This is a genomic window from Polyangium sp. 6x1, assembly GCF_029946515.1.
Lineage (GTDB): Bacteria > Myxococcota_A > Polyangia > Polyangiales > Polyangiaceae > Polyangium.
Genome location: NZ_JARZHH010000013.1, coordinates 115,343 through 173,013, shown reverse-complemented (window position 1 = coordinate 173,013; position 57,671 = coordinate 115,343). Strand labels below are relative to the sequence as shown.

Genomic DNA, 57,671 nt, shown 5'->3' with positions numbered 1-57,671 from the left:
TCGGCTTCCCCGAAAACTTCTCTAGGAAGGCACGAGGCTTGCTACCACTCATGATGGTGGCTCGTTTCCTTTCTCGCCGACTTCGCAGGGCGCGGACCGCAGGCGCGGCGACGCTCGGGCGTGGCTTCACGCTGACCGAGATCCTCGTGGTCATCTTCATGATCGCGCTGCTCGCCGCGGTCGCGTCGCCCGCGTTCATCCGCATCATGCGCGACATCGGCCTGAGCCGGCTCACGATGCAGCTCGCGGAGATCTACCGCCGCGGCTACGTCGAGTCGTCCGAGCGCGCCACGTACCTCGTGCGCTTCCGCAAGCCGAGCGGCAACTTGCAGATCGAGACGGTCCGCGCCGCGCTCGACACGCCCACGCCGACGCTGATCTCGCCGCGCGGCTGCAACACGATCAACTGGGACGACCCCGCCCTCGAGCGACAAACCTTTCGCTACGCGAAGACCGACAAGAAGACCCTCGTCGACGTCGGCTTCCTCGGCGCCGACAATTCGAGCCAGGAGATCGCCGACGTCTGCTTCGCGCGCCGCACCGCGTTCGTCCGGTACAACGACGGCGCGTTCGTGCAGATGGTCGGCGCGACGAAGCTCTCCGTGACGAACCTCGGGAACGGCCGCGTCCGCCGCGTGCTCGTGCCGTCGTTCGGCCTGCCGAGGGTGATCCAATGAGGCGGAAGGCGCGTGGCTACACGATCATCGAGGTCATGATGGCCCTCGCGATCCTCGCGGTCGGCGCGACGGGCGTGATCGCGTTGCAGAAGGTCGCGTTGATCGGCAACTCGAACGCGCGGATCGGCGACAGCGCGCGGCAAGTGGCCTCGACGTGGGCCGATCGCCTCAAGACCGACGCGCTCCAGTGGAACGATCCGCTCGGCATCCCGGACATCGGCGAGACGCGATGGCTCGCCACGGCCGGCGTGTACGACACCGTGAATCCGCCCGGTCCGGGGCAATGGGTCCTCGCGCCCGAGGTCCCCGGCTGGAGCTCGCCCGTGGCCGACGTCCACGGCACCGACGTCGCCATCGGCGACACCACGACGAACGGCATGTTCTGCACGCACCTGCAGATGTCGCGCACCGTTCAGAAGCCGCTCTCGCTGGCCGGCGCGACGCACCCGATCGCCGTCCGTGCCCTCGTGCGCGTGATCTGGCGCCGCGACCTCGCGCCGATCACCGAGTGCCGCTCGACCGCGCCTGCGAGCATCGAGAACGACGACGCGCGATACGGCTTCTACTACCTCTCCACCGTGGTCGGCCAGGAGGAGGCCTCGAACTGATGCGCGCGAACAACCGCATCCTCCGGACGGGCGATCGGCGCGGCTTCACGCTCGTCGAGCTGCTCGTCGCCATCACCGCGGGCGCGCTCGTCGCCGCCGCGGCCGTGCTCCTCTCGAAGAACGCCGTGCGTCTCTTCCAGGAAGAGGCGCGCATCTCGTACGCGCAGGTCGCCGTGTCGATGGGCCTCGGCCGCATGGGCACGGACCTCGAGCACGCTGGCCGCAACACCACGCGAAACCCCTTCACCGATCGGCGCATCTGCGCCCAGACGAACCTCGTCGACTGGCCGGCCGGCATGCGCAGGCTCGCGCCCGTCGTCATCGAGACGCGCCCCGATCTGCCGCAGAACGCGGGCAACGATCTGCGCAACGAGCGCATCACGATCGCGGGCGACCTCGACTCCGGCGAGAACTTCGTGATGAGCACGACGCTGCCCGGCGCGAGCACGACGACGATCGTGCTCCAGCCGCAGAGCCGCGCGATCCGCCGCCTCACGGCGCTCACGCAGAACGGCAACGTCGCCGCGAGGCTCGCCGAGCTCTTCCGCGTCGGCCGCATCCTGCACATCGAGGGCCCGACGAGCGACTACTACGGCCGCATCCAGGGGTTTGCCGCGACGGGCACGCCGATCGACTCGGTCCAGGTCACGATCGAGAACACGCCCGTCGTGCCGATCCAATCGTCCGCGGGCACGGGCCCTTCGTGCGCGATCAAGGGGTTCGGCAGCGGATGGCCCGTGCACGTGATCTCGCGCGTCCGGTACGAGCTCCGCTCCGTCGTGTCGGACGCGAGCTTCGCCGATTACGTGCAGCCGCTGAACCCCGTCACGGGCGACGTCGATCGCACCGAGCTCGTGCGCGTCGAGCTCGCGCCGGACGACAGCGAGATCCCCGGCACGCTCGAGCTCGTCACCGAGTACGCGATCGCGCTGCGCTTCGGCATCAGCGCGCTCACCGTGACCTCGCAGCCGGACGCGCCCGTCCTCGAGCGCTTCCCGATCACCGATCCCGTGCCGAACCCGCAGGTCTACGCGATCGCGGGCCCGCCCGACGTGCAAGGCAGCCGGCCCGAAGCCGTGCGCTCGGTGCAGGTTCGTCTCTCCACGCGATCGCGCGCGCCCGATCGCCCCACGCAGATCACGGCGCCCGCGGGTCGCCCGTTCCGCTTCCTCGTGGGGAGCGCGAAGGGCGCGGATCGCTTCGCGCGCGTCCGCACGCTCGAGCGCGAGTTCGCGCTCGTGAACACGCGGGGAGGTGGCTCGTGAGCCGGGTCGTCCGAAGAAACCCGAGCGCGATCGCGCGCCGCCTCGCGCGCCGCGGCGAGCGTGGGGCCACGGTCTTCGTGGTCGTGCTCGTCATCGCGATGCTCACGAGCATCGGCCTCTTCGCCGCGCAGGCGAGCAGCATCGCGACCAGCACGAGCGGCACCTCGCGCGTCACCACGCAGAGCCGCTACTTCGGCGAGAGCGCGATGAACGCCGTCACCGCGAAGCTCTCGCGTGATCTCGGCGCGCAGGTCGACTTCCTCGCGCGACAGAACTCCACGGAGTGCCTCGGCATGTCGGGCGATCCGTACTACCAGAACTGCACGCGGTTTGGCCGGGCGTACCTCGAGAAGGAGCTCGGCTTCGCGCTCTTCCAGCCCTACGACGCGCAGACCGGCCATCACGGCACGCTCGGCCGCATCGAGAACGCTTCGGCCGATCTGCTCGTCGAGATGAACGACCTCTACCGCATCGATCGCCCCATCGCGGGCTTCGACTACACCTCCGCGGGCGCGGCCAACGTCCACTTCATGAGCGTCATGCTCCATGGAACGGGCCGCATCCGGCTCGAACCACCCGGCGGAGTCGCGAGCACCCTTTCGAGCACCACCTTCCGCGCCGAGCTCGTCGTCGGACCGATCTCCGGACCTTGACGGAGGACCTCATGCGAACGTTGACCCGCGTCCTCAGCCCTCCCATCGTCGCCGCAACGCTGCTCTCGATCGCGTCCTTTTCTTCGGTCGCCGAGGCGCAGCTCGACATCAACCCGCCGCTGCCGAACGTGCTGCTCGTCATCGACACCTCGGGGTCGATGGAGAACATGGCCGACGGCAAGCGGCCGGAGAACGCGGGTGCGGCGTGTGTCCCCGGGACGGCCACGCCGCTCAACCGCTGGGCCACGCTGGTCACCGTGCTGACGGGGACGATCCAGAACTTCTCCTGCTTCGCGCAGGATCGATCGTCGAGCTCGTTCCTCAACGAGTTCACCCTGCCGAGCGGCCCCGATCCTTACGACTACAAGTACTACCTGCCGTTTCACCGCATCCTCTCGAACGGCTGCGCGTACGGCCCGGGATCGATGGGCGCGGCCTGGTGGGACTGGCCCGCGAACGCGCTGAAGACGCACGCGTGGAACAACACGAGCCAGGCCTGCGCGGCGCCGGGCTTTCAGCAGGCGAACGACGGCCTGCTCGACACGTACCGCGATCGCGTTCGCTTCGGCCTGATGACGTTCGACACGCTGCCCGATGCCGGCACCGGCGCGAGCGGCTCCGTGCCCGCGCCGAACGACGGCACGGAGGGCATGTGGAGCTACTACCCGAACTGGAGCTCCGGCGGCTCGCCCGCGAACGGCAACCCGCCGAACTGCGCGAACCACGAGTTCGAGGTCGGCGCGCGAAACCCCGCCGCGCCGCCGTGGGAAGGTCGTCTCGTCGGCTTCGGCCCGCACGACGCGCCCATCGCGCAGGTGCAGCAGGCGAACGATCGCATCCAGGCCTCGCTCCTCGCGATGCGGCCCTACGGCGCGACGCCGATCGCGGGCATCCTCGCCGACGCGCGCGACTACCTCCTGAACGACGGCTCGAACGATCCGGCCACGGGCAAACCCTTCGGCCCGAAGAACGATCCGTACTACGCGGGCAAGTGCCGCGACCAGTTCGTCATCCTCCTCTCGGACGGCGAGCCGAACCTCGACCTGCGCGAGTCGTGCGCGACCGGCAACGGCAAGTGCCCCTACGCGCGACCGCACGAGATCGCGCACGAGCTCGCGACGCAGTCGGAGCCGATCAAGACCTTCGCCATCGGCTTCGGTTTGTCGCAGGCGGGGGGCACCGACTGCAGCGCGCTCACGCAGGCCGACATCGTGAGCCCCGGCGGCCTCTGCTCGAACGCGACGGGCACGCTCAAGGCTTGCTGCACGCTCTCGCGCATCGCGTACGAGGGCGGCACGAAGCGCGCGTTCTTCGCGAACGACCTGCCTTCGCTGAAGAGCGCGCTCGATCAGGTCCTCGCCGTCGTCTCGGCCGGCTCGACGAGCCGCACGATCCCCGTCTTCTCCACGGCAGGCGCGACGACGAGCCAGGGCAACGCCTCGGCCGCCGGCTACCAGTTCGTCACGTCGTTCGACGCGCCCGTCGGCTCGCTCTGGACCGGCAACCTCGAGCGCAAGCGCTACGTCTGCGAGAACCAGGCCGGCGTGCTCAAGCCGGTGCTCGCGCCGATCGAGCAGGCCAAGGGCGACGACTTCGAGGCGAACCTCAACACGAACGCCCCGTCCCGGAAGTTCTTCACGCTCGTCGGACCGCAGGCGAACGGGCAGATCTACTCGCGTCGGTCGCTCCGGCCGAACCTCTCCACGGACGACGGCCTCGGCCTCTACGGCGGCACGAGCACGGGCCTGGTCGACAGCGCGGTGTTCGCGTCGACGCTCGCCCAGACGCCGCTCGCGCTCGACATCCCGTCGAGCCCCGTGCCCGACGCGTGCAAGGCGATCGCCGGCTCGAACGCGAGCGCAAGCACCTGCGCCGACACGGTGATCCGCTGGGAAGTCGGCATGTCCGGCGTGCCGCAGTCGCGCTACGGCAACGGCTTCGGCAGCATCTACCACGCCTCGCCCGTCACGATGGGCGCGCCGAAGGAGTTCCTCCGCGACGAGTCGTACGCGGCGTTCGCCGCCGATCCGGTGGTCAAGAAGCGCCCGCTCGTGCTCTTCGCGGCCACGACCGACGGCCAGCTCCACGCGTTCAAGGTCGCGTCGAACGATCCGGCCGACACGCAGCGCGTCGACACGCTGGAGAACAACGAGCTCTGGTCGTTCCTCCCGCCGCACGTGCTGCCCGGTATTTTGCCCACGTACGGTCGGCAGGCGTTCCTCCTCGATGGAAGCCCCGTCGTGAAGGACGTGATCTTCCAGCGCACGCGCGCGCAGGCGCAGGCCGGCGCGGTGGGCTCGACGTGGAGGAGCGTGCTCGTCGCAGCCGGCGGCCTCGGCGGCAGTTTCTACTACGCGCTCGACGTGACGAAGCCTTCGGAGCCGAAGTTCCTCTGGCAGCTCTCGACGAACACGAACGGCGAGGCGCTCTTCGGGGCCGCCACGATCAAGCCCGCGATCACGACGATCGCCGTCGACGACGGCAACAACGACGTGAAGGAGGTCGCCGTCGCGATCCTCCCCGGCGGCACGACGACGCTCGCGACCGGCAGCTGCCCGCGCCTCAAGTCGACGACGACCGTCTCGTCGTCCGACGCCTACCAGCCCAAGGTCAGCGGCGACGTGGTGCGCTGCTGGCACGACGCGAACGGCAAGGTCGGCGCGGCGCGCTCGCTCTCGATCGTCCGCCTCGACACGGGCGAGCTGCTCATGAACTTCCGCGGCAAGGCGGACGACGGCCCCACGCTCCCCTCGACGAAGGTGAAGGAAAACTCCTTCGATTCGCCCGTCACCGGCGTCCCCGTTCCGTACCCCGCGCTCCCGGGCCAGGTCTCCGATCGCGTCTACGTCGGCGACGCGGACGGGACGCTCTACCGCATCAACCTCACCTCGCCGAAGCCCGACAAGTGGACCGTCGATCTCGCGTGGGACGCGTACTCGTTCGGCAACGACACGGCCGCGGCGCGCCAGCCCATCGAGACACCGCCGATCGTCACGGTCGATCCGATCGGCAACCCCGTCGTCCTCCTGTCGACCGGCGATCAGGAGACGTTCACGTCGAGCGCGGGCGTGCAGACGCGCGCGTGGTCGATCCGCGAGGAGCCGAGCGGCGCGGGCGCGTTCGTCACGAAGAGCAACTGGGTGATCCCCTTCGAGAACGGCGTGCGCGTGACCGGCCCGATCTCGCTCTTCAACGGCGTCGCGTACTTCTCGACGTTCACGCCGACCGGCCCGCAAGGCAACGCGTGCGCCGACGGCTACGGCGCCGTGTGGGGCGTCGACTACTACCGGAAGACGGCCTGCAGCGCGAACGGCCCCACGCCGCCGACCGACTGGCCGTGCCCGCGGTACGTGCAGGATCCCGTGAACGCGCCGCAGGTCGTGAGCTTCTTCGAGAACCAGCAGCCCGGCACCGTCGTGTTCGGCGTGGCCGTCACGCAGACGCCGAGCTGCTACGAGCAGCTCGACTTCGCCGACCCCGCGTTCGGCCCGATGTCGAGCGTGAACAACTCGACCGCGGGCGAGTTCCAGCTCGTCTTCCAGACCGGTCAGGGCGGCACGTCGACCGAGAACTCGAAGACGAACACCGTGACGAAGCGCCTGCCGCCGCCGCGCACGTCGGTGAGGATCGACTCGTGGGGCCTCGTCCTCGAGTGAAACACGCGCTCCTCTGCGCCGCCGCGGCGCTCGTGCTCCTCTCGGGCTGCCGCGGGGAGAGCGAGCGTCGCGCGCCCGCCCCCGCCTCCTCGGCGGCCCCGGCCCCGCGCCCCGATCAACTCGCGCCCGGCGAGCTCGCCGAGGGCACGGTCGATGCGTTTGGGCTCAAACTACCCCGCGCGATGACGGTGACCGCGCAGTTCCCCGACGCCGTCTTCGCGCGGGGCAGCGTGCGCGCCGAGGACGTCACGACGTACGTGAAGGAGCGCGTCGTCTCCGCGCGCGTCGCGTCCGAGCCGCCGAAGACGGTGCTCCAAGGCGCGACGGCGAAGTCCGCGCCCGCGCCCGCGCGCGTCCTCGACATCGAAATCTTCATGCGCGACGACCACACCGAGATCGTCGTGCGTGACGTGACCCGCCCCCCGGCAAAGGACGGCCTCACCGAAGAGGAGCGGTGGCGCGAGCTCGGCCTCACGCCGCAGGGACAACCCCTCGATCCAACGAAGCTCGAATGAGCCTTCCAGCAGGATGCGCGGCGCGTCATGGAGCGTGCACGCTGCGATCGTGCGTCCGCGCTGGACCGTACCGGACGCCCATCGACTTCGACCCCGAATCGGACTACATCGCGCGGGGTGTCGACCATGGATCAGTCCCCGGCAGCGCTTCGCAGGACCCCTCTTTACGACGAGCACGTCGCGCTCGGCGGCCGCCTCGTGCCGTTCGCGGGCTGGGAGATGCCCGTGCAGTACAAGGGCGTCACGGACGAGCACCGCGCCGTGCGGACGGCCGTGGGGATCTTCGACGTCTGCCACATGGGCGAGCTCGTCCTCAACGGCGACTACGCGGCAGACGTGGTCAACTACCTCATCACGAACGACGCGAAGCGCCTCATGGACGGGCAGGCGCTCTACACCGTCGCGTGCAACGAATCGGGCACGATCCTCGACGACCTCATCGTCTACCGGATCTCGCAGACCAAGTGGCTCATCGTCTGCAATGCCTCGAACCGCGACAAGATGGCTGCGCATTTCCGGGCCGCCGCGGTGAACCACTGCGACTTCGACGACGCCTCCGATCGCACCGCGCTGATCGCGCTGCAGGGCCCGAAGGCGCTCGCGCTGCTCGCGCAGGCGGGCGGGGACGGCCCCGCGCTCGCCGAGCTCCCGAGCTTCCACTTCCGCGACGCCACGCTGGCGAACGTCCCGTGCACGGTCGCGCGCACGGGTTACACGGGCGAGGACGGCGTCGAGATCTTCTGTCCCACGGACGGCGCGGCGCAGCTCTGGCGCGCGCTCGTCAAGCTCGGCGGCCCGCTCGGCCTCGAGCCGGCCGGCCTCGGCGCACGCGACACGCTGCGCCTCGAAGCGCGCCTGTCGCTGTACGGCAACGAGATCGACGAGACGACGAACCCGCTCGAAGCCGGCCTCAGCTGGGTCGTGAAGCTCGGCAAGGGCGACTTCGTGGGCCGCACGGCGCTCGAGCGCATCAAGGCCGCGGGCCTGACGCGCAAGCTCGTCGGCTTCGAGATGACCGGCCGCGGCATCGCGCGGCACGGCTATCCGCTCCTCGACAAGGTGGGAATCAAGGTCGGCGTGTGCACGAGCGGCAGCCCCGGCCCCACGGTCGGCAAGAACATCGGCCTCGGGTATCTGCCCACGTCGATGGCCGAGGTGGGCACCTCGATCGAGGTCGACTGCCGCGGCCGCTCGGTGAGCGCCGTCGTGGCGAAGACTCCGTTTTACAAGCGTTCGTAACGAAAGCGTGTCGTCGTAGCAGGGGACAGGAGAGAGGGCTTCGTATGAGCAGTGATGATGTTCGATCGGATCGTCGGTACACCAAGGATCATGAGTGGACGAAGGAAGAGGACGGCCGGGTGCTCGTGGGCATCACGGCGTACGCCGTGGATCAGCTCGGTGACATCACGCTCGTGAACCTCGACGTGAAGGTCGGCGAGACGATCACCGCCGGGAAGGCCTTCGGGACCATCGAGAGCGTCAAGACGCTGAGCGACCTCTTCGCCCCCTTGAGCGGCAAGATCGTCGCGATCAACAAAGACCTGGAGAGTGAGCCGGAGAAGGTGAACGAGGACTGCTACGGCCTCGCGTGGATGATCGCCGTGGAGCCCTCCGATCGGAGCGAGCTCAATGGCCTGCTCGACGCTGCCGCCTATACTGAGCTGCTGAAGACCGCCGGCCACTGAGACGGGCCGCGGCCTCCTCATCCCTCTCCACACCCATGCGATACCTCCCTCATACGCCCGAGGAGATCGCTTCGATGCTGGAGGCCGTCGGCCTGCCGTCGCTCGAGGCGCTCTACGAATCGATCCCCGCACGCGCCCGCTACGATCGCCCGCTCGACCTGCCCGCGCCGGTCGACGAGCCGTCGCTCATGCGCCACCTCGAAGAGCTCGCCCGCAAGAACCGCGCGGCCGGGATGCTCTCGTTCCTCGGCGCCGGCGCCTACGAGCATCATTTCCCGCCCGCCGCCGACCAGCTCATCCTGCGCAGCGAGTTCTACACGGCCTACACGCCGTACCAGCCCGAGGTCGCGCAGGGCACGCTGCAGGTCATCTACGAGTTCCAGACGATCGTCAGCGAGATTTTCGGTCTGCCGCTGGCAAACGCGTCGATGTACGACGGCGCGAGCGCCGCCGCCGAGGCGGTGCTGATGGCGCGCAGGCTCGTCGGACGCGAGCACACGGTCATCTCCGCAGGCATCCACCCCGAGTATCTCGAGACGATCGAGACGCACGTACGAAGCCTCGGGACCGGCAAGGCCTCGCTCACGACCGTGCCCCTCGCCGCCGACGGCGCCGCAGACGTCGACGCACTCGCAGCCGCCATCACGAACGAGACCGCGTGCGTCGTCGTCGGATACCCAAACTTCTACGGATCGATCTGCGATCTCCGGAAGGTGGCCGAGGCCGCGCACGCAAAAGGCGCACTCGTGATCACGGCGACCGAGGACCCGTACGCACTCGCGCTGCTCGAGTCGCCCGGCGCACTCGGCGCCGACATCGCCGTGGGCGAAGGCCAGCCGCTCGGTCTCCCGCCGCAATTCGGCGGCCCCGGCGTGGGTCTCTTCGCATGCCGCGACGACCGCAAATACCTCCAGCAAATCCCCGGTCGCATCGTCGGCGAGACCGTCGACAAGGAAGGCAACCGCGGCTACGTGCTCACGCTGGCCACACGCGAGCAGCACATCCGCCGCGAGCGAGCCACGAGCAACATCTGCACGAACAGCGGCCTCTGCGCGACCGCGATGACGATCAAGATGTGCATGCTCGGCAAGAAGGGTTTCGTCGAAGCCGCGCGTCAGTGCCTCGCCAAGGCCGAATACCTGAAGAAAGCAATCGCAGGGCTCGAAGGCTACGCGCTGCCGTACAGCGCCCCAACCTTCAACGAGTTCGTCGTACGCGTGCGCGGCGGCGACGCAAAGAAGGTCTGCGACACGCTCGCCACGCGGGAAATCATCCCCGGCTTCGACCTCGGCCGCATCAGCCCCGATCGCAAAGGCGAGCTGCTCATCGCCGTGACCGAGCGTCACACGCGCGCAGACCTCGACCGCCTGGTCGAGGCGCTCGCGTCGATCTGACGGAGCCGTAGCGCCGGGGTTTCACCCCGGACCCGACGAGGGGCTCTCCGCCCCTCGACCCGGACCAGGGCCAGCCCTGGACCTCTGGGCATCGACTGCGCGAAGCGCAGTCGATGCGGGGAAATTTTCAAGAGCTGTCCGCCCCCCCTTTGGAGGGCCAGCCCTGGACCATTTGGGGAAGAACTGCGCGATGCGCAGTTCTTCCCACAGGCCGCCGGTGGTAGCGCGTTGCCGAACGATAGGTCAGCGCTGCTGTCTTGGCCGGCAGGGTCGCTACGGGTCTTGATTCGGCCTGTGCGATGAACTGCGCACCGCGCAGTTCATCGTCCCGAGTCCAGCGCTTGCGCTGGTCCAGGTCCAGGGGCGGATAGCCCCGGTGGGGCCTGGGGCAAAGCCCCAGCGAAACGCCTTCGTGGACCTCCGGTGCATCGACCGCGATGCGGTCGATGCAAGCGTCAGAAGAAGCGCGACGGTCCAAACGAGGCCGTCGCCGCCGGCGTTTGCTGCGCCGGGTACGGGTTCGGCCACGCGTCGAGCATCGACTGCCGGTAGACCGTCAGGCGGAGGAAATCGATGCCGGCGAACGCGCCGAAGGCGAGCGCGTCGCCCGTGCCGTAAAGGCCCTGCACGCCGATCGAGAAGCCGAGCGGCAAGCCGAGCGTGAGGCCCCCGGCCACGCCGCGCGAGTACGTCCCCCAGAGCCTCTGGTAGCCGCCCACGTCGAGCGCGACGCCGACCTTTCCCGCCTGAAAGCCGTGCGTGGCGAACCGCGCGAGCAAGGAGAGGTCCAGGCCCTCGTCGATCACGGGCGTGAGCCGCGCGAGCCCGCCGACGATGAACGAGCCGTCCGGCGACGTGCCCACGCCGTAATCGAAGTTCAAATGCGCGCGCGGCGCGAGCGCCGCCGTCCCCTCTTTCCACGCGAGCGCCCCCGCCCCCGCGAAGGCCCACGCCGACGCGTCAGCCCGCGCCACGTCCGGCGCGAGCGCGACCCCGAAGGCGAGCGCGACTCCGATCCACGAAGCTTTCACGTTGCGACGCACGGTCCCCGCACCTAGCACGTTTTCCTGCGGCGGGTGAGGATCCGCCGCTCGACGATCCGCGCGACCTCCTCGTCGAAGAGCACCGTGTTGTGCCCTTGGCCTTCCATCACGACCACCTCGCCACCAGGCAGGGCGTGTGACACGGGCGAACGCAGCACGGCGTCCGCCCTCGCGATGATCGAGAGGTGCGGGACGTTCGCCGTGGCCGAAGCAGCGAGGCGGATCCTGCGCAGGACCGCGCTGTCCGGCGCGAGATCCCGCGCAGCCCCGAACCCGAGCGCGCTCGCCCCGACGACGCCCGCGAACGGGCTCGCCATCGAGATGGTCTGCACGACCCGCGTATCCCCCGCCTCCTGCGCATAAAACCGCGCCACGACGCCGCCGAGGCTGTGCCCCACGAGGTGGAGACGCGCAGCGCCGGGCAGCTCCGAGGTCAGCGCCGCGAGCCGCTCGGCGAGCTCCTCGATGCCAGGCCCCGGCGGGTAGGTCATCGCCGCGGCGTGAACGCCCTTGTGCCGCGTGATCGCCCGACGCATGGGACGCAGCCCGCCTGCCGACGCGAAAAGGCCGTGGAGGAGCACCACGACGTCGTCGCCGTCATGCACCTCGGCAGGTGCCGCGCCCTCGAGATCGTGCCGCAGGAGCCACGCCTGCCGCCCGAACGCGAGGGCCTCGCGGCCCGCGTTCACGAGCGCGCGGGTCCAGGAGGGACGATCCGCCATGCCGCGAGGATGCCACGGATGGCGCCCGTGATCTTCAAGGTCGCACGAGCCACGCGTGGAAGCTCCGCCACGCGTTTTGCTTCGCCGTGACGCTCACCCGATCACGCCCGCCGATCGAGCGAAGCGGCACACGCGCCTCGAACCATGCTCCCTCGTCCCGCGCCGGGATCTCCACGGTTTGTGTGCCTCCCCCGACGGGCTCGCCGTGCATGACGTGCTCGATCACGAGCGTGACCGGTCCGCCTCCGTCGGTCCGCAGCACGAGCGTCGCGGGGGCTCGCTCGACGTGCGGGGTGACGACGAACGACTCGCTTTGCCCCTGCGGGAGGATGCGCCCCGCGTCGAAGCGCGGGCGCCCGGCCTCGTCGCGCAGCGTCGCGCCGATCACCCACCCGGCTTGCGGACGCGGGAACGTGTATCCGTGCGCGCGTTCGTCCACGAGATCCGCGACGTCGACCTCGAAGACCGCGCCCGCCCGCGCCTCGCCAGCCGGCGCGAGCGAGGACCAGTCCGCCGCGTAAACGACCTTCTCGGGCGCGGCGCAGATCACGTTGTCCTCGATCCGCACGGAGAACATTTGCTTCCCAAACGATTGCGCGAGCTCCGGGAACCAGCCCGGGTAGATCGCCATCACGTCCGGCCGCTCGCTCGCCGGCATCCGCTCGATGAGCTCGATGATCGCGGGGATGCCGTGCACCGAGGCGCGGGCGAACGGCAGGTCGTGGTAGCCGCCGAGGCCGAGGCCATCGAGCGCGGAGAGGCCCGAGAGATAGGGAATCGCCCCCGCGTCGCCGACGAGGACCCGCCGAGGTCGCGGCGAGAGCGCGGCGAGACGGCGCGCGACCTCGGCTTGCTGATGCTCGATGTTGCCGGAGGCGCGCGCGAAATGATCGATCTGCCGCGGGAAGAGCCGCGCGGGCGCGAGCGTGGCGACGAGCGCGAGCGCGATCCCGAGCGCGCGAACGAACCGCCCCCTTCGCAGGAGCTCGCCCGCGCCGAGCGCCGCGGCGACGAGCAAGAACAGGAGCGAAGGCACTGCGTACCGGAGGTTCTGGTACCGCGCCGTCGTGTTCAGCGACACGAGCACGAGCATGCCGATCGCGCCCGCGACGAGCGGCGCCGCGAGCAGACGCATGCGCCGCGAGAAGACCGCCACGAGCGCGAGGAGCGGCACGACGATGGAGAAGGACGGACCTCCGAGCGCCACGTCGAACGCCTGCGCCTGCAGCACGGCGAGGTTCTTGATGACTTCCACGGCGGCCTCGATCGGCGTGAGGTACGGGTTCGTTCCGACGAGCTTGCGGACGGCGCCTGCCTGGCTGATTTCCCCGGTGAACACGAGGTTCGCCGTGGCTTGCGCGGCCAGGAACAACCCCATGGGGGCGAGGGCGCGGAGGAGCGACGCGAACGTACCGAGCGAACGTGCGCCGTACACGACGGCCACGCCGAGCGGACCGACGAGCGCCGCGGACTCCGGCCGCGTCGCCACGAGGAGCGCGCCCCAGAGCCCGAAGCGGAGCTGCGCCGAGGAACGCTCGGTCACCGAGGCCGTCGTCGCGCGCTGCGCCGCGACCAGCAGACGACCGAGGATCCCGGCGAAGAGCGCCGTCTCCATGCCCGAATAGAGGCTCCAGTCGACGAGCGGCACCGCGAGGAGCAGAGGCGCCGTGATCCAGGCTGCGAGCCGCGGCGCGCCTTCGAGCAGCTTGCGAACCGAGCGGCAGAGATCCCACAGGCAAACGCATGCGAGCGCCGCGGCGAAGTACGAGAGCTGCGCGCCTCGCAGGCCGAGGGCCCACGCCGGCGCGAGCACGAGTGGGTACGTGAGGCTCGTCCCGCCCGACGAGTAGCCGTTCTCCGGCAGCCACGCGAACGGGTGGCCGAGCGCTGCGGAGCGCGCGAATCCGTAGTGGATGTAGACGTCGTCGAGCGGGACCGGGAACGCCCCGTCCGTCCGCTGAAACCCGGGCAGCCAGAACGCGAGGCCCACCGCGATCACGAGGATCGCGGCGTAGACCTGGAACCACGCGCCCTCGCGGGGCTTGCCGAGCATCGAGCGGGATGAACCACGAAACGCGCGGGGCCGGAAGGGCGGACGTCTGCCCTACGGCGCGTCGCTCTTTCCGCGCGTATGCTTCGCGCATGGCAACGCAGACTGTGGATGCAGAAGACGCCGCCCGATGGGATGCGGTCGAGGAGGCGACCGAGCTCATGAACGACGGGCGCTTCGTCGAGGCGCTCGTCGCGCTGCGCAACGTCATCAAGGCCGATCCGAGGAACCCCTACGCGTTCCATTTCCTCGGCGCTGCCCTCTTCGAGACGGGGCAGCACGAGACTGCGCGTGACGCCTACCGCGCTGCCCTCCGCCTCGCGCCGAACTACCTCGGCGCGCGCGTTGCGCTCTCGAACGTCTTGCGCCAGCTCGGTGACCTCGACGGCGCGCTGTCGCAGGCGAACGAGGCGCTGCGCAGGTTCCCGGGCGACGGTGAGGCGATGCAGGCCGCTGGCCTCGCCTACGCTGCGAAGGGCAACCGCAAGGCTGCGAAGAAGCAGCTCGAAGGGTACCTCAAGTCGAACCCTGAGCTCGAAGCGCGGTTCGAGGTCGAGCAGATCCTCGGCATGCTGGGGATCGCCGGGGAAAACGAGCCGGTCGAGTTCGACTGAGACTCCGCCCATCGATGGCATCGACCGCACCGCGGTCGATGCACCTGAGGTCCAGGGCTGCGCCCTCCAAAAGGGGGGCGGACAGCTCTTTAAAATTTCCCCGCATCGACTGCGCTTCGCGCAGTCGATGCCCAGAGGTCCAGGGCTGCGCCCTCCAAAAGGGGGGCGGACAGCTCTTTAAAATTTCCCCGCATCGACTGCGCTTCTCGCAGTCGATGCCCAGAGGTCCAGGGCTGCGCCCTCCAAAAGGGGGGCGGACAGCTCTTTAAAATTTCCCCGCATCGACTGCGCTTCGCGCAGTCGATGCCCAGAGGTCCAGGGCTGTGCCCTGGTTCGGGTCCAGGGGCGAACAGCCCCTGGTCGGGCCCGGGGTGAAACCCCGGCGCAACGCTGTCACTCAGACATCGACGCGCGTGAGACAAGCCTCGGCGAGGGCTTTTGCGCCCACCGACTCGGCCACGCGTGCGGCTGCGCGGAAGCCTGCGGCGCGCTCCAGCGCCTCGGCTCCGCGACGCGCGCCTTGCACGCGGAACGACACGCTCCGTACGAATGCGCGCATCGCTGCGACGTCGTCTCCCGCGGCTGCGAGGACCTCGCCGAGTACGAGCGCTGCGTGCGCGGCCACGGCCTCGCTGCCTGGGTAAAATGGCTCGGCCAGCAGCCTCGTGAGGGCTGCGCTGTCCTTCTGGGAAGCTGCTTTCTGCGCTGCGATCTCCGGCGTGGGCCGTGGCGCGGGCTCGAGCCCGAGACGCGCCTCCAGGTACCCGAGCATGTCCCATGCGACGCGCCGGAACGCTTCGAGCCCGTCCGACGGCGCCTCCAGCACGCCGCCGCCGGCTCGTTTGCCCGCGCGATCGAGGTCTCGCACGATGACCAGATCGTCTCGCTCGCCGACCACGAAGAGATCGCCGTCCCAGCCGAGCGACTTCTCCTCTGTCAGCCATTTCGTTGCGGGACCAACTTCTTCGGGCCCGAGCAGCCGCGTGCCGTCGGCGAGAGCGAGCCCGCCTGCGTTTGCCCAGAGTGCTGCGAGATCCTCGGGCGCCTCGCCTTCCAGGTCCCATGTCCTCGGCCCTGGCGGACGGCGCCTCGTGATCGCTCTGGCGGCGCAGATGCGCGCCGCGCGCTCGCTCGCGGAGTCGGTCGTCATGGCAGCGAGACCTTTCCCTTCGGATCGTCGCTCAGGCTGCGGATGAACGTCGCGGCCTGCGTTCGGGCCTCCGGCACGTGGAAGACTACGAAATGCCCGTCCGAGTCCTCCGGCACCGGCCATTGCGCGAGCACGCCTGTCGCCTGCCCGTCCGCGAGGTTGCCCGAGAGCCCTCCCTTCGGGATCATCACGGTGCCCGGCCCGCCCCACGCGAGCTCGGGGATCGAGAACTGCGACGGGTTCACGAGTGGCAGACCCATCGCGATCGCGTGCATCTCGATCCCGCGCGGCGGCGAGTAGCTGTCGCCCGATCCGTCGGAGTTCACGCCTTCGGTCATGTAGATGCTCTTCGGCGCCATCCCGTCGCGCGGCGAGAGGGCCACGCGCTGCGCATAATGTAGCGGATCGGTCGTGTCTACGAGCATCTGCGCGAGCGAGAGCGCCGGGTGGAAGACGTCGAGCTCCCCCTCCTCCTCGGCTTTCAGGCTGAGAAAGACCGTCTTCACGAGCTGCGCGATGCTCGGCGACGGGCTCGTCTTCTCCAGCAGCGTGATCGCCATGACCGCCGACGAGCCCGAGAGCACGCCGCCGCGCGCTTGATCGTCCGAGGCGAGGAAGAGCGGCCCGTTGAGACCGCCCTGCGAGTGGCCGAAGAACGTGAGGCGCGAGCCGTCGAAGCGGATCGGCTGGCCCGTCACCGAGACCGATGCGGGCACCTCCATCTTCGACTCCGTGAAGAGCCGCGCGCGCTGCACCTCGTCGAGCGCGGCTTGCCGGCTGTTCGTCCGGGCCGCGAGGACGTTGTTCACGTTGAAGAAGAGAAGCGAGATCCGCGACGTATCGCCGTCCTTCGGCGCGCCTGGCCTGCGGCCGTGGAAGATCTGATCGACGCCCATCGAGGCGATGCACTGATCGGCGAGGCTGCGCGCGGTCCCGTCGTACACGTAGCTGCGGAAATCGCCGCCCGTGCCGTGCGCGTAGAGCACGATCGGAAAACCGTTCGCCGGCATGGGGCACGCGGGCGAGTTCGGTACGGTGAGCGAGAAGCGCAGATCGAAGGTGTCGACGACTGCGGGCGCGCCGTTCTCGTACTTGAAGGCGCCGCCGTCGCTCGGGCTCTCGAAGGGCAGCTTGCCCTCCTGGTAGTTCGGCGAGGGCCCGTAGACGCCGAGGTACTCGGTGCGCGCGTCCCATGTGCCGCCGATGATCCACGTGGACGGGTTCGCGGCGGGCGCGGGCACGTTCGCGCGCAGGTGATCTCGCGCGGCGAAGAGCTCCTCGGTCGGATCGTTCGTCCGGAAGACGGCGAGGTGCACGATGCGCCCGCGCTCGATCCCGGCCTTCTCGATCTCTGCCACGGCGGGCGCGAGCGCCTCCTTTGCGGCCGTCGCTGCGTCGCTCTCGGGGGTCTGCTCGCCGAGCGCTTGCGCGAGCTCGAAGCTCTTCGTGATCGTGCCTCCGCCTGCGCCGCGCACGCCGTCGGTCACGACGAGCGCGTACTGCGTGTGGGGCCGGAGCGGGAAGCCCAGCGTCGGCATGAACGCGAGCGTGTTCGACGGGTAATACACGCCCTCTTCCGCGCGGAACTTCACCGAGACGAGCCTGCGGGCCCCGTGCTCGGGCGACGCGGGATCGATGTCGAGCAGCTGCACCGACGCGCTCTTGTCGAGGGCGAGGGCCGGCGTCTGCGGGAGCGAGGTCGGGTCGAGCGGACCATCGAAGCGCAGGTAGCCCGCGGCTGCCGGCGAGAAGCCGTCGAGCTTGCGATCCATCGTGGAGATGTACGCGGCGAGGATCGGTACGAACCGCGGGTTCGGGTACCCTTCGAGGGGCACGGCGCCGTCTTCGAGGCGCAGATCACTCGGCCAGGGGTGATCGAAAAACGCAGCGTCCGCGAGCGCGGCGGGCGAGGACGGGGCCACCCAGATCGAGGTGGCTTCGGGCGGCAGCGTCGGCGCGGGGCCACACCCGGAGGCGCCGAGCAGAAGCGAAGACGATACGAGCGCAAAAGAGAAGCTCCGAATGTCGCGCATGACGGAAAAGTATGCATGACGGTAGCCCCCCGCGATAGGCCGGGGGCGCCTGCTTTTCGTGTCGCCACGCCGCGCAATTTCCGCACCCGCGGCGCCCCGGTCGTTCCCGTTTCGCCCGCGCCCATCGACCGCTCGGCGCGGACGGCTCCGTCCACCCGACCCGGGTTTTCATGGTTTCCGGACCCTGCCCGCCCATGCTCGCTCGGCCGCGTTGTCCTTTAGATGTGAATCTTTTATACGTGCGTCATGTACCTCGCCGGTCGAAATGCCCTGGTCACGGGCGGTGGTCGCGGGATCGGGCGCGCCATCGCCGAGCGGCTCGCCCGTGAGGGCGCTCGCGTCCTCGTCACGGGGCGCACCCAGCTCGAGATCGACGAGGTCGCGAGCGAGATCGGCGGCGTCGCCGTGCGCATGGATGCGAAGGACCGCGCGAGCGTGAAGGCCGCGATCGACGCGATCGGCGCGATGGGCCCCGTCGACGTGCTCGTGAACAACGCGGGCTTCGCCGAGTCGGTGGCCTTCGACCGCACGACGGACGAGATCTGGGACGACCTGCTCGAAGTGAACGTGACGAGCGCCTTCGCTCTCTGCCGCGCGTTCGTGCCCGGCATGATCGAGCGCGGCTTCGGCCGCGTGATCAACGTCGCCTCGAACGCGGGGCTCGTCGGCTACGGGTACAGCGTGGCCTACTGCGCGTCGAAGCACGCGATGGTCGGCATGACGCGCGCGCTCGCCGTGGAGATCGCGAAGTCGCCCGTCACCGTGAACGCCGTCTGCCCGGGATGGACGCGCACGCGCATGGGCGAGGAGGCGACCACGCGCATCGTGCAGAAGACCGGCCGGAGCGCCGAAGCCGCGCAGAAGATCCTCGCGAACATGTCGCCGCAGCAGCGCTTCGCCGAGCCCGAGGAGATCGCCCACGTCGTGGCCATGCTCTGCGCGCCCGAGGCCCGCAGCGTGCACGGCCAGGCCATCCCCATCGACGGCGGCCAGGTCATGAAATAGGAGGGGTTCGGGGCGAAGGGCGCCGCAGGCGACCCGCAGCCCCGAGCGACGAACGGAATTCGGGGCGAAGGGCGCCGCAGGCGACCCGCAGCCCCGAGCGACGAACGGAATTCGGGGCGAAGGGCGCGAAGGCGACCCGAAGCCCCGAGCGACGAACGGAGACGGCGATGAACGACAAGCTCACCTTCGTGAACCCGGAGGGCTTCTTGCCCCCGAAGGGATACTCGAACGGCGCCCTGGTCTCGGGGCCCACGCTCTTCGTGGCCGGCCAGATCGGCTGGAACGCGCGGTGCGAGTTCGAGACCGACGACCTCGCCGAGCAGTTCGCGCAGGCGCTCGACAACGTGATCGCCGTCGTGCGCGCCGCCGGCGGCGGCCCCACGGATCTCGCCAAGATGACCGTGTACGTGACGGACCTCGACGCCTACCGCGGATCGCTGAAGGCGATCGGGCAGGCGTGGCGCGCGCGGCTCGGCAAGCACTTCCCCGCGATGGCGCTCCTCGGCGTCGCGGGCCTCGTGGAGCCGCGGGCCAAGGTGGAAATCGAGGCCGTGGCCGTGCTTCGCGGGCCGACGGATCCCGCGTGAGGCGAGGCGCGCCGACCCGCAGGCCCGTGAGCGCGCCGCCCGTGGGCAAGGGCGAGCAGAACCCGGCCGTGCGCGCGTGGGTCCGTATCCTCGCCGTGCAGAAGTCTGCGCTCGCCGCGATCCGCGACGACCTCGAACACGAGATGACCTTGCCGCGGTTCGATCTGCTCTCGAACCTGGTGCGCGAGGATGGCCAGACCCTCGCGTCGCTGTCGCGCTCGATGCTGGTGACGGCCGGCAACATCACCGGTCTCGTCGATCGCGCCGCGCGTGACGGTCTCGTCGAGCGCAGGGCCGATCCGAACGATCGGCGTGCCTGGCGCGTGCACCTCACGCCGAAGGGCCAGCTCGCCTTCCAGCGCGCCGAGCGCCGTCACGCTGCGCGCGTCTCCAAGCTCTTCTCCTCGCTCAGCGGCAGCGAGCTATCGAGCCTCGTGCGGATGCTCGACAAGGTACGACAAACCATCCGCGGACCCGAGCTCTCGGCCGTTCGCGGCCCGCGCGGCGAGGCACGCCGCACCCCCGAGCGCGGCACGGGCAGGCGCCGCGCCCGCGCCAGATCCGAGGAAGACACGTGACCCTCTCGCCGAAGACCTTTGACCTCGAAATATCTCGCGGCATCGCCCAGATCACCCTGAACCGGCCCGAGCGCCTGAACGCGCTCACCTTCGAGGTGTACGGCGAGCTCGCCCAGACCTTCCGCTCCCTGGAGAAGGCCGACGACGCGCGCGCCGTGGTGATCACCGGCAAGGGCCGCGGCTTCTGCTCGGGCGGCGACGTCGAGGGCATCATCGCCGAGCTCTTCGCCCGCGACATCACGGGCCTCGTCGAGTTCACGCGCGTGACGGGCGCCCTCATCCAGAGCATCGCGGAGCTGCGCCGCCCCGTGATCGCCGCGATCAACGGCGTCGCCGTGGGCGCGGGCGCCGTCATCGCCGCGGCCTGCGATCTGCGCATCTTCGCCGAGAGCGCGCGCATCGGATTCATCTTCCCGCGCGTCGGCCTCTCGGGCGCGGACATGGGCGCCTCGTTCCTCCTGCCCCGCATCGTCGGGCGCGGCCGGGCCGCCGAGCTGCTCTTCTTCGGCGATCTCGTCGGCGCCGAGGAGGCGTATCGCATCGGCCTCGCGAACCGCGTCGTGCCGGACGCCGACGTCCTCGCGACGGCGCGCGGCTGGGCCGAGCGCCTCGCGAAGGGCCCGACGTTCGCGCATCGCATGACGAAGCAGATGCTCGAGAGCGAGCACGACATGACCCTCGCCGCCGCGATCGAGGCCGAGGCGCAGGCGCAGGCGCTCTGCATGGCGCACCCCGACTTCCGCGAGGCCTACGAGGCGAACAAGGCGAAGCGCCCGGCGCGCTTCCTCGGCGCGGAGATCTGCGATCCGCCGCCGGCCGCGCCGAAGGACGACGCAGGGAGCGAGACATGAGCGCCCGCTTCACGCTCTCCGTCCCGGACCTCGCGCCCTTCTTCGAGCAGCGCCACCACGACCTCGCGACGCTGCTGCAGACCGAGCACCTCGACGTGCTCAGGACGACCGAGGATCCGACCGAGGTCGCGCGCCTGCTCGGCGATCCCCTGGGCTTGTACGCGTACCTCGTGCCCGAGGCCTACGGCGGCGCCACGACGGGCCGCCCGGTCGACCTCGCGTACATCGACGTGCGCGCGCTCGTCCTCGTGCGCGAGGCGCTCGGCCAGGTCTCCGCGCAGGCCGACTCGATCTTCGCGGTGCAGGGCCTCGGCACCTACCCGATCCTGCTCGGCGGCTCGCAGGATCTCATCGCCGAGGTCGTGCCCGACGTCGTGCGAGGCCGTCGCCTCGGGGCCTTCGCGCTCACCGAGCCGGAGGCGGGCAGCGACGTCGCCTCCCTGCGCACGGTCGCGCGCAAGGACGGCGACGGCTGGGTGCTCGACGGGGAAAAGACGCTCATCTCGAACGTCCCGATCGCGGATCACCACGTGGTCTTCGCGAACGCGGATCCCTCGCTCGGCCGCAAGGGGATCACGGCGTTCTACGTCCCGAAGGGCGCGCCGGGCCTGACGCTCGAGCCGCTGCCGATGAGCGCGCATCCGCTCGGCCGCATGCGCCTCGAAGGCTGCCGGGTGCCGAACGAGCACGTGCTCGGGCACGTCGGCGCGGGCTTCCGCATCGCGATGGAGACGCTCGACGCGTTCCGCATCTCGGTGGGCGCGGCGGCGAACGGGATGGCCGCACGGGCGCTCACGGCGACGCTCGGTCACGTGAAGCGGCGGCGCCAGTTCGGCGCGCCGCTCGCGGATCGGCAGATCGTGCAGGCGTACCTCGCGGAGATGGCGACCGAGCTCGACGCCGCGCGGCTGCTCGTGGCGCGCGCCGCGCACAGGCGCGACACCACGGGCGAGCGCGTCACGAGCCTGGCCGCGATGGGCAAGATGTACGCGACAGAGGCCGCGCAACGCATCATCGACAAGGCGGTGCAGCTCCACGGCGGGATCGGCGTGCTCGAAGGGAGCGAGGTCGAGCGGCTTTACCGGGAGATCCGGCCGCTGCGCATTTACGAGGGGACGACGGAGATCCAGAAGCTCGTGATTGCGAAGGCGCTGCTCGGCTGAGCCGCCCTTCGATCACGGGCTCCGAGCCTTCGATCACGGGCTCCGAGCCTTCGATCACGGGCTCCGAGCCTTCGATCACGGACTCCCAGGCCTTCGATCACGGACTCCGAGGACTTCGATCACGGACTCCGAGACTTCGATCACGGACTCCGAGACTTCGATCACGGACTCCGAGCCTTCGATCACGGACTCCGAGCCTTCGATCACGGACGCCGAGACCTCGATCACGGACGCCGAGACCTCGATCACGGACGCCGAGACTTCGATATCAAACTCCCAGGCCTTCGATCACGGACGCCCAAGCCTTCGATCACGAACGCCGAGCCTTCGTTTTCGAGCCCACAGGACCACGTTCACACACACCGCCATGTGGAAGCCAAAGGAGCGCATCCGCCATCCCCTGCCCGAGGACCGGCCTCCCACGGCCGAGGAGGCCGCTCGCTCGCGCCTCTTCTCGCCGCTCACGCTCGCCTCCGGCCTGACGCTCGCCGATCGCACCTGGGTGCCCGCCATGGTCCCCTGGCGCGCGACCGAGGAGGGGTTCGTCACGAAGAACGTGCTCGACTGGTACGGCCGCTTCGCCGAGGGAGAGCCGGGCGTGCTCGTCGTCGAGGCGACCGGGATCCGGGACGTGCCGAGCGGGCCGCTCCTGCGCATCGGGCACGACAGGTTCCTCCCCGGTCTCGCCGAGCTCACGCGCCGCGTCCGGGAAAAGAGCGGCGGCCGCACCCGCCTCTTCCTCCAGATCATCGATTTCCTCCGCATCCGCAGGCGCCCGCCGCACGAAAAATTCCTGGAGACCCACCTCGCCCTCACCGCCGCGCACCGAAGGAACCTCGAGCACGAGACCGGCGACGCCTTCTGGGCCGAGGCCTCGGATGCGAGCATCCGCGCGTTTCTGCGGACCGCGACCGATGACGTGCTCGATCGGATCCTCGATCCCCGCGAGCTCGAAGCGCTGCGCTTCGGGGCGCGCGAGCGCGTCACCGACGTCCACGAGCCCCACATCCGCGACCTGCCGGCGGTCCTGCCCTCGCTCTTCGCCGAGGCCGCGAGGCGCGCGAAGGACGCCGGGTTCGACGGCGTCGAGCTGCATTACGCGCACGCCTACACGATGGCCTCGTTCCTCTCCGCGCGGAACGACCGAAACGATGGTTATGGCGGTTCACGCGACGCGCGCGCGCGCCTGCCGCTCGAGGTCTACGCCGCCGTGCGGGAGGCCGTCGGTCGCTCGTATACCGTCGGTTGCCGCTTCCTTTGCGACGAGATCATCGACGGCGGCAGCCGCGTCGACGACGCGATCCATTACGGGCGGCTCTTCGCCCGCGCCGGCATGGACTTTCTTTCCCTCTCCACGGGCGGCAAATTCGAGGATTCGAAGCAACCCAAGGTCGGCGAGGCGGCCTATCCCTACACCGGGCCGAGCGGCTACGAGTGCATGCCCACGGCCCTCTCCGACGCGCGCGGCCCGTTCGCGCGCCACGTCGAAAAGCAGGCACGCATTCGCGCCGCCCTCCGCGCCGAAGGCCTCGAGACCCCCACCGTCGCCGCCGGCGGCATTGGCACGTTCGTCCAGGCCGAATCGATCCTCGCCCGCGGCGAGGCCGATCTCGTCGCCGCGGCGCGCCAATCGCTCGCCGATCCCGACTGGTTCCGCAAGCAGCGCGAGGGCCGCGGCGCCGAGGTCCGGCGCTGCATCTACTCGAATTACTGCGAAGCGCTCGATCAGCGCCACCGCCAGGTCACCTGCCAGCTCTGGGATCGGCAAGATCTCGACGACCCGGACGCGCCGCGCAGCATCGAGGGAAATCGCAGGCTCGTCGCGCCCCGCTGGGATCGATGAGTCGTGTACCTTTGCAGGGACGGCGCCCCGCCGCGCGGGCGCCCTTGAAGAAAGAGTGGCTTTCCATGAATACACGTTTGCTCACCGCAATTGCGCTCGTCGGCCTCGGGCTCCTCTCGGGCTGCAAGGAGACGGTCGACTCGCAGAACGTCAAGACCGCCGGCATCGCGGCCATCCTCTCCGCCACCGCCGAGACCGACCTGGAGACGCGCCTCATCGCCACGCTCAAGGTGGGCGGCGACGAGAGCAACACCTACGTCGACCTCTCGGGCGGCGACAGCATCTTCGCCTCGACGGGCGACAAGCGCGTCCCGATGCAGACCCAGGAAACCGGCGTCTACGAGGCCGAGTTCAACACGGCCGCCGAAGGCACCGAGTTCACCGTCGACCTCCAGCGCGCCGACGACGACGACGCGCCCGCGAGCCGCGGCACCCTGCCCGCGCCCTTCACGCTCACGATCGGCGCCTCCGCCGTCTCGCGCGCGGCCGATCTCAACGTCACCTGGACCCCCTCGGGCTCGAACGACGACGTGCGCATCGAGCTGAGCAGCCCCTGCACGTTCCTCGAGACCATCGACGTCCCCGGCGACAGCGGCACGCACACGATCCCGGCCAATAGCCTTCAGCCCACGGGCACGGCGGCCGAGCCCCCGCCGACCTGCGACGTGACCGTCAAGATGACCCGCTCGCGCCGCGGCACGGCCGACTCCGCCTTCGACAGCGAGAGTTCGTTCGTCCTCCAACAGGTCCGCACCGGCAACTTCACCTCGACGCCCTGAACGTGAGTAGACTGCGGCGCGCATGTCGACGCTCGCCGCTCCTCCTCGCCTCCTCGCCGCCCTCGGAATCGCCGCCTCGCTCGCCTCCGGCTGCAGCGATCCCGCCCCCGTTGAGCCCCCTCCGCCCCCGCCCACGGACGACCGCTGTCCGGGCAGCGGCGTCAGCAAGGGGCCGTGGTCGCTCCGCGTCGATCGCACCTCCGCCGTCGTCCGCTGGGAGGCGTGCCGACAGGGCGTCGCGGGCGGGGTCGTCTTCACGCCCGAGGGCGGCGGCGAGACGCGCGAGGCCACCTCGACCGTCACGACGTACGAGGTCCCGACGAGGCGCACCGCGGTCCTCGATCCGAGCGCGCCGGCCGACGAAGCCGGCACGTACTGGACGCACGAGGCCGTCCTCTCCGACCTCACGCCCGGCGCCTGCGTCGAATACCACCTCGCCGCCGATCCTGCGGCGAAGGGCCGCGTCTGCGCTGCCAAACCCGACGGCGCGGATCTCCGCTTCCTCGCCATCGGCGACACGAACCCGGGCCTCAATCGCATCACGCTGAAGCTCCTCGATCAGGTCTTGCCGATGGGCCCCGATTTCACGCTGCACGGCGGGGACATCCAGTATTACGAGTCCGGCCTCGAGACGTATGCGTCCTGGTTCCCCGCCATGCGCCCGCTCCTCGCGCAGGGCGCGATGTTCCCGGCCCTCGGCAATCACGAGCTCGAGGTGCCCGAGGAGTACGAGGCCTATTATCGACGCTTCTTCGGCGGCGCCGGCTTCGACGGCGAGGGCGATTCTTACCGCTTCGAATCGGGCGGCGTGTGGTTCTTCTCCCTCGACACGGAGAAACCCCTCGGCCTCGCCTCCGAGCAGGGGGTTTGGCTCGCCCAATCCCTCGCCGACGCGGCGTCGAAGCCCGGGTATCGATTCTCCGTCGTCTTTCTCCACAAACCGCTCGTGACGTGCGGCGACAAATCCGAGGATCCCGCGACGCGCGCCGAGCTCGAGCCGCTCTTCGTGCAGCACGGGGTCAGGCTCGTGATCCAGGCCCACATGCACGGCTACGAGCGATTCGCGTTCCCCGACATCACGTGGATCACGACGGGCGGCGGCGGCGCCTCGCTCGCGAACGTGGACGAGAACGTCGACCGCCCCATCTGCGCGATGCGCGCCGCCTCGGGCACCGTCCGTCACGCCGTCGTCCTCGACGCAACGGGCAAGACGCTCTCCGGCCAGGTGATTGATGACAAGGGGGCCGTCTGGGATACCTTCACCCTCGAAGGTCCCTGACGCATCGCCCCAAACGTGCTGATCCCGGCGAACGCTCCTTGACGCCGAGAAGCCCTCCTCGTTACTAAATACCCATGCGACGCGGCGTTCGCCTGGAAAAAGCCGGCCTCCTTTCGTTCATGTGCGCCGCCACGCTGCTCCTTTCGAGCGCGGCCCGCGCCGAGGAGGATGATCCGCGGCGGCTCAAGCCCAAGTACGGCCTGGCCGGGGTCGGCTTCCACATCGAGGCCGGCGCGGGCGTCTACCAGGTCGTCGGGCAAGGCGGGTTCGTTCCGGGCATCTACCCCCGCGCCGCGCTCGAGCTGCACCTCGGCCCGCATTTCTCGATCCCGGTCGTCGCCCGCTTCCAGACGGCGATCGACCCGAACGCGGGCGCGCCCGACTTCGCGCAGCTATCGGTCGCGCCGGGCATCAATTTCCGCCTCCGCGAGCTCGAGTGGCCCGTCGCCCTCGTGTTCGGCGCCGCCGTGCGCATCGGCCGCTTCTCCGCGAGCCAAAAGCTCGTCGACGCGAACTTCGAGACGACCCCCGACGCGGGCACCGAGGAGGCGCTCGGCTTTCCCCTCGCGCCCGAGGCCACGGCCAAGCTCGAATGGTGGATCGCGCCGCCGCTCGTCGTGAAGGTCAGCGCCACGTACGCGCCGGTCTTCGTGAACAAGCAGCCGATCCACAACATCGAAGAGGCCCTCGCGGTCGCGCTCGTGTTCTGACGCGCGTCGCCCGAGGGGCGCGGGCGGCCGGTTCTTCTCCACGCGCACGGGGGCATTCCCTTCCTCGCGGAGGGCTCGTAACCTCGACGCTGGCCCGCCCCATGTCTCTTGCCCCTTCCCAGCGACATCACGCGCGCCTCCTCGGCGCAGGCGACACGACGCTCGTCCTCGCCCACGGCTTCGGGACCGACCAGACGGCGTGGCGGAACCAGGCGCCCGTCCTCGCCGAACGGCACCGCGTCCTCGTCTTCGACCACGTGGGCGCCGGACGCTCCGACCTCTCCGCCTACAGCCCGCGCCGCTACCAGAGCCTGCGCAGCTACGCGATGGACGTGCTCAACCTGCTGGAGGAGCTCGCCCTCGAAGACGTGGTCTACGTCGGCCACTCGATGAGCGGCATGATCGGCGTGCTCGCCGCGCTCGAAGAGCCGCGCCGCTTCCGCAAGCTCATCCTGCTCGGCGCCTCGCCCCGCTACCTCGACGACGAGGGCTACGAAGGCGGCTTCAAGCGCGCGGACCTCGACGGCCTCTACGAGGCGATGCAGACGAACTACCACGCCTGGGCCAGCGGGTTCGCCCCGATCGCGACGGCCAACCCCGACAAACCCGACCTCGCCCGCGACTTCGCCGCGGGCCTCCTTTCGCTCCGGCCGGACATCGCCCTCACCGTCGCTCACACCATCTTCGAGTCCGACCACCGCGCCGATCTCCCGAAGCTCGGCATCCCGACGCTCGTGCTTCAGTCGCAGGCGGACGTCGCCGTCCCCGTGGCGGTCGGCGCCTTCCTCGCGAGCCGCATTCCCGGCGCAAGGCTCGAGGTCCTCGACACGACCGGCCACATGCCGCACTGGAGCGCGCCGGAAGAGGTCACGAACGCCCTCCTCTCGTTCGCCGCCTCCGCGTGACGTGATGCCGACGAGCACGCCCGAAGCCCTGCTCGCCGCGCTCGGCGCCGGGGAGCCCGACGCCGCGCTCCCCCGCGTCCTCGCCGTGCTCCGCGAGAGGTTCCAGGCCGAAGCGGTCCTCGCGCTCCGCAGGATCGACCCCGTGACGGCCGTCGCGCTCGCGAGCGCCCCGGCCGGCGTCCTGCCGGATGGCATGACGCACGCCGCCATCTTCGCCGGCGCGCTCGAGTCCGCCCGCCCCGTCTTCGACGCCGTCGTAACCTCCGAGATGGGCCTGCCGCGCAACCTCCGCGGCAGCCTCGCGATCCTGCCCTGGTCGTCCTCCGAGGACGCGGGGGGCCTCGCGCTCGTCCGCCGTGACGTCGCGCCCTTCTCGAACGAGGAGCAGCGCACGCTCGTGTCCGTCCTGCCGCTGTTTCACCTGCTCGTGCGGCACCTGCAAAAGACCGAGCTCGCCTCCGCGGCCACGGCCCGCTTCGACGCCGTCTTCCAGACCCTCCCGCACGGCCTCGTCTTCGTCGACGATCGCGGCTCCGAGGCGTGGGTGAACGGGGCCGCGGCCGCGCTCCTCGGCCTCCCCGAGGGCGCGCACGAGCCTGCCCGCGTGGCGCGCGCGATGGCCGGCTTGTGGAACCGCGCCGAGGACCGCGCGGGCCTGCGGCGGAGCGCGCTCGCCGTGATGAACCAGCGCGACGCCGAGCTGCGCGACGCGCGGTGGAGCTTTTTGGGTCCCCCGCGGCGCGTCCTCAGCATCTCCAGCACGGCCACGGGCGAACGCGAGTACCGCGGCCGGCTCTGGGTCTTCATCGACGTCACCGCGCAGCACCTCGCCAGCGAGGAGCTCTTCGCGAAAAACGCCGCGCTCGAAGCGGCGCGCAGGGAGGCGGACCTCGCGAACGCGGCGAAATCGAGGTTCCTCGCCACGATGAGCCACGAGATCCGGACGCCCATGAACGCCGTCCTCGGCATGACGGGGCTCCTGCTCGACACCCCGCTCGGCGAGGAGCAGCGCGACGTCGTCGAGACCATCCGCCAGAGCGGCGAGGCGCTGCTCACCATCATCAACGACATCCTCGATTTCTCGAAGATCGAGGCGGGCCTGATGGACCTCGAAGAGCAGCCCTTCGCGCTCCGCCCGTGCGTGGAGGAGGCCCTCGATCTCGTGGCGGTCGCGGCGCGCAAGAAGGGCCTCGAGCTCGGCGCCTTCGTCGATCCGCGCACGCCGCCCGGGATCTTCGGCGACGTGACGCGGCTCCGGCAGGTCCTCGTGAACCTCCTCGGCAACGCGGTGAAGTTCACCGCCGCGGGGGAGATCACCGTCGAGATCGCCCCCGTGGACGAACCCGCGCCGTCCGGCAAGCTCGTGCTCCGGTTCTCCGTGCGCGACACGGGCATCGGCATCCCGAAGGACCGCCTCGGGCGGCTCTTTCAATCGTTCTCCCAGGTCGACGCCTCGATCTCCCGCAGGTACGGCGGGACCGGGCTCGGCCTCGCGATCTGCAAGCGCCTCGTCGAGCTCATGCACGGACGCATCGACGTCGAGAGCGAGGAGGGCGTCGGCACGACGTTCCATTTCACGATCGAGACGATCCCCGCGCCCGACGTCGGGCGCGATCTCTCGGACGCCCTCGCCGCCGCCGGCCCGGATCTCGCGGGCAAGCACGTCCTCATCGTCGACGACAGCGCCACGAACCGGCGCATCCTCGCCGAACAGGCGCACGCGTTTGGCCTCACGCCGACGCTCGCTGCCTCCGGCGCCGAGGCCCTCGACCTGCTCCGGCGCCACGCCGAACACCAGCCGCCGGACGAACCCTTCCCGTTCGCCCTCGCGCTGCTCGACGCCACCATGCCGGGCATGAGCGGCTTCGAGCTCGGCGCCGCCCTTCGCCAGGATCCTCGCCTCGCGGAGCTGCCTTTCCTCCTGCTCACGTCGAGCGACCTCGCCACGCAGCGGGAGGCGGCGCGGCTCGGGGCCACCTGCCTTTCGAAGCCCATCAAGCAATCGAGCCTCTTCGACGCGATCCTGCGCGCGCTCTCGCAATCGGTCGTGCGCCCCTCGCGCGCCCCGCGGGCGCTGGCGATCGATCCCTCGCTCGGCGAGCGCCATCCGCTGCGGATCCTCCTCGCCGAGGACAACGTCGTGAACCAGAAGGTCGCGAGCCTCCTGCTCCAGCGGCTCGGCTATCGCGTGGACATCGCGGCGAATGGGCTCGAGGTCCTCGAGGCCGTCACGCGCAAAGAATACGACGTCGTCCTCATGGACGTGCAGATGCCGGACATGGATGGCCTCGAAGCCACCCGCCGCCTCCGCGCGCCGGGCCCGTACCAGGGCAAACCTCGCGTGATCGCGATGACGGCGAACGCGATGCAGGAAGACCGGAGAGAGTGCCTCGCGGCGGGCATGGACGATTTCGTCTCCAAGCCCATTCGTATCGAGGAGCTCGTCGCCGCGCTCACCCGCTCGGCCCTCGAATTGCCGAGGATCCCCGCGTCCTCCCGGATCCCGTTCCCGCGCGACCCGGACGAGCCCGTCCTCGACGAGGAGGCCTTCGAAAGGGTCCGGCTCGTCGCGTCGCTCGACGAAGAGAACCCATTTGCCGCCCTGGTGTCCGATTTCGTCCACGATTCCCGGCGCAACGTGGAGGAGATGGGCGCCGCGCTCGCGGAGGGGGATCTCCGCAGGCTCGAGCGCCTCGCGCACAACCTCAAGGGCAGCGCGGGCATGCTCGGCGCCACGCGCCTCTCGCGCCGCTCGGCGGACGTCGAGCGAGCGGCGCGGGAGGGCCAGCACGACGGCCTGCCCCGCCTCGTCGAGGCGGCCCTCGACGAGCACACGGCCGCCGCGGAGGCGCTCCTTTCGAGGTGCTAGGGCCGCTCGACGGGGCGAGTCGCCCGTTTGCACCCATAAAAATCTTTCGAAGATAAAATCTCACAGTTGAAGCGGCATGCCCCGGGAGTCGCTGCGCTCTCATTGACGCGCTCCGGCGACGAACCGCGATGTAAATTTACAAAACATTACATGCGCTGATTCCCGTCGAAAGACGCAGGAATCGGCGCAGACACGTTTTCGTAACGTCACCTCTGGGACTTCCGACGTCGATACGCATGAAACTCGGCGCGGAAATCGTGCCCACAGGCTTGCCCAATTTACGTCTTTGCCCGACAACCTTGTTTGTACACTGGGGGGGTCGAAGGCTAGGCCCCATGACCCGCAAGCTCATCGATCCCCTTTCGGGGAGCGGTACGCCCATTCCATCTGGTGATCGCGAACCTGCCCCTGTCTCCGGAGCGATTGCGCAAGACGACAGCGTGGGGAGTGGCTCGATCGCCGTCTCCCATGCAATGGCGGGTGGAGGTCCATCGTTCGCGCCCGAGCTTCGTCTTTCCGCCCAGCCAAACCAGCCGCCGCGGCGTGACGAATCGACAGAAAAAACCGCTCGGCCCACGGCCGCGCCCCCCGGGCCGCCCGTCACGAAGGCGCCTCGCGGCGGTCCTTTGCCCGCGACCTTCGCGCAGCAGAGCCTGTCGCTCACCGCGCAGATGTTCCCGGACGCACCGCTCTACAACGAGCCGATCCTCGTGCACATGCGCGCGCCCGTGGACGCCGCCGTGCTCGCCCGGTGCTTGACGGAGATCACCCGCCGGCACGAGGCGTGGCGCACCGTATTCACGGAGTCCGAGGGCCAGACGATGCAGCATGTCCTGCCGCCTCGGCCGTTCGTCCTGCCCGTGGTCGATTTGACGATGTTGCCTTCCGAGGAGCGCGAGGCCGAAGCGCGGAGCCTCGCTCGAATCGACGCGCGCCGGCCTTTCGACCTGCGCGAAGGCCCCCTCGTCCGGGCCCTCCTTTTGCGCCTCGCGAACGACGACACGCGGCTCTGCGTCACGGCGCATCACCTCGTCGTCGACGGCGTCTCCTTTTTTCACGTCTTTCTGCCGGAGCTCCGCGCGCTGTACGCCGCCTTCTCCCGGGGCGAGCCTTCGCCATTGCCGGAGCTCTCTCTCCATCTCGCGGATTTCGCCGCCTGGCAGCGGCGCTGGCTCACCGAGGACGAGCTCGCCCCCAAGCTCGCGTATTTCCGCGAGCAGCTCGCCGGCGCGAAGGAGCTCGATCTGCCCCTCGATTTCCCGCGCCCGTCGCAGCCGACGGGCCAGGGCGCCCGCATGAAGGTGGAGCTCGCGCCGGAGCTCGCGGCCAGGCTGCGCGAGATCGGCCATCGGCAGGGCGTCACCTTGTTCACGACGCTGCTCGCCGCGTGGAAGACGCTCCTTTTCCATCATACCCGGCAGGGCGACATCCTCGTCGGCTCGGCCGCGGCCGGGCGTCCACGCACCGCGTTCGAGCCGCTCATCGGGTATTTCAACAACAACCTCGTCCTGCGCACCCAGCTCGACGGCGACCTCTCGTTCGAGGAGCTCTTGCCACGCGTGGGGGAGGTCCTCCGCGGGGCGCGCGAGCACCAGGACGTCCCCTTCGATCGGCTCCTCGCCGAGCTCGGTGTCCCTCGCAAGCCGGGCAGGAGCCCGCTCTTCGACACCGTCTTCCTCCTCATGCCGCCGCTCCCGCCTCCCGGCGACCCGCCGCACTGGAGCGCGAGCCGCATCGACATCGGCACCGCGAAGTTCGACCTCTATCTCGAGCTTCATCAGCGGCCCGAGGGCCTCGTCGGCCACCTCGAATACCGGACCGATCTCTTCTCCGCCGCCACCATCGAGCGGATGGTGGGCCATTACCGGACGCTGCTCGAAGGCATCGCCCGGGATCCGACGCAGCGGCTCCGGGATCTCCCGCTCTCGACCGAGGAAGAGCGACGACAGTTGATCACGTGGCAGGGCCCGTCCGCATTGCCCGTCGGGGACGACGCGCGCGAAAGCCTGGAGCAGATCTTCGCGGCCCATGCGGCGCGTAATCCTTCAGCGATCGCCCTGGAGCGCGGCGACGAGCAGCTCACGTATGCCGAGGTCGACGCCCGCTCTAGCCAGCTCGCGCATGCGCTGCGCGCGCGCGGCGTCGGCCCGGAGACGCTCGTCGGGCTCTGCTTCGATCGTTCCTTCGAGGCGTACATCGCCATTCTCGGCGTCTTCAAGGCGGGCGGCGCGTACGTCCCCCTCGATCCGGACGCTCCACGCGAACGCCTCTCCTTCATCCTGGAGGACGCCCAAGCGCGCCTCGTGCTCACGAATACGAGGCGCGCGGACGCGTCGCTGCCGCCCGGCGTCTCCACCTTGCGGCTCGACGCCGACGCATCCGAGATCGCCGCATTCCCGAGGGAAGCCCTGCCGCCCATGGCAAGGCAGGATCACCTCGCATACGTCATCTACACGTCCGGCTCCACGGGACGGCCGAAGGGCGTGCTCGTCGAGCGCCGCGGCCTCGGCGACCTCGCGCGGACGGAGGCGGCGTATTTCGGCCTCGGCGTAGGCACGCGCGTCTTGCAGCTCTTCCCGCTCACGTTCGATGGATCGGTCGGCGATTACACGCTCGCGTGGTCCGCCGGCGCCACGCTCGTGCTCGGGGACAAGGAGAGCACCGTGCCGGGCCCGGCGCTCGCGCGTTTCCTTCGGGAAAAGGACATCCACGCCTTCGAGACGACCCCGTCCGTGCTCGCGGTCCTGCCGCACGAGGACCTACCCGCGCTGCAAACGCTCATCACGGCGGGAGAGGCGCTCTCCGAGGAGATCGCCGCGCGCTGGGCGCCTGGGCGGCGCTTGTTCAACGTGTATGGTCCGACGGAGGCCACGGTCGCCTCCGTCGCCGCGCGGATTCAAGCGGGCACGGGAAAACCCGCCATTGGACGCCCCTTCCCGCACGTCGCGGTCCACGTCCTCGACGAGCTCGGCCATCCCGTCCCCGTGGGCATCCCCGGGGAGCTCTACATCGGCGGATCGGGCGTCGCGCGTGGATACTTGAATCGCCCCGAACTCACGAAGGCGGCGTTCGTGGAGGGCGACGGGACGCCGGGGGCGCGGCTTTATCGCACGGGGGATCGGGTGAAATGGCGCCCTGATGGCGACCTCGAATACCTCGGGCGGGTCGATCGGCAGATCAAGCTGCGCGGCTATCGCATCGAGCTCGGCGAGATCGAAGCCGCGCTCGGCAATCACAAGGCCGTGAACCTCGCCGCGGTCGAGGTGCGAAACATCCAGGGCGAGGCGCGCCTCGTCGCCTACGTGAATCCCCACGGCGGCGCGCGCGAGGACCTCGGGCGTGAGCTCGGCAAATACCTCCGCGAACGGCTGCCGGAGTACATGGTGCCGACGAGCTTCGTGGTCCTCGACGCGATGCCGACGAACCGCAATGGCAAGATCGATCGCGAAAAGCTCCCGGCGCCTGCGCCCCCTGCGGCGCCCGCGACGCCGGCGGCCACGGCGACGGCGTCCGCATCGGACCTCGAAGCCTGCGTCGCGGCCATCTGGCGCGACGTGCTGGGCGTCGCCGAGATGGATATCGACACGCCCTTCTTCGAGGCCGGCGGCCATTCCCTTTCTCTCGTGCGCGTGCAGACCGCGATCGCGGCCGAGCTCGGCGCGGACATCGACGTCGTGACGCTGATGCGCATGCCGACGATCCGCCTCCTTTCCGGGCACCTCGCCACCTTGCACGTGACCACGCGTCGCGACCGCGCCACCCCCCACGAGGCCACCAAAAAGGAACCGGAGCGGGCGCACGCCCTTGCGATCGTTGGAATGGCGATCCGCGCCCCGGGGATCCGTGACGCGGACGAGCTGTGGGAGGTCGTTCACGCCGGGCGCGAGACCGTCCAGAGATTCGATCCCACGTCCTTGATCGCGGCCGGCGCGGATCCGAAGCGCGTTCGAAAGGCGGAGTTCGTCCCGGTCGAGGGCGTGCTGGCCGACGCGGATCGCTTCGACGCTGCGTTCTTCGGTTACAGCGACGCGGACGCGGCCTTCCTCGACCCGCAACAACGAATCTTCCTCGAATGCGCCCACGAGGCGCTCGAAAACGCCTCCTGCGATCCGACACGTTTCCCGGGCCGGATCGGCGTCTTCGGGGGCATGGGCGCGCCCTTGCATTGGCTTGGCCCGGTCGCGGACGCGCTCCGCGAGGAGGGCCGCTCGGCGAACGCTTTCCGCGCGCAGACGCTCAACATGCATGATTTCCTGGCCACGCGGGTGGCCTTCAAGCTCGGGCTCCGCGGCCCGGCGATCACCGTGCAGACGGCGTGCTCGACGTCGCTCTCGGCCGTCCACCTCGCGCGCCAGAGCTTGCTCACCGGCGAATGCGACGTGGCCCTCGCGGGCGGCGTCTCTTTGGCCTCGCTCCGGGACGGAGACCGCGGATATCTCTGGGCCGACGGCGGCGTGTTCGCGAGCGACGGCCATTGCCGACCCTTCGACGAGGGCGCGAGCGGCATGGTGCCTTCGAGCGGCGCCGTGATCGTCGTCCTCAAGCGCCTCGCCGACGCGCTCGCCGATGGAGACACGATTCACGCCGTCCTCCTCGCCTCAGCCATGAACAACGACGGCAGCGAAAAACTCGGCTTCACCGCGCCGAGCGAGGACGGGGTCGCGCGGGTCGTCTCGCAGGCCCTCGACACGGCCGGCATCGATCCGCGCTCGATCGGGTTCGTCGAGGCCCACGGCACGGGCACGCGCCTCGGGGATCCCACGGAGGTCCAGGCGCTCGCCCGGGTCTTCCGCCATTCCACCGATCATCGAGGGTATTGCGCGCTCGGCTCGCTCAAGGCGAACCTCGGGCACCTCGACGCCGCCGCGGGCGGGGCGAGCCTCGTCAAGGCGGCGCTCGCGCTCGAGCGCGGCGTCATCCCGCCGCTGCCGAACCTCCGGGCGCCGAACCCGCTGCTCGACATCGCGAGCACCCCGTTTTTCCTGCCCGACGCGCCCCGACCCTTTCCGCGGACGAACGGCCCGCGCCGCGCGGCCGTCAATGCCCTCGGGCTTGGCGGGACGAACGTCCACGTGGTCCTGGAAGAGCCTCCACGGGTCGAAATCGCCCCGAGCCGCCGCCCGACGGCGCTCCTTTGCCTCTCTGCGAACACCGAGACCGCGCTCGCGGAGGCCCGGCGCAGGCTCGGCGAACACCTCGCGCGCCATCAAGACCTCGACCTCGCCGACGTCGCGTTTTCCCTCGCCGTCGGACGAGCGCCGCGACGGTTTCGCGCGACGGTTGTTTGTCATGACAAGGCCGAGGCCAGGCAGCGGCTCGCGGAGCGGCAAGCGGGCGCCCCGATCGCGGCGTCCCGCGGCGCGCGCCCCGTGGTCTTCCTTTTCCCGGGGCACGGCGCGCAATACCTCGGCATGGCGGCCGCGCTGTACGACGCCGAGCCCGTCTTCCGCGCCGCCATCGACACCTGCGTCGAGCACCTGCACCGGGACGCGGGCCTCGATCTGACCCCGCTCCTCCTCGAACGCGCCCCCGAGCACGAGCACCTGCTCGACGAGATGCGATGGGCCCAGCCCCTCCTTTTCGTGGTGCAATATGCCCTCGCCACGCTCCTCCAGGCCTGGGGCATTCGACCCGCCGCGATGCTGGGACACAGCGTCGGCGAATACGTGGCCGCTTGCCTCGCGGGCGTCTTTTCGCTCCGCGATGCGCTCTCGCTCGTCGCGGAGCGCGGGCGCCTCATGGACGCGACGCCCCCGGGCGGGATGCTGACGGTCTTTGGCGACGCCGCCGCCATCGAGCCCCACCTCCCCGCGGACCTCGTCATCGCGACGGACGCGCCGAACGCCGTCGTGCTCTCGGGCCCCGCCGGATCCATCGACGCCACACGCGCCCGCCTCACCGCGGCCGGATTCGAGACGACGGTCGTCCGCGTCTCGCGCGCTTCCCATTCCCCCTCGATGGCGTCCATCCGACAAACCTTCCGGGACGCCGTGGCGGCGGCCGTCCGCACGCCCCCTGCGATTCCGATCGTCTCCAACCTGACCGGGACCCATTTCACGCCCGAGCAGGCCACGAACCCCGATTTCTGGGCCGATCACCTCTGCAGCGCCGTTCGTTTGACCGAGGGGCTCGGCACGGTGCTCGACATACCCTCCGCGATTTACCTCGAAGTGGGGCCCGGAGGCACGATGGGCTCCTTCCTCAAGGCGCACCCGCGCGTCGCAGGACGTGACATCGAGATCCTGAGCACGCTCCCCGGACATCGTCGGCGCGACGTGCCCGCCCACGCGGAGGTGCTCCGCGCGCTCGGTCGGGCGTGGGAGCTCGGCGTCGACATCGACTGGCAGGCATTCCACGCCCCGGAAAAACGGCGCCGCGTCCCGCTGCCCACGTATCCTTTCGAGGGCCGTCGCTACACGCTCGGCGCCGCGCCGGCGGAGAGCCCAACGACGCTCCCCGAGCGGGCCGGCGGCATTGCGCGCGGGCTCGTCGTGTCCTTTGCCCCCGCAGACAAGGGCCAACGTGATATCGACGTCATCGACGACCACGGCCACCTCATCGCCGAACAAACGAGCCCCCCCTCGCCGGCGGCGCGCCTCCCCGCAGCGACGCCCCCGGCCCCAGCCACGACCGACGCCTCGGAGTCGCTCGTGCAAAACATCTTCAAGCGCCTGCTCGGCGTGTCCCACGTCCTTCCCGACGCGAGCTTCTTCGAGATCGGCGGCGATTCGCTCCTCGCGATCCAGATGCTCTCCGAGATTCGCGTCATGACCGGCCGCGACATCAAGGCGGCCCAATTCAATGCGGATCCCACGGTCCACGGGCTCGCGCGTCTCCTCGCGCCCCGCGGGGACGGCCCCGCTCCGGCCCTCGTGGCCCCTCCGGCGGAGCCGCTCGCGTCGACGAACGCCCCGCGGCCCCCGACGAATGGCCTCGTCTCCCTCGCGCACGGCGGGGCGAAGCCTCCCGTGTTCCTCGTCCATCCCATCGGCGGCGGCGTCGCGTGCTACGAGGACCTCGCGAAGGCCCTGTCCCCGGACAGACCCGTCTTCGGCATTCCGTCTCCGATGCTCCACGATCCCGCCGCTCGCCCAGGGAGCATCCAGGAGATCGCGACGCGTTACGTGGAGGCGATCCGGCGCGCGGCGCCGAAAGGCCCCTACCTCCTCGGCGGCTGGTCGTTCGGCGGCGTGATCGCCATTGAAATGGCGAGGCAGCTCGTGCAGAGCGGGGAGGAGGCGCGGCTCGTCCTGTTCGATGTGTTCGGCTCGCCAAACGTCGGCCGGGAGCACCTCCGCCGGGCCGACGTCGCGCCTCCGCGGCCGGATGGAAACGTCGCCATCGCCGAACACCACCTCGATCTGTGGGGCCGCCATGCGCCCGAGGAGCTGACCGTCCCTGCGACGCTCTTCATCGCCGAGCAATCGCCGGCGCGCGCCGCCGGCGGGGCCGACCTCCCGCTGCGCGGCCTTCGATCCGTGCGCGTACCGGGTGACCATTTCACGATCCTCGCAAAGGAAACCGTTGCGGGGCTCGCCACACATGTCGAAACGGCCTTCTCGGCCCCCGCGCCCAGCGCTTCGGAGGCCGAGGACGAAGCGTCCGTTCGCGCATTCATGCGGGAGCTGCTCGAACACATGCGGGCGCGCGACGCAGTCGCCATCGGGAAGAAGTGGGCCGATAACGACGAAGCCGTGCTCATCCCGGTCGGCGACAGCGTCATCGTGGGTTCGGATACCGTCCGGCGGCATTACAAGAATGGCAACGAATCGCTCCGCGACGCGGGGCTCGACGTGTACGACGAACACGTGCTCATCGTCTCGGGCGGGCGCACGGCGATCGTGAATGCGCGCTTCGATGCCGAGATGGTGATCGCGGCGAGCGGCCTGCGGCCATTTTACAAGGGCGTACGCGCGAGCTGGGTCCTCGAAAAGCAAGGCGCGGCGTGGAAGCTGGTCCACGTGCATTACTCCCTGCCCGTAGGACCTACCTACTCGATGGCGTGACGAACCAGCGGCAATCGGCGACGGAGGACGACATCATGCGGTTCCAAGGGAAAGTTGCGCTCGTCACCGGAGGAACCTCCGGCCTCGGACGAGCGACGGCAGAGGCGTTCGCCCGCGAGGGCGCGAAGGTGGTCATCGCGGCGCGGCGCGTGGAGCTCGGACGCGAGGTCGAGGGCGGGATCCGCGCCTCGGGCGGCGACGCGACGTTCGTCCGCTGCGACGTGACGAACGAGCAGGAAATCAAGGCGCTCGTCGAGCACACGGTGAAGCTCTACGGGCGGCTCGATTGCGCGTACAACAACGCCTGGGTCGCGCCGAAGATGGCGCCGCTCGCGGAGTTCGCGGCGGAGTTCGACGCGAATTTCGCCTGCCTGCGGGGCCTCTTCGCCTGCCTGAAATACGAGATCGGCGCAATGATTGCGAGCGGCGGCGGGGCCATCGTCAATGGCTCGTCCGCCACGTCGAGGGGAGGCGCCGCGCTCTTCGGCACCTATGGCGCGGCGAAGGCGGGGCTCGAGAGCGTCACCCGCACCGCCGCGCTCGAATACGCCGGGCAGAACATCCGGGTCAATTCGCTCTGCCTCGGCGCCTTCGATACCCCGATGTCCCGGGCTGCCTACAAAGACGTGCCGCCGAAGGCGATCGCGGCTTCCACCGCGCGGATCGCGGTCCGGCGCCTGGGCCACGCCGACGAGGCAGCCGAGACCGTTCTTTTCCTCTGCTCCCCGGGAGCGGGTTACATCACGGGGGCCAACATCGCGGTCGACGGCGGTTACTTCTTGACCTGACGAGCCGCCTTTTGCGCCGCCGCCTTGCCCCGCGCGCGCTCCTGATCCCGCATGCACCGGAGCAGCGCGGCGCGCAGGGTCGAGAGCGTGGCGATCGCGGACAGATCGACTCCCATCGACACGATCGTCTGCGCGACCTCGGGCCGGATGCCGACCACGATGGTCTGCGCGCCGAGGAGCTGCACCGCGCGCACGATTCGCATGATGTAATCGGCCGTCGCGGGGTCCACGGTATCGACGCCCGTCAGATCGATGATCGTGTACTGGCAGGCGGTGCGCGTCACCGCCTCCAGCACCACGCTCATCATCTCCGCGGCCCGCTTCTCGTCGACGCTCCCGAGCACGGGCATCGTCAAGACGCCCTCCCAGACCTCGATGATCGGCGTGGACAAACTCCGGATCGCGGCCTGCTGCTCCTCGATGATCCGGAGCTTTTCCCGCAACGTCGCCTCGGCCTCCTTGCGCTCGGTCACGTCGAAAAGGAAGCCGCCGAGCACCTCGGCCCCGTCGACCGCTCGCGAGCTGAAGACGTTGTGCAGCCACACCGTGCGCCCGTCGGACGCCGTCATGCGGAAATCGAAATCGTCGTCCGCGGCGGCCGCGAAGAAATGCATCAACGTGTTCTCGCGATCCTCCGGGTGCACGTATTTCGACAGGAAATCCTGCGAGAACCAGGCGTCCTGGGGATACCCCAGCATCTTGACCACCTTCGGGCCGACGTACGTGAACCGCGCCGTCTCCGCGCGGGCCTCCCACGGCACCACGCTCGCCGTCTCCACGAGCCGCGCCAGGCGCTCCTCGCTCTCGCGCAGCGTCCGCTCGGCCTGGGTCCGCTCCGCCGTCTCCCGCGCGAGATCGGCGGCGAGCAGCGCGTTCTCCAGCGAGACCGCCGAGAGGAACTCGAGCAACGCGAGCCGCCGCGCCGTGAACACCCCGCGCGCGAGGTTGTTCTCGAGATACAGAATGCCTGCCACCTCCCCGCGCCGGACGATCGGCGCGCAGAGCATCGATTTCGGCGGCGCCTTGGACAGGTAAGGATCCGACGAGAACATCCCCTGCGCCGCCACGTCGTCGAGCATGAGCTTCTCGCGGGTGCGACGCACGTAATGCGCGACCGAGAGCGGGAACGACACCGCGGAGGGCACGCGCGCCCCCCTGGGGATGTCGACGCGCACGCCGTCCTGATCCGAGGTGACGTCCGCGGCGACCCCGAGCGTCCCCGCGGAGGGCAAGAGCAAGCAGGCCCGCTGCGCCCCCGCGTGCTCGATGAGGATCCGCATCAGCGTCGCGAGGAGCTGATCCGGCGACATGTCGCTCGAAATGGCGGCGGAGGCCTTCGCGGCCGTCAGGGTATCGATCGGCTCGGAGCTCGCGGCGGGCGTGGGGCCACTCTCCCGGCGCGTCTCGACGAGGAGGTCGGGGTGGAGCGCCTCGAGCTGCTTCACCTTGCCCCGCGCGCCCCATCGCGCATAACAGGTCCGCGCCTCGCGAAGGAATGCGGCCGGCACGACGGCGAGGCCGCGGCGGAGCGAGAAGCGGCCGGCGAGCTCGCAGGCGAGCGCCTCGATCTGGATGAACCCCGCCGCGCGGGCCTCACGGATCGCCCGATCGTACAGGGTCGATGCGTCGTGATCGCGGCCCTCCAGCTGCGCGATCTCCGCGGTGAGGAGCGCGTGCCGGCACGCGAAGTTGTCCGGACAACTCGCCGCCCAGCGACGCAGCGTCGCCTCGCATGCGTCGAGCTGCGCCCGGAGCTTCTCCTTTTCCTTCTCCTCGGCGCGCTCGAGGAGCGCCACCAGCGTGAGCGCCGTGTAGAGGCAGCACTCGGCGTCCGAGACCCCGTACACGCGGGCGTGAAAGAGCTCCTCTGCGGCCTGCGACGACGCGAGCGCCCCCTCGTAATCGTACGCCAGGTACCTCGCGACGAGCTGGTACGTGTGGAAGAGCAGGCGGACGAGCGGGATGTTGCTCTCGCGCAGATGCACGGCGAACGCCGCCTCGTCGAAGTCGTCCCCGCTCAGCGATCCGAATCGCTCGGTGTCGCCGCAGAGGCACCGAATGAATCGCTGCAGCAGCCGGATATTCTCGGCGAGGAAGCCGTAGTTCGCGTTGTTCGCGAACTCGAACGCCGTGAGGGTCGCCTCGTACGCGGCCTCGAGCGGCTCGCCGAGCGCGATCAGGATCATCACGTTCTGGACGAGACAGATGGTCGCATAGAGGAGCTGCCCCGATTCACGGGCGATCTTGAAGGCGTACCGGAGGGGCTCGAGCGCCTCCCGCATGTGCCTCGACCAGGGCAGAATCGTCGTGGAAAACCCGCCCACGGCCGGCGGGGCGTAGTCGCCGAGGCCGGGTCGTCGCCCGAGCTCGAACGCGAGCTTGCCGAAACGATATCCCTCGTGGAACTCTCCGAACGACACGCAGAGGAGCGAGCCGAGGTACGAAAGTCCGGCCACCGAAGCCGGCGTAATGCCGTGCTCGATGCTGAGACGCACCATCCGGGCCGCCGTCAGGTCCGCGAAGGCCATTGCGGCGTACACCGCGGCCGGATACGCCGACGAGAGGACCTGCATCGCGGCGACCATGCTCGGGTCCGTCATCGCCGGCAGGTCGATGAGATCCTCGATGGCGCGGCCGTGGAGCGCGGCGCGCATCGCGGTGAGCTCGGCGCGCACGTCGTCCTGGGTCGGGCGCTCGGGCAGATTCACACCGAGCTCGCGCAGGCACGACAGCGCGACTTCGATCGCGCGCGCGTTGTTCACCTGCGCAATCGCGAGCTGGATCTGCAAACGATGGGCAGCCGACCGCTCGACCGGCGTGTGGGCGCGCGAAACGATCGTGGCGCAGAGCCGCTCGGCTTCCTCGACGCGCGCGTTCATGAACTCGGAACCGGCGAGCTCGAGGGAGAGGTCGTACGTCAGCGCGTATTCGACGTCCCACGCATCGGGCGGGAGCAGCGACATACCCGTGGACAGGTACGCCGCCGCGGCTCGCGCCGCGCTCGCCGCCTTCGCCTTCCGCCCGGCCGCGAGATCGAGCTCGGCGATGCGGCGCCGCTCCTCTGTGGTGAGCGCGCGGGACGCGCCGAGGTTCAACTGGTTGACGATGTCGAAGAGCAGGGCATCACGCTCGGATTCGGGCGTGCGCTCGAGCAGGAGCCAGCCGAGGCGCAAATGGAGCCCGGCCCGCTCTTGCTCCTGGATCATCGAATACGCGGCCTGATGCACCCGCGTATGCATGAACTTGTATCCGTCCGGGCGCTGCAGGAGCAGCCCCTCGGTGAGCGCGGATTCGAGCGCGCGGCGCACCTCCTCGGGCGTCCGCTCGCTCAGCGTGCCGAGGAGCGAAACCGCGAATTCGCCGCCGATGCAGGCCGCGAGCTTCAGGAGCTCGAGCGTCGCCTGGGGCAAGCGCCGGAGCTTGCCGAGGACGAGCTCGACCATGTCGTCGGTGATCTCCTTGGCTTCGAGCTCGGCGATGTTCCACACCCACGCCCACCGGCGCGTGTCGAATCGAATCAGCTGATCCTGGTGCAGCGCGCCGAGGAGCTGCGCCGCGAAGAACGGATTGCCCCCGGTCTTCGTCCATAGCAGGGCCGCGAGCGGCTCGGCGTCCTTGCGCTCGCAGGCGAAGAGGTCGATCACGAGCTCGATCAGATCCGCGCGCTCGAGCGGGAGGATCACACGCTCGTGGACGGCGACGCCGGCGTTCTGAATCTCGCGCAGCATGGCCTGGACGGGCTCGGACGCATCATCGTCGCGCTCGGTCCCGATGAGCAACAAGCTCCGGCCCTCGGGCTGCGTCAGGATGTGCTGCAAGAGCTCGAGGCTCGCGAAATCGGCCCATTGCAGGTTGTCGAGGACGAGGACGAGCGGACGCTCCCGGGACGCAAATACGGAGACGAACGCGCGGAACGTCTGGTGCAGGCGGGTGCGGGCTTCGGCAGGAGGCAGCGGGACGACCGGCGGCTGCTTGCCGATCACGAGCTGGATCTGGGGGACGAGCCCGATGATGAGCTGCCCATTGTCGCCGAGGGCCGCCGCGAGCTCCTGGCGCACGGCCGCGAGCTCCGCGTCGGTCGACGCGATGATCTGCCGGATGAGCCCTTCGAAGGCCTGGCCGAGGGTCGCATACGGGATGTCGCGCCGCTGCTCCTCGAACGTCCCCCAGAGGAAGGCCGCGCGCCCGCTCCCCGCCTCGCGCTGAAGCTCGCGCAGGATCGCCGATTTGCCGATTCCCGAGGGGCCTTTGACGACCACCACCTCGCGCATGCCGGTCTCTCGCACGCGCTCGAGGATCTCGTGCAGCGCCGCGAGCTCGGCGCGCCGGCCGTACATCCGGCTCGCGGCGCGGAGTTTGTCCCATACGTCTTGCGCGCCGAGGGGGAAGGGCTCGATGTGGCCGTGGGCCAGGAGCTCGGAGAGGCAGCGCTCGAGGTCGTGCGTGAGGCCGCGGGCGCTCTGGTAGCGCTCGTCGGGCGATTTCGCGAGCAACCGCATCACGATCTCGGAGACGATCGCCGGCGTCCCGGGCGCGGCGTCCGCGAGCGGCCTCGGGGCCCGCGCGACGTGACAATGCAACCAGCCGACCGCGTCCTCCGCGTGAAATGGCAGCGCCCCTGCGCAGAGCTCGTAGAGCAGCACCCCGAGGGAATACAGGTCGACGCGATGATCGATCGCGGCATCGAGCCGCCCGGTCTGCTCGGGCGCGATGTACGGCAGCGCGTCGAGCGGCAGCGAAAGCACCATGGCCGCGGTGAGCTCGTACCCTTCCGCGCCGACGAGCTCGACCCCCCCGCCCGGCTCGAGCCGCAGCGTTTGCGGGCGGATGTTCTGGTGGATGAGCCCGCTCTGGTGGAGCTTTGCGATGGCGTCGGCGGAGGCAATCGCGGCCCGAAGCCAGGGCTCGAGGTCGAGGGCGGGCGGCGCGGGGGGCTGGGGATGCATGCTGGCCCCCCTCGTATCATGAAATTCTGCCGAACCGTAGATGGTCTGTATCGATCCTGGGATTCCCCCGTACGAAGGCGGTTTTGAGACCTGGACTACGGTTCAAAGCCACATTCGACAGGGCGCCGGTTTTTTGACGGAATCCGTCATTGTTGCGGGAACACGCTCAGAATTCGGGCTCGGACCTGCGGCCACTTGAGGGAGGCGGGGGTAATCACGTCGAAGTGGTCGGCGCCGTGAACTTTCTTCAAGGAGACCTGGTCACCGGCGGCGTGCGCATGGTCGCGATAGTTCTCACTCGACGAGAGCGGGATGATCTCGTCGGCGGTCCCGTGCACGAGCACCTGCCGCACGCCGATCGGCACGAGCTCGCTCGGGTTTGCCTCCGCATAACGTTCCGGAACGTCCGCGGGCGTGCCGCCGAGGAGCTGATCGGCGAGGGTCCCGCAGGCGCCGCGCGCCACGGGATCGGCGATGTCGAGCACGCCCGCGAGGGAGACGGCGGCCGAGAGCGGGAGCGGATCGGCGCCGCGGATGCTGCTCGACGTCGGGAGATTCGGGCGCGCGGCGGCCCAGATGCCGAGGTGACCGCCGGCGGAGTGGCCCACGGCCGCCACGTGGTCGAGATCGAGATCGTAGACGGGGGCGAGCGCGCGCAGCTCGTCGATGGCCGCGCCTACGTCGAGGAACGTCTCCGGATGTCCGTCATCCGATCCGCCATACGTGATCCTATGGAATTCGATGTTCCAGGTGGCGATACCCTCGCTCACGAGGTCCTCGCCCATGTCGCTCATGAGCTCGAGCCCGAAGACGGTGGTCCAGCAACCGCCGTGGATGAGCACCGCGACGGGATGCGGGCCACACCCCGAAGGGACGCGCAGCTCGCCGAACTGGTCCGGCTCGGGCCCATACGAAATGAGCATGGGCCCCGCAACGACGGCGTTCTTTGCCTCCTCCGTGAGGGCTTCGGGCAGATCGTCAGGGCCACCGCCGCAACCGACGAGGCCCGCGAGCGCGAGCATTCCGATCGGTCCAGCACGACGGAGACCGCGGACGACATGAAGAGCACGGCGACGTGATGGCAGGAGGGGCGTCATGATTCAATGACAGCAGGAATGCCGAGAAGGCACAAGGGTCTGCCGTCAAAACCACGACGCACCTTCGACGCATGAGAAAAGGGACCTTCTTCGTGCTATTGGCTTGACAAATCCGTCAGCTTGGCGAGAATGCCCGCGCGGCTCGGGGGCGGGTCGACGAACGCCGCGAATGGACGGCGTCGTCCCTACCGCACGTCCACGCTCACCTGCAGGCTCCTCCCCTCGACCGGGATGGCTGGCCGCGCCGATCGCCGGATTCGCGCCCGATCCCAGGGCGTGCCACGTCGGCGCATCGCCCGAGCTGCCCCGAAGCCTCCCCCTCCTCGGAATCGTCCCCCTCCTCGCAGCGAGGCGCCGGCCTCGACGCCGAGACCGTACGTCCGCCCGTTAAAACCGCGCCTTCGCGTGCCCGCCGAGGTATCCGATGGCCATCGTATACCTGCCATTGCCGACGTCGCTCCGCGAGGTCGTCACCGTCCTCGGCAGCATCCCCTGCGCGCGCGCGTCCGCGTGCAGATCGAGCCATTGCGTCGCCCGGACGACGGCGCCGAGGCCGCCCACGAAACGATGCCCATCCGGCGAGCCCACGTCGATCGTCTGTTCGGGCGAGGCCGGCGATTGATAGCCCATCGTCGCGGACATCGTGAAGAGCTGCGAGATCGCGAAGCGCCCGCTCGCCTCCACCCACACGGTGTCGTTCCACGCTCGCGGCAGGATCGCCCGCACCGACGGCCCGATCCCGAGCTTCGGCTGCGCGAGCGACGGCGATCGGGTCGTCACGACGAACGCGTCCACGTCCGAATAGGTCACATACTGGACAAACCCGTCGACGCGGAAGGACCGGGTCGCCTGGTACGACGCGCCCGCCGTGATCCGCTTCGGGAGCCGGAAAGCGAGCTCGGCGTCCCCTTCGACGAGCGGCGGATATCGGAGCCCCTGCGCGGCGAGATCTTGCGTGAAGAACGGATCGTTCATGTCGAGCGCGAAGCGCCCCCGGTAACGCATTTGCGCGCCGTGCTGGTAGACGAGCGCGAGGCGCACGTCGGTCGTGGGCAGATACAGAAGGCCGATGTTGAACGAGATCCCGTGGCTCAGGGCGTTCGTGATCGAGATGGGCCGCGACAGTACGTCGAGCTCGCGCACGTAGCTCGGCGCGTTCGGCCCGAAATCGTTTGGCTGGCCAATCGGCGGATCCGAGAACGCGCGCTGAAACTCCGGGAGCTCGGCGAAGTCTTGTTTCTTGGAGAGGCTCGCGAGCCCGCCCACGTACGAGACGCCCGCGCCGAACGAGAGGTTTGGCAGGACGCGCACGGCCGCGCTCGCCGTCACGTACGACGCGACGATGAAGGCCTGCTGGAGCTGCCAGGCCTGCGGGCCGTTCTTCGGAAAATCGAGGGCCGCCGCATAAGGCACGTACGCGCCGAGCCCGAGGACGAGCCGCCGCCGGGCGAGGGGCCATGCAAAAAACAGATCCCCCGTCGGCGCGAGCGGCGTCGCGACCACCTCCCCGGAAAAACCCCGTTTGTCCGGGGCCGTCTCGCCCACCGGCATCGGCCCTCGCAATCGCAAGCTGTCGGGCGTCTGGTACGTCCCTCGCCGCTCGCGACGATACCCGACGCGCCCCGCGACGAGCCCCACGCCGCCGAAGAGCTCGGGTCGATCGATGTCGGCGAGCGCCGCGGGATTCCAGTGAATGGCCGCGCCGTCGGAGATCGTCGGCCCGGATTGCCCGCTCCCCACGAGCGGCGCGTCGAGCCCGGAGGCGCCCGCGCTCTGCGACGCGAGGAGCGCGCCAAAGACGAAGGGCAGGGACGCAATACGCAGCGGACGACGTGACATGGTGCTCTCCCCCTTCGATCGATTCACGACGCGCGCGTCACGACGAGCGCGAGCCGGTGCAGGCTCGGCTTCTCCTCTGCGACAATCTCGAAGACGCGCCCCTCGGCGTCTCGCATGTAAAGCCGATCGCCCGGCTCGATACGCACCTTTTCGTGCGTGGTGTCCCCGTCGATCTCGACGCGCGAGGATACCTTCCGCGTGAGCGCGGGATCGGCGAAGAACCCCGGGCTCGTGTAGGCATAGGGCCGCACGGCCTTGCCCTCCGCGTCCTTGCGGATGTCCTCGGGCGCGACGAAATAGAGCCAATCCTCCGCGCTCCCCTCGGGCTGCACGTAAAAGAAATCGGCGTCTCCGCGGGTGTTCTGCGTCAGCGCCTCGGCCATCTCCCGCAGCGTCGCGGGGCTTTCCTCGATGTTCTCCCGAATCCGCGCGACGACCTCCTCCGTCCGCACGCCCACGGACACGTCACGCACCGGCATCACGACATTCGCCGCGCCCTCCGCGAGACCCCCGTCGTGCATCCGCGCCTCCGCGACCTCGAGCAGCATGTCCCAGTAATACGACGGCCGAGGCGGCGGCCCTGTGAGGATCACGCTCGGATCGAGCTCGATCTGCACCCACCCCTCGCCGTCGATGCACACCCGTACGGCCTCGAAAGGATCCGAGACCTCGCCCGCCGGCGAATACGTGGTGCAATGGGGCGGGATGTGCTTCGCGAGGCGCCGCCCCGTCTCGGCGAGGACCCGCTCCTCGGACCACGGCGCCGCATTCCAGACGGGCGAATTGCCGAGCGGGCGAGGATCCCGCCTCGTCCCGGGCGCGAGGTAGGTCGGGTCCTCCGCGATCGTCATCGTCATCTCCCGGATCGCGAGATCCTCCGCGAGCCCCTGCACCTCGAGCCACCGCGGATCCTTGAAATCGAAGGCGCGGCCCATCTGCCCGCCGATCGAGTTCACGCTGGCGACGCGCGCGTGCGAGGCCTCGACGCCCCTGTACGGCAATGCATTCACGTCGAGCCGCACCGTCATCCGGAAGCCCCCGTCGGCGGTCGAGAGGCCGGAGGCGGACAGGAGAAACCCGGGATGCGCCGGGCCTTCCGGGCGCGCGGGATCGAGCGGCGCCCGGCCAAACCGCTCCGAGAGCGACGCGAGATCCGTGGCCACGTCGTAGAGGGTCAGGGCGATTTTCCCCTTCTCGACCTTGTAAAGGCCCTCGGGGTGATCGGCGGTCACCGGCCCCCTGCGGACGCGCGCGCGCGGGTGCGTCGCAATCACCTGGTCGACCACGACGTCGGTGACGATCGATCGCGGGGCGAGCGGCTCATTCGGTCCCACGCTGGCGAGGTCCGCGAGGATCCGCGAGGGCGAAATCCCGACCGCCTCGCCCACGGCCGAAAGCCCCGCGAGCGACGTGCCTTCGAGCCGCGCGCTCGCCGGCGTCATGTTGAGCAACGCGAACATGTTCCACGCCGGCTGCGGGAGCGCTTTCGCCTCCTCCTCGGGGAGGCGCGTGAATCGATCGAGCGCGTTCGCCACGAGCGGCCGGAGATCCATGTCGAGCAGCCAGGTCTCTTCGAGGGTTTTTCGAGGCAACCGGCGGAGCTCCTCCGGGCCGAGCGACTGCGCGAAATCCTCCACGTCGAGCCGCAAATACCGCAGCGTGATCTCGCGGCTCTCGCCCACGGCGAGCTCGCCCTCGGGCGGGGGCGGCGAGAGCGTGACGGGCTCGACACAAGCGGCGGCCGAGGCGCCGAGGAGGGCCAGCAGCGCGAAACATCGCTTCCTGGTCATCGCGACCTCCGCGAGGCGACCTTCTCGAAATCGACGACCATGTCGCGTCCCTCCTCCTCGGGCACGAGGATCCGGATCTCGTAGACGTCGCGCGCGTCGTCCTCCGCATAAAGCACGAGCTCGCCCGGCGAGAGCGGCACTTTTTCGTGCTCCGTGTCGGGGACGCCAGGCATCTGCCGCTTCGATACGCGGCTCGCCTCCGCGAGATCCGGGCTCTTGAAGAACCCGGGGCGCTCGTAGCCATACGCCTTCGGACGGTCCGAGCCCGCAGGATCAGGCTTTCGATCGGAGGGGGCCACGAAATAGAGGAGCGGCGGGCCGCCCGCCGTCCCTCGGCGCACGTAAAAATCGAGGTCGTGGTTGTTCTCCCAGAACCGCCCGACGATGACGTTCGCCATGAAGTCCGCTTGCGATTGCAAGCGCGGGCGCATCGCCCGGACGAGCTCGGCGCCGCTCGGGCCGATCCGCACGTCCCGGAGCGCGAACACAGGCCTCGCCGCGCCCTCTGCAATGTCCGGGATGCCGTCCCCCGTCGGATCGTGCAGCGAGATCTGCGCGACCTCGGCCAGCAGATCCCACAAGAATCGCGGCTCCGGCACGGTGACGCCCCGGATCGCATTGGCAAACGTGATCCACCCCGGCGGCGCGCCGCCCTGCCCGATCTGCACGCCGACCAGGCATTCGCCGTTGAGCCCGACGTAGCAACGATCGTACGACCGCTTTCCGTATGCGCGCCGCGCGCCGCTCGTGACGATCGACTCCAGGGAATACGGGCGGCAGCCGGGATCGGCCTCGCACGAAGGAATGAAGTGGTCCGCCTCGACGGTCGCGAACCGCATGTCGACCCTGGGCACGTCCGCGACGCCCTGGATCACGAGGCGCTCGGGATCCTCGAAATCGAACGACAGCGGCGCGCTGCCTTCCATCACGAACATGTCGCCGCCGCCGGACGAGAGGTCGACCCCGCGCACGCGGCGCAGGTTCGACGTCGCGACCACGCGCATGCGGAAATCGGGGCCGAGCACGTCGCTGCGCGTGGCGAAATGCGCGTCGTCCGGCACGAGCACGCCGGGGTGCACGCCTTTCACGGGGCCGAATTTCTCGGGCAACGTCGAGAGGTCTTTCAAAGCATCATAAAGGCTCACCGGGAGTTTTCCCGAGGGTTCGTCGATCCCCGGATGCGTGCCGAGCAGGTTCTCCTGGAGCGCGCGGACCAGCGCCTCCGTGGGCACGACGGGGGCCGTCCGCGCGATGCCGAGGCTCTCGGCGAGCACCTCGGCGAAATCGAAGCGGAACGTGCTCGGGTTTTGCTCGACGAGCGCGGCGAATGTTTCCAGGCTCGTCCCCGAGAGGTCCGCGTTCGCCGGCGTCATGCCGAGCAGACGCGCGAGGGCAAACTCGGCCGAGGTGCGCCACGCGGGCCCGAACGTCCGGCCGAGCTCGGTCTCCGTGCAATCGAAGCGGGGGCTTTTCTGGTCGAGCTGCCAGCCCGTGCCGCAGGCGTCGCGGATGTCATCGAGGACGTTTTCGAGCAGCGCGGTGGAGTCGACGTCGAGGATCCGGATGCGCCGCGCGGATTCGCCGAACATTCGAAGCGCCTTTGCCTTGTCGAGCTCCAGCGTGATCTCCTCGGCCGCCTCGGGACCGGGCAAGGCGAGGAGGAACCGATTCGCGAGAATCGACGGAGCGGCCTCGTCGGGCTCGACCGGCGGATCGACGGAAGGGGGCTCGACGGTCGCCGAGGGGCCGCCGCAGCCGCCGAGCGGGAGGCAGAGGAGCCAGAAACGGAAGCGTATCGAGGTCCGCATGGAGCGCATATCTCCGTTGGAACGAAAACGAGGGGTCGTGAACGCCCGAGACGCTTTACGCGATGCGGCAAATTCACGGGCCACGGCCGCCTTCTCTCCCGTTCCAAACGAGATCGTTGGGCGACGCCATGCTCCGTCAACGGCATGCGCGCGGCGCGTGGCTCGGCCGTCCTGAACGCTTGACCTCCAACAAAGGAAAGCCATAGGATGCCCATTTCAAGAGGCAACCGCCTCTCCACGGAGCCCCCATGCGCCGCTTCCTCGCCCCCTCGCTCGCCGCCGTCGCGGCGCTCGTGACGTTATCGACCGCCCCGGACGCCGAGGCCCAGGCGTACCGCGACGGGCCGCCTCCGCAGCACCGGATCGTCTATAACGATTTGACCCTGTTCCGCTGGAACCCGCTCGGCCTCATCACGGACGCGCGTTTCGTCTACCGATACCGCCTTTACAAGAGCGAGAGCACGGCGCTCCGGGACAATTTCATCGGCATCGGGCTCGCCCCCTCCCTGAGCGGCGCGTTCGCCCGCGGCGGCCCCACGATCCAGATCCAGCCGGCGAGCTTCCTCCAGCTCTGGGCGCTCTACGAAGGGATCGCGTATTTCGGCGCGTTCAACTTCCTTCAGTCGTACCCCACGGCGGACGCGACGAAGGTGAACTACAGCGACACCGAGCTCGCGCGCCGCGGCGACCTCGAAAAGGGCGCTCCCGAGAAAAACTACTCGACCACCGGCACGCAGCTCATCGCCGGCGCGAACGTGCAGTTCAAATTCGGCCCCGTCGCCGCGCGGAGCCTCTTCCGGTTCGGCCGCCCCGACATGAAGCTGCGCCAGGGTGACCGCGTCTTTTACGATATCTTCTACGATCTGCTCGTGGGCGACGGCGGCCTCTGGTACTCGAACGACGCCGATCTCCTCTACCAGGGCCTCGACAACCGCCTCACCGTGGGCGTGCGCTGGACGACGGGCCGTGCGTTTTACCAGGACGAACATTTCGGGCCCGACGACGACAAGACCCGCGGGCCCGGCGCGATTCACCGCGTCGGACCCATCGCGGCGTGGACGTTCAAGAAGCCGGACGGCGCGGCGCTCGAGCCGACGCTCTTGCTCGTCGCGAACTGGTGGCTGAAATCGCCTTATCGCACGGGCCAGGACGTCTCGCAGGCCGTCCCCTACATCGTCCTCGCGCTGAACATCACGGGCGACCTCCTGCCCGCCCCGGAGAAGCCGAAGGCCGAGCCCGAGGCCACGAAGCCGACGCCGAGCGAGCCGCCGGCCGCGCCCGAGCCCGCAAAGGATCCCGCGCCCGTCCACGAGCCGACGCCCGCGGCGCCGGCCGAGCCCGCGCCCGCCGCTCCCGCCTCGCCCGACGCCGCCAGCCCGCAATAAACCTGGCATCCGCTCGTCGTTTTCGCCGCATTCGGCTACAGTTGCCGCATGCGATTTCTCCATCCCGAGCGGGACGAAAAGCTCGAGCTCGCGCTCGAAGACGTCTTCCTGACGCCAGGGTATTTCGAGGGCGTCTCGCGCCTCGACGTCGAGCTCCGGCCGGTCGATTTCACGGGCGGCTCGCACCCGATCGTCTCGGCGAACATGAATGCCGTCACGGGCAAACGCATGGCCGAGACGATGGCCCGCTTCGGCGGGCTCGGCGTGCTCCCCCAGGACATGGCGCTCGATACCACCGAGCGGATCGTCCGGCACATCAAGGGCGCCGATCCCCGCTACGACACGCCGCTCGTGGTCTCGCCGCGCGAGAGCCTGCGCGACGTACAAGGCATCATCCGCAAACGGTCGCACGACATGGTCGTCGTCGTGGACGACGAGCGCCGCGTCCTCGGCATCGTCACGCACGCGGATCTCCGAGATCGGGACCAGTACACGCCCGCCTCGGCGCTGATGTCCTCGCGCCTCGTGACGATCCCCGCGGGCACGCCGAACCGCGACGCATTTCTCCTCATGGAAGAGGCGCGCGTGAAGGCCGTGCCCGTGCTCGACGCCCAGGGCAAGCTCGTGGGCGTCTTGACGCGCGACGACGCCGTGCGGCTGGAGCTGCTCCGGCCGAGTTTGTCTGCGGGCGGCGAGCTGATGGTCGCGGCCGCGGTGGGCATTTCGGCGAATGCGCCCGAGCTCGCGCGGCGGCTCGTCGACATCGGCGTCTCGGCGATCGTGCTCGACACGGCGCACGGGCATCAGCGGCGCATGATCGAGGCCATCCGGGCCGTCCGGAAGGCCATCGGCAGCGCGGCTCCGCTCGTCGCGGGCAACGTGTGCACGGCCGAAGGCACGCGTGATTTGCTGGAGGCGGGCGCGGACGTCGTGAAGGTGAACGTGGGGCCGGGCGCGATGTGCACGACGCGCATGCAGACCGGCGCGGGCCGGCCGACGTTCAGCTCCGTGCTCGTGTGCGCGCGCGAGGCGCAATCGCGCGGAAAACACGTATGGGCCGACGGCGGCGTGAAATACCCGCGCGACGTGGCCCTGTACCTCGCGGCGGGCGCGTCGCGCGTGATGGTGGGCACGGCGCTCGCGGGCACGTACGAGAGCCCCGGCGACGTGAAAGAGGACCGCGAGGGCGCGCTTTACAAGGAGAATTACGGCATGGCGAGCGCCCGCGCCGTGCACGACCGGACGGCGGACATCGATCCGTTCGAGCGCGCGAAAAAAGGCTTCTTTCGGGAGGGCATTTCGACGTCGCGCATTTACATCCAGGAGGGCAAGGAGAGCGTGGGCGCGCTGCTCGTCGACATGATCACGGGCGTGCAATCGGCCTGCACGTACGCCGGCGCGCGGAGCCTGCCCGAGCTCCATGAAAAGGCGGTGATCGGGGTGCAGACGCTCGCGGGGTACGGCGAGGGCAAACCCCACGGCGCCGTGCGGCGCTGACGCGGGGACGCTCCCGGCGGAGGCGATTTTCGGGTAGGCTCCGGGGATGCGCTCGCCGCTCCTCGCCCTGGTTCTCCTCGCCTCCGCGCCGGCGTGCAGCAGCGAACCCGAAGGGCCCCGCGCCTCGACCACGTTCACGCCGGACGAGCTCTCGCTGTACGCGGAGCTTCGCACGAACGGCGGCACGGCCCAGGTCCTCGTCACGATGCTCGGCGACGGGACGGGCGTCACGCTGGAAAACCCCGATCGCCTGAGCCTCGCCGTGCCCGGCGGCCCCGAGCAGACCCTCGTCCCCGGCGGCTTCGGATATGTCGCGCAGCTCGAAACGAGCGCCACCGAGCTCGACCTCGTCTTTTCGCGCGGCAGCCAGCGATTCGTGAGCAAGCTCGTGGTGCCTCCGCCTTTTTCGATCGTGGTCCCGAGCGCGCCCGCCTCGCGCGCGTCTCCCATTCCGATCAACTGGGACGCGGCGGACGGCACGTTCGAGACGTGGCTCGACGTGACGGCCCCCTGTTTGTCATGGCCGATTTCGCGGTATTTTGCCCAGGATCCCGGCGTGTATGCGATCCAGCCGGCCGACCTCGGGATCGAGCCCGGGACGAAGGACTGCGATTTCCGGGTGTGGATCACGCGGTCGGCGTCGAGCGGGACGATCGCGCCCGAGCTCGGCGCGTCCCCCGCGCCCGGCGGACTTCAGATTCGCTCGATTTCGATCCCCACCTCGCCGTGAGCACGACGCCATGAACAAAAGGCACCTCGACAAACTCATCGCCATGATCATCGCCACGACGGCGCTCGGGGCGCGGGGGCTCGCGTGCGGGCCGTGTCCGGACAACATTGCGCAGATCCCACTCCTGCCGCCGAGCAGCGATGGAGGCGTCGAGGACGCAGGGGACTGGATCGCCGACGAATGCCAGCGCAAATGCCCGAACGGCATCTCGTGCGTGCCGGCGTCGATCCCGCTCGAAGACGGCGGCACGATGCCCGCGATCGAGTGCACGCAGATGTCGGATTGCAGCGCGGGGCGGCGGCCGCTCGGGCAGAGCGTTCCGGAAAAACGTTTGGACACCAAGGATCTCGGGGCGCCGGGCGAATGGCTCGTGCACGCGGCCGCGCTCGAAGCCGGGTCGGTGCTCGCGTTCCGGGAGCTCCGGCGGGATCTCGCCGCGCTCGGCGCGCCGCGGAGGCTCCTCCAGGCGGCCTCGCGTGCGGCCGAGGAGGAGAAGCGGCACACGCGACGCACGCGGGCGCTCGCGCGCAGGTACGGCGCGCGCGTGCCGGGACCAACGACAGGCGAGGCGCGGCGCGCGTCGCTGGAAGAGCTCGCGACGCACAACGCGGCCGAGGGCTGCGTGCGCGAGGCGTTCGGCGCGCTCGTGGCGCGGTGGCAAGCGACGTTCGCGAAGGATCCTGAGGTGCGCGTCGCAATGGCGCAGATCGCCGACGACGAGGCGCGGCACGCGGCGCTCGCGCATGCGATCGACGCCTGGGCGAAGCAGCGGCTCGCTCCGGGAGCGCAGGCGCGCGTGGAGATGGCGCGGCGAGAAGCGGCGCGGGCGCTCCTCGCCCCACGGGCGCGTGACGCCGGGCGCGACGAGGCGCTCGGGGTCCTCGGCTTGCCCGATGCGGCGGAGATGGAGGCGCTCGCGAAAAGGTTCGTCGCGGCGATCGGGATCGACGCCGCGGCCTGAATCAGCCCTTTTTACGGCTGTGGAGGACGATCCCGAGGGCGAGAGCGCCGAGGGAGGCGAGGAGCGGCGTGCTCCCGAGGGCCAGGCCGATGTCTTTGCACCCGTCGGCTTCGGCGTACCCCATCTCGCGGATGAGCGTTCGCTGGGACGCGTCGATGTAATCCCCTCGGAGCGCCTCGTCCGTCACGGAGCGGCCCATCATCGCGCCGACGGGGCCCATCCCGACCGATGCGAGCGAGACGAGGACGCCGAGCCCCGCCGCGATCGCGCCGCCGAGCGGCTTCTTCAAGGCCACGAGCAAAAAGCCGATCGCCGCAACGGCAATGCCCACGATCCCGAAGAGCAGAATCACCCACGCGGGCCAGCCGCACCCTTTGAACGTCTCCACGAGCGCCGATGGGACCGCGCGAGGCGCGTGATGTCAAGCTCAGCGCGGCGGCCTGTCGCCCGCGCGAATGCGCCCCTCGGCGACGGCCGTCGCGTACGGCGGCGCCTTGCCAGCGCGGAGCGAGTAGACGTCGAAGCGCATCGTCGCCGCGTCGGGATAACGCGCCTCTTTGTGGAACGCGAGCGCGATGTCGACGACGCGGCAAACGGGCGCGGGGATGTGCGGCGCGAGGGACGCGAGCGGCTGCGCGGGCCGCGTGGCCGCGGCGACGAGCAGGAGCGCGCCTTCGAGGTCGCCGTGCACGTAACGGCCGCCGAGCAGGCGGAACATCGTCGCGCCGAGCGCGAAGATGTCGGTCCGGCCGTCGAGCTCCTGGTTTTTCCCCATCGCCTGCTCGGGCGCCATGTACTCGTAGCTGCCGATGGCGACGCCCGTCCTCGTGGCCGTCTTCTCGGGCAGCTCCGCCGTGCCCTCGGGGAGCGCGTCGACGCGGGCGATGCCGAAATCGAGCACCTTGATCCGGCCGTCCCTGCCCGCGTGCAGGTTCTCGGGCTTGAGGTCGCGATGCACGATGCCGAAGGTGTGCGCGACGACGAGCACGTCGAGGACCTTGTGCGCGATGCGCAGGACCTCGTCGACGGAGAGCACGCCCTTGCGCGCCATGCGATCGAAGACGGTCTCGCCGTCGAGCAGCTCCATCGCGAGGAACGCCGCGCCGTCCTCGGACACGCCCGACTCGTAGACCTGCGGCAAACCTTCGCAGAGCGGGCCGACGGCCGCGAGCGCGCTGCCGATGGGCCCCTCGCGGAGGAACCGCTTTCGAAGCTCGGAGACGTTCTGCAAATAGGGGTGCAGGACCTTGACGGCCGCGGCGCAACCATCGGCGCGGCGACCAAGAAAGACGCTCCCCATGCCGCCGATGCCGAGCACGCGCTCGATCGTCCAGCTGCCGACCGACGTGCCGATGCGCTTCTCCGCGATCTCCTCGTCCGATTCCGACATCATGCGCGGCCGAGGCTACCACGACCGCGCCGCGAGCGGGTTACACTGCCGCCATGCGCCCGCGCTCAAGTTTTCTTCCCGGCCTCTTGTTCGCGGCGATGACGCTCCCAGCGGCCGCGTGCTGGCTCGACCTCGACCGCCTCGGCGCGGGCCTGCCGAGCGCCGCGGCCGGCGGCGGGAGCAGCAGCGCGAGCAGCGGCGGCGGGGGCGGAGGTCCCGGGGCGCTCGTGCTCGAATGTGATCCGTGTCCCGAGGGCGGGTGTACGCCCGTGTCCGTCGCGGAAGGGCCCGCATCTGCGCTCGGCGCCGCGGATCTCACCGTCGGCAGCGACGGCGTGTACTGGGTGAACCAGGAGGGCGGCGAGGTGATGCGGTTCGTCTCGGGCACGGATGCGCCGGAGGCGCTCGCGAGCGCGGTCGCGCCGCGCAGCCTCGTGGTATGGGACGGAAACGTGTTTTACGGGGACGACGAGGGGCTCTGGTCCTGCACGGCCGACGCATGCATGGACACGCGGAAGAAGCTCGCGCCCTCCGTCGCGCAAGGCACGCTCGGGCGCGTCGCGTTCGACGGGGCCTCGGTCTACTGGACGGATCGCGGCATGGCGGAGAGCGACGGGCGCGTGTACGGCTGCGCGCCGGGCGACTGCGCCGCGCCGAAGGCCTATGCCACGGGGCTCTTCCGGCCGGACACGATCCTCGCGAGCGGCGGCCAGCTCTTCTGGGTCGAGTTCGGCAATGGCAACGCCAATGGCGCGATCTACCAGGGTTCGTCCGGGGGGAACGCGACGACCGTCGCGGGC

General features: G+C 69.7%; 41 protein-coding genes (1 of these 41 cut by a window edge). 28 read left to right on the top strand and 13 right to left on the bottom strand.

Annotated features, from left to right (window positions below; genetic code table 11):
* The first annotated feature begins 50 nt into the window (after positions 1 to 50).
* The 9 genes from QHF85_RS15580 (at position 51) to gcvPA (ending at position 10,453) form a co-directional block, all read left to right on the top strand.
* Positions 51 to 677, top strand: coding sequence for a prepilin-type N-terminal cleavage/methylation domain-containing protein (locus tag QHF85_RS15580; protein WP_281327967.1), 627 nt, complete (start codon positions 51 to 53; stop codon positions 675 to 677).
* Positions 674 to 1,285: a prepilin-type N-terminal cleavage/methylation domain-containing protein gene (locus tag QHF85_RS15575; RefSeq protein WP_281327966.1), complete on the top strand. Its 612-nt coding sequence runs from the start codon at positions 674 to 676 to the stop codon at positions 1,283 to 1,285. Before QHF85_RS15580 ends, QHF85_RS15575 begins: the two co-directional genes overlap by 4 nt.
* Positions 1,285 to 2,550 carry a prepilin-type N-terminal cleavage/methylation domain-containing protein gene (locus QHF85_RS15570; protein ID WP_281327965.1) on the top strand — a complete coding sequence of 422 codons (1,266 nt, stop codon included), beginning with the start codon at positions 1,285 to 1,287 and terminating at the stop codon, positions 2,548 to 2,550. Before QHF85_RS15575 ends, QHF85_RS15570 begins: the two co-directional genes overlap by 1 nt.
* A complete protein-coding gene (locus tag QHF85_RS15565) occupies positions 2,547 to 3,203 on the top strand; it encodes a hypothetical protein (RefSeq protein WP_281327964.1) in 657 nt (218 codons plus the stop codon). Before QHF85_RS15570 ends, QHF85_RS15565 begins: the two co-directional genes overlap by 4 nt.
* Positions 3,204 to 3,214: 11 nt before the next feature.
* On the top strand, positions 3,215 to 6,859 hold the full coding sequence (locus QHF85_RS15560) for a PilC/PilY family type IV pilus protein (RefSeq protein ID WP_281327963.1): 3,645 nt from the start codon (positions 3,215 to 3,217) through the stop codon (positions 6,857 to 6,859).
* Positions 6,856 to 7,374 (top strand): hypothetical protein, encoded by a 519-nt coding sequence (locus QHF85_RS15555; protein WP_281327962.1) that lies wholly within the window; start codon positions 6,856 to 6,858, stop codon positions 7,372 to 7,374. Before QHF85_RS15560 ends, QHF85_RS15555 begins: the two co-directional genes overlap by 4 nt.
* Before the next feature lie 126 nt (positions 7,375 to 7,500).
* A complete protein-coding gene (gene gcvT, locus QHF85_RS15550; protein WP_281327961.1) occupies positions 7,501 to 8,613 on the top strand; it encodes a glycine cleavage system aminomethyltransferase GcvT in 1,113 nt (370 codons plus the stop codon).
* Between the two features lie 44 nt (positions 8,614 to 8,657).
* A complete protein-coding gene (gcvH, locus tag QHF85_RS15545) occupies positions 8,658 to 9,059 on the top strand; it encodes a glycine cleavage system protein GcvH (RefSeq protein ID WP_281327960.1) in 402 nt (133 codons plus the stop codon).
* Between the two features lie 35 nt (positions 9,060 to 9,094).
* Positions 9,095 to 10,453 (top strand): aminomethyl-transferring glycine dehydrogenase subunit GcvPA, encoded by a 1,359-nt coding sequence (gene gcvPA / locus QHF85_RS15540; protein ID WP_281327959.1) that lies wholly within the window; start codon positions 9,095 to 9,097, stop codon positions 10,451 to 10,453.
* Between the two features lie 455 nt (positions 10,454 to 10,908).
* Here the strand turns inward: gcvPA and QHF85_RS15535 are convergent, their stop codons facing one another.
* Genes QHF85_RS15535 through QHF85_RS15525 form a run of 3 tightly spaced genes read right to left on the bottom strand, consistent with a single transcriptional unit; the run spans position 10,909 to position 14,271 of the window.
* Positions 10,909 to 11,496: a hypothetical protein gene (locus tag QHF85_RS15535; RefSeq protein WP_281327958.1), complete on the bottom strand. Its 588-nt coding sequence runs from the start codon at positions 11,494 to 11,496 to the stop codon at positions 10,909 to 10,911.
* Between the two features lie 11 nt (positions 11,497 to 11,507).
* Positions 11,508 to 12,218 (bottom strand): alpha/beta fold hydrolase, encoded by a 711-nt coding sequence (locus QHF85_RS15530; RefSeq protein ID WP_281327957.1) that lies wholly within the window; start codon positions 12,216 to 12,218, stop codon positions 11,508 to 11,510.
* 34 nt (positions 12,219 to 12,252) lie between these two features.
* A complete protein-coding gene (locus QHF85_RS15525) occupies positions 12,253 to 14,271 on the bottom strand; it encodes a hypothetical protein (protein WP_281327956.1) in 2,019 nt (672 codons plus the stop codon).
* 89 nt (positions 14,272 to 14,360) lie between these two features.
* On the opposite strand from QHF85_RS15525, the gene QHF85_RS15520 reads away from it, so the two are divergent.
* Positions 14,361 to 14,882, top strand: coding sequence for a tetratricopeptide repeat protein (locus QHF85_RS15520; protein WP_281327955.1), 522 nt, complete (start codon positions 14,361 to 14,363; stop codon positions 14,880 to 14,882).
* A gap of 397 nt (positions 14,883 to 15,279) precedes the next feature.
* On the opposite strand, the gene QHF85_RS15515 is transcribed toward QHF85_RS15520, so the two are convergent.
* Together QHF85_RS15515 and QHF85_RS15510 are read right to left on the bottom strand one after the other, a co-directional pair.
* A complete protein-coding gene (locus QHF85_RS15515) occupies positions 15,280 to 16,032 on the bottom strand; it encodes a hypothetical protein (protein ID WP_281327954.1) in 753 nt (250 codons plus the stop codon).
* A complete protein-coding gene (locus QHF85_RS15510; protein WP_281327953.1) occupies positions 16,029 to 18,065 on the bottom strand; it encodes a hypothetical protein in 2,037 nt (678 codons plus the stop codon). The genes QHF85_RS15515 and QHF85_RS15510 overlap by 4 nt, the downstream gene beginning before the upstream one ends.
* Before the next feature lie 246 nt (positions 18,066 to 18,311).
* Between QHF85_RS15510 and QHF85_RS15505 the strand changes: the two genes are divergently transcribed.
* From QHF85_RS15505 to QHF85_RS15485, 5 genes are all read left to right on the top strand, one after another.
* Positions 18,312 to 19,070, top strand: coding sequence for an SDR family NAD(P)-dependent oxidoreductase (locus tag QHF85_RS15505; RefSeq protein ID WP_281327952.1), 759 nt, complete (start codon positions 18,312 to 18,314; stop codon positions 19,068 to 19,070).
* 167 nt (positions 19,071 to 19,237) lie between these two features.
* Positions 19,238 to 19,657 (top strand): RidA family protein, encoded by a 420-nt coding sequence (locus tag QHF85_RS15500; RefSeq protein ID WP_281327951.1) that lies wholly within the window; start codon positions 19,238 to 19,240, stop codon positions 19,655 to 19,657.
* Positions 19,654 to 20,235 carry a MarR family transcriptional regulator gene (locus QHF85_RS15495; protein WP_281327950.1) on the top strand — a complete coding sequence of 194 codons (582 nt, stop codon included), beginning with the start codon at positions 19,654 to 19,656 and terminating at the stop codon, positions 20,233 to 20,235. Before QHF85_RS15500 ends, QHF85_RS15495 begins: the two co-directional genes overlap by 4 nt.
* Complete coding sequence (locus QHF85_RS15490; protein ID WP_281327949.1) at positions 20,232 to 21,086, top strand: enoyl-CoA hydratase family protein; 855 nt, start codon at positions 20,232 to 20,234, stop codon at positions 21,084 to 21,086. Before QHF85_RS15495 ends, QHF85_RS15490 begins: the two co-directional genes overlap by 4 nt.
* Positions 21,083 to 22,249: an acyl-CoA dehydrogenase family protein gene (locus QHF85_RS15485; RefSeq protein WP_281327948.1), complete on the top strand. Its 1,167-nt coding sequence runs from the start codon at positions 21,083 to 21,085 to the stop codon at positions 22,247 to 22,249. Before QHF85_RS15490 ends, QHF85_RS15485 begins: the two co-directional genes overlap by 4 nt.
* 75 nt (positions 22,250 to 22,324) lie before the next feature.
* On the opposite strand, the gene QHF85_RS15480 is transcribed toward QHF85_RS15485, so the two are convergent.
* On the bottom strand, positions 22,325 to 22,498 hold the full coding sequence (locus QHF85_RS15480) for a hypothetical protein (RefSeq protein ID WP_281327947.1): 174 nt from the start codon (positions 22,496 to 22,498) through the stop codon (positions 22,325 to 22,327).
* 118 nt (positions 22,499 to 22,616) lie between these two features.
* On the opposite strand from QHF85_RS15480, the gene QHF85_RS15475 reads away from it, so the two are divergent.
* From QHF85_RS15475 to QHF85_RS15440, 8 genes are all read left to right on the top strand, one after another.
* The gene (locus QHF85_RS15475; RefSeq protein ID WP_281327946.1) at positions 22,617 to 24,092 is read left to right on the top strand and encodes an NADH:flavin oxidoreductase; all 1,476 of its coding nucleotides are present in this window, start codon (positions 22,617 to 22,619) and stop codon (positions 24,090 to 24,092) included.
* 65 nt (positions 24,093 to 24,157) lie between these two features.
* Positions 24,158 to 24,871 carry a hypothetical protein gene (locus tag QHF85_RS15470; RefSeq protein WP_281327945.1) on the top strand — a complete coding sequence of 238 codons (714 nt, stop codon included), beginning with the start codon at positions 24,158 to 24,160 and terminating at the stop codon, positions 24,869 to 24,871.
* A gap of 22 nt (positions 24,872 to 24,893) precedes the next feature.
* On the top strand, positions 24,894 to 26,150 hold the full coding sequence (locus QHF85_RS15465; RefSeq protein ID WP_281327944.1) for a metallophosphoesterase family protein: 1,257 nt from the start codon (positions 24,894 to 24,896) through the stop codon (positions 26,148 to 26,150).
* 74 nt (positions 26,151 to 26,224) lie between these two features.
* A complete protein-coding gene (locus tag QHF85_RS15460; protein WP_281327943.1) occupies positions 26,225 to 26,860 on the top strand; it encodes a hypothetical protein in 636 nt (211 codons plus the stop codon).
* 101 nt (positions 26,861 to 26,961) lie between these two features.
* Complete coding sequence (locus QHF85_RS15455) at positions 26,962 to 27,765, top strand: alpha/beta hydrolase (RefSeq protein WP_281327942.1); 804 nt, start codon at positions 26,962 to 26,964, stop codon at positions 27,763 to 27,765.
* Positions 27,766 to 27,769: 4 nt separating this feature from the next.
* Complete coding sequence (locus tag QHF85_RS15450; RefSeq protein ID WP_281327941.1) at positions 27,770 to 30,634, top strand: response regulator; 2,865 nt, start codon at positions 27,770 to 27,772, stop codon at positions 30,632 to 30,634.
* 335 nt (positions 30,635 to 30,969) lie between these two features.
* The gene (locus QHF85_RS15445) at positions 30,970 to 38,640 is read left to right on the top strand and encodes a non-ribosomal peptide synthetase/type I polyketide synthase (RefSeq protein WP_281327940.1); all 7,671 of its coding nucleotides are present in this window, start codon (positions 30,970 to 30,972) and stop codon (positions 38,638 to 38,640) included.
* Positions 38,637 to 39,428 (top strand): SDR family oxidoreductase, encoded by a 792-nt coding sequence (locus tag QHF85_RS15440; RefSeq protein ID WP_281327939.1) that lies wholly within the window; start codon positions 38,637 to 38,639, stop codon positions 39,426 to 39,428. The genes QHF85_RS15445 and QHF85_RS15440 overlap by 4 nt, the downstream gene beginning before the upstream one ends.
* On the opposite strand, the gene QHF85_RS15435 is transcribed toward QHF85_RS15440, so the two are convergent.
* The 5 genes from QHF85_RS15435 to QHF85_RS15415 form a co-directional block, all read right to left on the bottom strand.
* Positions 39,413 to 44,374 carry an AAA family ATPase gene (locus QHF85_RS15435; protein WP_281327938.1) on the bottom strand — a complete coding sequence of 1,654 codons (4,962 nt, stop codon included), beginning with the start codon at positions 44,372 to 44,374 and terminating at the stop codon, positions 39,413 to 39,415. The genes QHF85_RS15440 and QHF85_RS15435 overlap by 16 nt on opposite strands.
* A 146-nt stretch (positions 44,375 to 44,520) precedes the next feature.
* Entirely contained in the window at positions 44,521 to 45,396 is an 876-nt protein-coding gene (locus tag QHF85_RS15430) for an alpha/beta hydrolase (RefSeq protein ID WP_281327937.1), read from the bottom strand.
* Between the two features lie 462 nt (positions 45,397 to 45,858).
* A complete protein-coding gene (locus QHF85_RS15425; RefSeq protein WP_281327936.1) occupies positions 45,859 to 47,310 on the bottom strand; it encodes an outer membrane protein transport protein in 1,452 nt (483 codons plus the stop codon).
* 23 nt (positions 47,311 to 47,333) lie between these two features.
* Positions 47,334 to 49,100 (bottom strand): acetyltransferase, encoded by a 1,767-nt coding sequence (locus QHF85_RS15420; RefSeq protein WP_281327935.1) that lies wholly within the window; start codon positions 49,098 to 49,100, stop codon positions 47,334 to 47,336.
* Complete coding sequence (locus QHF85_RS15415; RefSeq protein WP_281327934.1) at positions 49,097 to 50,908, bottom strand: hypothetical protein; 1,812 nt, start codon at positions 50,906 to 50,908, stop codon at positions 49,097 to 49,099. Before QHF85_RS15415 ends, QHF85_RS15420 begins: the two co-directional genes overlap by 4 nt.
* 248 nt (positions 50,909 to 51,156) lie before the next feature.
* Between QHF85_RS15415 and QHF85_RS15410 the strand changes: the two genes are divergently transcribed.
* Genes QHF85_RS15410 through QHF85_RS15395 form a run of 4 tightly spaced genes read left to right on the top strand, consistent with a single transcriptional unit; the run spans position 51,157 to position 55,481 of the window.
* Positions 51,157 to 52,293, top strand: a complete 1,137-nt coding sequence (locus QHF85_RS15410; protein ID WP_281327933.1) for a hypothetical protein — start codon at positions 51,157 to 51,159, stop codon at positions 52,291 to 52,293.
* Positions 52,294 to 52,341: 48 nt separating this feature from the next.
* The gene (locus QHF85_RS15405; protein ID WP_281327932.1) at positions 52,342 to 53,790 is read left to right on the top strand and encodes a GuaB1 family IMP dehydrogenase-related protein; all 1,449 of its coding nucleotides are present in this window, start codon (positions 52,342 to 52,344) and stop codon (positions 53,788 to 53,790) included.
* A 46-nt stretch (positions 53,791 to 53,836) separates the two neighbouring features.
* Positions 53,837 to 54,520, top strand: a complete 684-nt coding sequence (locus tag QHF85_RS15400) for a hypothetical protein (protein ID WP_281327931.1) — start codon at positions 53,837 to 53,839, stop codon at positions 54,518 to 54,520.
* A 10-nt stretch (positions 54,521 to 54,530) separates the two neighbouring features.
* A complete protein-coding gene (locus QHF85_RS15395; RefSeq protein ID WP_281327930.1) occupies positions 54,531 to 55,481 on the top strand; it encodes a ferritin-like domain-containing protein in 951 nt (316 codons plus the stop codon).
* A gap of 1 nt (position 55,482) precedes the next feature.
* On the opposite strand, the gene QHF85_RS15390 is transcribed toward QHF85_RS15395, so the two are convergent.
* Positions 55,483 to 55,869: a hypothetical protein gene (locus QHF85_RS15390; RefSeq protein WP_281327929.1), complete on the bottom strand. Its 387-nt coding sequence runs from the start codon at positions 55,867 to 55,869 to the stop codon at positions 55,483 to 55,485.
* Between the two features lie 39 nt (positions 55,870 to 55,908).
* A complete protein-coding gene (locus tag QHF85_RS15385; RefSeq protein ID WP_281327928.1) occupies positions 55,909 to 56,874 on the bottom strand; it encodes a serine/threonine-protein kinase in 966 nt (321 codons plus the stop codon).
* Positions 56,875 to 56,924: 50 nt separating this feature from the next.
* Between QHF85_RS15385 and QHF85_RS15380 the strand changes: the two genes are divergently transcribed.
* Positions 56,925 to 57,671, top strand: partial view of a hypothetical protein gene (locus QHF85_RS15380; protein ID WP_281327927.1) — the 5' portion only. It continues 360 nt past the right edge of the window; the window shows 747 of its 1,107 coding nt (coding positions 1-747); its start codon is at positions 56,925 to 56,927; the stop codon falls past the right edge of the window.

Coding starts and splice junctions, on each gene's coding strand:
- QHF85_RS15560 (WP_281327963.1), top strand. CDS start 3,215: ATGCGAACGTTGACCCGCGTCCTCAGCCCTCCCATCGTCGCCGCAACG.
- QHF85_RS15410 (WP_281327933.1), top strand. CDS start 51,157: ATGCGCCGCTTCCTCGCCCCCTCGCTCGCCGCCGTCGCGGCGCTCGTG.
- QHF85_RS15475 (WP_281327946.1), top strand. CDS start 22,617: ATGTGGAAGCCAAAGGAGCGCATCCGCCATCCCCTGCCCGAGGACCGG.
- QHF85_RS15580 (WP_281327967.1), top strand. CDS start 51: ATGATGGTGGCTCGTTTCCTTTCTCGCCGACTTCGCAGGGCGCGGACC.
- QHF85_RS15485 (WP_281327948.1), top strand. CDS start 21,083: ATGAGCGCCCGCTTCACGCTCTCCGTCCCGGACCTCGCGCCCTTCTTC.
- gcvT (WP_281327961.1), top strand. CDS start 7,501: ATGGATCAGTCCCCGGCAGCGCTTCGCAGGACCCCTCTTTACGACGAG.
- QHF85_RS15470 (WP_281327945.1), top strand. CDS start 24,158: ATGAATACACGTTTGCTCACCGCAATTGCGCTCGTCGGCCTCGGGCTC.
- QHF85_RS15570 (WP_281327965.1), top strand. CDS start 1,285: ATGCGCGCGAACAACCGCATCCTCCGGACGGGCGATCGGCGCGGCTTC.
- QHF85_RS15460 (WP_281327943.1), top strand. CDS start 26,225: ATGCGACGCGGCGTTCGCCTGGAAAAAGCCGGCCTCCTTTCGTTCATG.
- QHF85_RS15515 (WP_281327954.1), bottom strand. CDS start 16,032: ATGACGACCGACTCCGCGAGCGAGCGCGCGGCGCGCATCTGCGCCGCC.
- QHF85_RS15435 (WP_281327938.1), bottom strand. CDS start 44,374: ATGCATCCCCAGCCCCCCGCGCCGCCCGCCCTCGACCTCGAGCCCTGG.
- QHF85_RS15420 (WP_281327935.1), bottom strand. CDS start 49,100: ATGACCAGGAAGCGATGTTTCGCGCTGCTGGCCCTCCTCGGCGCCTCG.
- QHF85_RS15395 (WP_281327930.1), top strand. CDS start 54,531: ATGAACAAAAGGCACCTCGACAAACTCATCGCCATGATCATCGCCACG.
- QHF85_RS15425 (WP_281327936.1), bottom strand. CDS start 47,310: ATGTCACGTCGTCCGCTGCGTATTGCGTCCCTGCCCTTCGTCTTTGGC.
- QHF85_RS15500 (WP_281327951.1), top strand. CDS start 19,238: ATGAACGACAAGCTCACCTTCGTGAACCCGGAGGGCTTCTTGCCCCCG.
- QHF85_RS15575 (WP_281327966.1), top strand. CDS start 674: ATGAGGCGGAAGGCGCGTGGCTACACGATCATCGAGGTCATGATGGCC.
- QHF85_RS15400 (WP_281327931.1), top strand. CDS start 53,837: ATGCGCTCGCCGCTCCTCGCCCTGGTTCTCCTCGCCTCCGCGCCGGCG.
- QHF85_RS15415 (WP_281327934.1), bottom strand. CDS start 50,908: ATGCGGACCTCGATACGCTTCCGTTTCTGGCTCCTCTGCCTCCCGCTC.
- QHF85_RS15530 (WP_281327957.1), bottom strand. CDS start 12,218: ATGGCGGATCGTCCCTCCTGGACCCGCGCGCTCGTGAACGCGGGCCGC.
- QHF85_RS15450 (WP_281327941.1), top strand. CDS start 27,770: ATGCCGACGAGCACGCCCGAAGCCCTGCTCGCCGCGCTCGGCGCCGGG.
- QHF85_RS15430 (WP_281327937.1), bottom strand. CDS start 45,396: ATGCTCGCGCTCGCGGGCCTCGTCGGTTGCGGCGGTGGCCCTGACGAT.
- QHF85_RS15520 (WP_281327955.1), top strand. CDS start 14,361: ATGGCAACGCAGACTGTGGATGCAGAAGACGCCGCCCGATGGGATGCG.
- QHF85_RS15465 (WP_281327944.1), top strand. CDS start 24,894: ATGTCGACGCTCGCCGCTCCTCCTCGCCTCCTCGCCGCCCTCGGAATC.
- gcvH (WP_281327960.1), top strand. CDS start 8,658: ATGAGCAGTGATGATGTTCGATCGGATCGTCGGTACACCAAGGATCAT.
- QHF85_RS15455 (WP_281327942.1), top strand. CDS start 26,962: ATGTCTCTTGCCCCTTCCCAGCGACATCACGCGCGCCTCCTCGGCGCA.
- gcvPA (WP_281327959.1), top strand. CDS start 9,095: ATGCGATACCTCCCTCATACGCCCGAGGAGATCGCTTCGATGCTGGAG.
- QHF85_RS15525 (WP_281327956.1), bottom strand. CDS start 14,271: ATGCTCGGCAAGCCCCGCGAGGGCGCGTGGTTCCAGGTCTACGCCGCG.
- QHF85_RS15445 (WP_281327940.1), top strand. CDS start 30,970: ATGACCCGCAAGCTCATCGATCCCCTTTCGGGGAGCGGTACGCCCATT.
- QHF85_RS15505 (WP_281327952.1), top strand. CDS start 18,312: ATGTACCTCGCCGGTCGAAATGCCCTGGTCACGGGCGGTGGTCGCGGG.
- QHF85_RS15405 (WP_281327932.1), top strand. CDS start 52,342: ATGCGATTTCTCCATCCCGAGCGGGACGAAAAGCTCGAGCTCGCGCTC.
- QHF85_RS15385 (WP_281327928.1), bottom strand. CDS start 56,874: ATGATGTCGGAATCGGACGAGGAGATCGCGGAGAAGCGCATCGGCACG.
- QHF85_RS15510 (WP_281327953.1), bottom strand. CDS start 18,065: ATGCGCGACATTCGGAGCTTCTCTTTTGCGCTCGTATCGTCTTCGCTT.